58 protein-coding genes and 1 pseudogene (2 of these 59 only partly in view) are annotated in these 55891 nt (G+C 69.5%); 28 read left to right on the top strand and 31 right to left on the bottom strand.

The window, feature by feature from the left end:
* Nucleotides 1-753: the start of an AIR synthase-related protein gene (locus ORI60_RS30915; RefSeq protein ID WP_266041528.1), read on the bottom strand. 2031 nt of this gene lie to the left of the window's left edge; only the first 753 of its 2784 coding nucleotides appear in the window; the start codon lies at nt 751-753; the stop codon falls past the left edge of the window.
* Nucleotides 754-933: 180 nt separating this feature from the next.
* Between ORI60_RS30915 and ORI60_RS30920 the strand changes: the two genes are divergently transcribed.
* The 4 genes from ORI60_RS30920 to ORI60_RS30935 all read left to right on the top strand — a co-directional run bounded on the left by ORI60_RS30920 (nt 934) and on the right by ORI60_RS30935 (nt 3606).
* Nucleotides 934-1872, top strand: coding sequence for a DUF6461 domain-containing protein (locus tag ORI60_RS30920; RefSeq protein ID WP_266041529.1), 939 nt, complete (start codon nt 934-936; stop codon nt 1870-1872).
* A 121-nt stretch (nt 1873-1993) separates the two neighbouring features.
* Nucleotides 1994-2830 carry a hypothetical protein gene (locus ORI60_RS30925; protein WP_266041530.1) on the top strand — a complete coding sequence of 279 codons (837 nt, stop codon included), beginning with the start codon at nt 1994-1996 and terminating at the stop codon, nt 2828-2830.
* Nucleotides 2827-3135 (top strand): winged helix-turn-helix domain-containing protein, encoded by a 309-nt coding sequence (locus ORI60_RS30930; protein ID WP_266041531.1) that lies wholly within the window; start codon nt 2827-2829, stop codon nt 3133-3135. The genes ORI60_RS30925 and ORI60_RS30930 overlap by 4 nt, the downstream gene beginning before the upstream one ends.
* Before the next feature lie 267 nt (nt 3136-3402).
* A complete protein-coding gene (locus tag ORI60_RS30935) occupies nt 3403-3606 on the top strand; it encodes a cold-shock protein (RefSeq protein WP_030475722.1) in 204 nt (67 codons plus the stop codon).
* Nucleotides 3607-3678: 72 nt separating this feature from the next.
* On the opposite strand, the gene ORI60_RS30940 is transcribed toward ORI60_RS30935, so the two are convergent.
* Together ORI60_RS30940 and ORI60_RS30945 are read right to left on the bottom strand one after the other, a co-directional pair.
* A complete protein-coding gene (locus ORI60_RS30940) occupies nt 3679-4683 on the bottom strand; it encodes an ADP-ribosylglycohydrolase family protein (protein ID WP_266041532.1) in 1005 nt (334 codons plus the stop codon).
* Nucleotides 4684-4692: 9 nt separating this feature from the next.
* Nucleotides 4693-5265, bottom strand: coding sequence for a TetR/AcrR family transcriptional regulator (locus ORI60_RS30945; RefSeq protein ID WP_266041533.1), 573 nt, complete (start codon nt 5263-5265; stop codon nt 4693-4695).
* A gap of 59 nt (nt 5266-5324) precedes the next feature.
* Here ORI60_RS30945 and ORI60_RS30950 point away from each other — a divergent pair, with 59 nt between their 5' ends.
* Entirely contained in the window at nt 5325-5741 is a 417-nt protein-coding gene (locus ORI60_RS30950) for a DUF3995 domain-containing protein (RefSeq protein WP_266041534.1), read from the top strand.
* Between the two features lie 97 nt (nt 5742-5838).
* On the opposite strand, the gene ORI60_RS30955 is transcribed toward ORI60_RS30950, so the two are convergent.
* A complete protein-coding gene (locus ORI60_RS30955; protein WP_266041535.1) occupies nt 5839-6249 on the bottom strand; it encodes a peptidase inhibitor family I36 protein in 411 nt (136 codons plus the stop codon).
* Between the two features lie 263 nt (nt 6250-6512).
* Between ORI60_RS30955 and ORI60_RS30960 the strand changes: the two genes are divergently transcribed.
* Both ORI60_RS30960 and ORI60_RS30965 read left to right on the top strand, forming a co-directional pair.
* Complete coding sequence (locus tag ORI60_RS30960; protein WP_266041536.1) at nt 6513-7394, top strand: BTAD domain-containing putative transcriptional regulator; 882 nt, start codon at nt 6513-6515, stop codon at nt 7392-7394.
* A 129-nt stretch (nt 7395-7523) separates the two neighbouring features.
* On the top strand, nt 7524-8384 hold the full coding sequence (locus tag ORI60_RS30965) for a phosphotransferase (protein WP_266041537.1): 861 nt from the start codon (nt 7524-7526) through the stop codon (nt 8382-8384).
* Nucleotides 8385-8541: 157 nt separating this feature from the next.
* On the opposite strand, the gene ORI60_RS30970 is transcribed toward ORI60_RS30965, so the two are convergent.
* The 4 genes from ORI60_RS30970 to ORI60_RS30985 form a co-directional block, all read right to left on the bottom strand.
* Complete coding sequence (locus ORI60_RS30970) at nt 8542-9105, bottom strand: CAP domain-containing protein (RefSeq protein WP_266041538.1); 564 nt, start codon at nt 9103-9105, stop codon at nt 8542-8544.
* Nucleotides 9106-9395: 290 nt separating this feature from the next.
* The gene (locus ORI60_RS30975) at nt 9396-9662 is read right to left on the bottom strand and encodes an isoamylase (protein WP_416234520.1); all 267 of its coding nucleotides are present in this window, start codon (nt 9660-9662) and stop codon (nt 9396-9398) included.
* 166 nt (nt 9663-9828) lie between these two features.
* A complete protein-coding gene (locus ORI60_RS30980) occupies nt 9829-10182 on the bottom strand; it encodes a hypothetical protein (protein ID WP_266041540.1) in 354 nt (117 codons plus the stop codon).
* A gap of 131 nt (nt 10183-10313) precedes the next feature.
* The gene (locus tag ORI60_RS30985) at nt 10314-10550 is read right to left on the bottom strand and encodes a hypothetical protein (RefSeq protein WP_266041541.1); all 237 of its coding nucleotides are present in this window, start codon (nt 10548-10550) and stop codon (nt 10314-10316) included.
* 362 nt (nt 10551-10912) lie between these two features.
* Here ORI60_RS30985 and ORI60_RS30990 point away from each other — a divergent pair, with 362 nt between their 5' ends.
* From ORI60_RS30990 to ORI60_RS31015, 6 genes are all read left to right on the top strand, one after another.
* Entirely contained in the window at nt 10913-11272 is a 360-nt protein-coding gene (locus tag ORI60_RS30990; RefSeq protein ID WP_266041542.1) for a hypothetical protein, read from the top strand.
* Nucleotides 11273-11327: 55 nt separating this feature from the next.
* Nucleotides 11328-11792 (top strand): SRPBCC family protein, encoded by a 465-nt coding sequence (locus ORI60_RS30995; protein ID WP_266041543.1) that lies wholly within the window; start codon nt 11328-11330, stop codon nt 11790-11792.
* Between the two features lie 21 nt (nt 11793-11813).
* A complete protein-coding gene (locus ORI60_RS31000; RefSeq protein WP_266041544.1) occupies nt 11814-12683 on the top strand; it encodes a MerR family transcriptional regulator in 870 nt (289 codons plus the stop codon).
* Between the two features lie 180 nt (nt 12684-12863).
* Nucleotides 12864-13307: an STAS domain-containing protein gene (locus tag ORI60_RS31005; protein ID WP_266041545.1), complete on the top strand. Its 444-nt coding sequence runs from the start codon at nt 12864-12866 to the stop codon at nt 13305-13307.
* Between the two features lie 97 nt (nt 13308-13404).
* Complete coding sequence (locus tag ORI60_RS31010) at nt 13405-14136, top strand: ZIP family metal transporter (protein WP_266041546.1); 732 nt, start codon at nt 13405-13407, stop codon at nt 14134-14136.
* 124 nt (nt 14137-14260) lie between these two features.
* Nucleotides 14261-14689: an STAS domain-containing protein gene (locus tag ORI60_RS31015; RefSeq protein WP_266041547.1), complete on the top strand. Its 429-nt coding sequence runs from the start codon at nt 14261-14263 to the stop codon at nt 14687-14689.
* An 82-nt stretch (nt 14690-14771) separates the two neighbouring features.
* On the opposite strand, the gene ORI60_RS31020 is transcribed toward ORI60_RS31015, so the two are convergent.
* Together ORI60_RS31020 and ORI60_RS31025 are read right to left on the bottom strand one after the other, a co-directional pair.
* Entirely contained in the window at nt 14772-15290 is a 519-nt protein-coding gene (locus tag ORI60_RS31020) for a hypothetical protein (RefSeq protein WP_266041548.1), read from the bottom strand.
* Nucleotides 15291-15448: 158 nt separating this feature from the next.
* A complete protein-coding gene (locus ORI60_RS31025; RefSeq protein ID WP_323055960.1) occupies nt 15449-16375 on the bottom strand; it encodes a nitronate monooxygenase in 927 nt (308 codons plus the stop codon).
* Nucleotides 16376-16569: 194 nt separating this feature from the next.
* On the opposite strand from ORI60_RS31025, the gene ORI60_RS31030 reads away from it, so the two are divergent.
* The 5 genes and pseudogenes from ORI60_RS31030 to ORI60_RS44785 all read left to right on the top strand — a co-directional run bounded on the left by ORI60_RS31030 (nt 16570) and on the right by ORI60_RS44785 (nt 18533).
* The gene (locus tag ORI60_RS31030) at nt 16570-16770 is read left to right on the top strand and encodes a hypothetical protein (protein WP_266041549.1); all 201 of its coding nucleotides are present in this window, start codon (nt 16570-16572) and stop codon (nt 16768-16770) included.
* Between the two features lie 110 nt (nt 16771-16880).
* Nucleotides 16881-17726 (top strand): peptidoglycan-binding domain-containing protein, encoded by an 846-nt coding sequence (locus ORI60_RS31035; RefSeq protein ID WP_266041550.1) that lies wholly within the window; start codon nt 16881-16883, stop codon nt 17724-17726.
* A gap of 44 nt (nt 17727-17770) precedes the next feature.
* Nucleotides 17771-18046, top strand: coding sequence for a peptidase inhibitor family I36 protein (locus tag ORI60_RS31040; protein ID WP_266041551.1), 276 nt, complete (start codon nt 17771-17773; stop codon nt 18044-18046).
* 202 nt (nt 18047-18248) lie between these two features.
* A pseudogene (locus ORI60_RS44780) lies at nt 18249-18386 on the top strand (hypothetical protein); the annotation flags it as partial.
* 12 nt (nt 18387-18398) lie between these two features.
* Complete coding sequence (locus tag ORI60_RS44785) at nt 18399-18533, top strand: hypothetical protein (protein ID WP_416234521.1); 135 nt, start codon at nt 18399-18401, stop codon at nt 18531-18533.
* A 146-nt stretch (nt 18534-18679) separates the two neighbouring features.
* Here ORI60_RS44785 and ORI60_RS31050 read toward each other — a convergent pair whose 3' ends face one another.
* From ORI60_RS31050 to ORI60_RS31075, 6 genes are read right to left on the bottom strand one after another with little or no spacing between them, the layout of a single operon-like run.
* On the bottom strand, nt 18680-19897 hold the full coding sequence (locus ORI60_RS31050) for an MFS transporter (RefSeq protein ID WP_266041552.1): 1218 nt from the start codon (nt 19895-19897) through the stop codon (nt 18680-18682).
* A 33-nt stretch (nt 19898-19930) separates the two neighbouring features.
* The gene (gene upp / locus ORI60_RS31055; protein WP_266041553.1) at nt 19931-20614 is read right to left on the bottom strand and encodes a uracil phosphoribosyltransferase; all 684 of its coding nucleotides are present in this window, start codon (nt 20612-20614) and stop codon (nt 19931-19933) included.
* Complete coding sequence (locus tag ORI60_RS31060; protein ID WP_266041554.1) at nt 20611-21813, bottom strand: questin oxidase family protein; 1203 nt, start codon at nt 21811-21813, stop codon at nt 20611-20613. The genes upp and ORI60_RS31060 overlap by 4 nt, the downstream gene beginning before the upstream one ends.
* On the bottom strand, nt 21810-22496 hold the full coding sequence (locus tag ORI60_RS31065) for an HAD family hydrolase (RefSeq protein ID WP_266041555.1): 687 nt from the start codon (nt 22494-22496) through the stop codon (nt 21810-21812). Before ORI60_RS31065 ends, ORI60_RS31060 begins: the two co-directional genes overlap by 4 nt.
* Nucleotides 22493-23446 (bottom strand): pseudouridine-5'-phosphate glycosidase, encoded by a 954-nt coding sequence (locus ORI60_RS31070; RefSeq protein ID WP_266041556.1) that lies wholly within the window; start codon nt 23444-23446, stop codon nt 22493-22495. Before ORI60_RS31070 ends, ORI60_RS31065 begins: the two co-directional genes overlap by 4 nt.
* Before the next feature lie 29 nt (nt 23447-23475).
* On the bottom strand, nt 23476-27573 hold the full coding sequence (locus ORI60_RS31075; RefSeq protein ID WP_266041557.1) for an amino acid adenylation domain-containing protein: 4098 nt from the start codon (nt 27571-27573) through the stop codon (nt 23476-23478).
* Nucleotides 27574-27936: 363 nt separating this feature from the next.
* Between ORI60_RS31075 and ORI60_RS31080 the strand changes: the two genes are divergently transcribed.
* The 4 genes from ORI60_RS31080 (at nt 27937) to ORI60_RS31095 (ending at nt 31386) form a co-directional block, all read left to right on the top strand.
* On the top strand, nt 27937-28446 hold the full coding sequence (locus ORI60_RS31080; protein ID WP_266041558.1) for an NADPH-dependent FMN reductase: 510 nt from the start codon (nt 27937-27939) through the stop codon (nt 28444-28446).
* Nucleotides 28443-28913: a flavin reductase family protein gene (locus ORI60_RS31085; RefSeq protein ID WP_266041559.1), complete on the top strand. Its 471-nt coding sequence runs from the start codon at nt 28443-28445 to the stop codon at nt 28911-28913. The genes ORI60_RS31080 and ORI60_RS31085 overlap by 4 nt, the downstream gene beginning before the upstream one ends.
* Before the next feature lie 83 nt (nt 28914-28996).
* Nucleotides 28997-30184, top strand: coding sequence for an MFS transporter (locus ORI60_RS31090; RefSeq protein ID WP_266041560.1), 1188 nt, complete (start codon nt 28997-28999; stop codon nt 30182-30184).
* 38 nt (nt 30185-30222) lie between these two features.
* On the top strand, nt 30223-31386 hold the full coding sequence (locus ORI60_RS31095; protein WP_266041561.1) for an amidohydrolase family protein: 1164 nt from the start codon (nt 30223-30225) through the stop codon (nt 31384-31386).
* Between the two features lie 25 nt (nt 31387-31411).
* On the opposite strand, the gene ORI60_RS31100 is transcribed toward ORI60_RS31095, so the two are convergent.
* The 9 genes from ORI60_RS31100 to ORI60_RS31140 all read right to left on the bottom strand — a co-directional run bounded on the left by ORI60_RS31100 (nt 31412) and on the right by ORI60_RS31140 (nt 41646).
* Nucleotides 31412-32635: a Rieske 2Fe-2S domain-containing protein gene (locus ORI60_RS31100; RefSeq protein ID WP_266041562.1), complete on the bottom strand. Its 1224-nt coding sequence runs from the start codon at nt 32633-32635 to the stop codon at nt 31412-31414.
* An 81-nt stretch (nt 32636-32716) separates the two neighbouring features.
* Nucleotides 32717-33583 (bottom strand): ATP phosphoribosyltransferase, encoded by an 867-nt coding sequence (hisG, locus tag ORI60_RS31105; protein ID WP_266041563.1) that lies wholly within the window; start codon nt 33581-33583, stop codon nt 32717-32719.
* 4 nt (nt 33584-33587) lie between these two features.
* Nucleotides 33588-34370, bottom strand: a complete 783-nt coding sequence (locus tag ORI60_RS31110) for an HAD family hydrolase (RefSeq protein ID WP_266041564.1) — start codon at nt 34368-34370, stop codon at nt 33588-33590.
* Nucleotides 34370-35071, bottom strand: a complete 702-nt coding sequence (locus ORI60_RS31115; RefSeq protein WP_266041565.1) for an SDR family oxidoreductase — start codon at nt 35069-35071, stop codon at nt 34370-34372. Before ORI60_RS31115 ends, ORI60_RS31110 begins: the two co-directional genes overlap by 1 nt.
* Entirely contained in the window at nt 35061-35789 is a 729-nt protein-coding gene (locus ORI60_RS31120; protein ID WP_266041566.1) for a phosphoribosylaminoimidazolesuccinocarboxamide synthase, read from the bottom strand. The genes ORI60_RS31115 and ORI60_RS31120 overlap by 11 nt, the downstream gene beginning before the upstream one ends.
* A gap of 43 nt (nt 35790-35832) precedes the next feature.
* Nucleotides 35833-37839 carry a class I tRNA ligase family protein gene (locus ORI60_RS31125; RefSeq protein ID WP_266041567.1) on the bottom strand — a complete coding sequence of 669 codons (2007 nt, stop codon included), beginning with the start codon at nt 37837-37839 and terminating at the stop codon, nt 35833-35835.
* Between the two features lie 18 nt (nt 37840-37857).
* Complete coding sequence (locus tag ORI60_RS31130) at nt 37858-39171, bottom strand: lysine N(6)-hydroxylase/L-ornithine N(5)-oxygenase family protein (RefSeq protein WP_266041568.1); 1314 nt, start codon at nt 39169-39171, stop codon at nt 37858-37860.
* Nucleotides 39171-40373 (bottom strand): saccharopine dehydrogenase family protein, encoded by a 1203-nt coding sequence (locus ORI60_RS31135; protein WP_266041569.1) that lies wholly within the window; start codon nt 40371-40373, stop codon nt 39171-39173. The genes ORI60_RS31130 and ORI60_RS31135 overlap by 1 nt, the downstream gene beginning before the upstream one ends.
* A gap of 31 nt (nt 40374-40404) precedes the next feature.
* Complete coding sequence (locus tag ORI60_RS31140; protein WP_266041570.1) at nt 40405-41646, bottom strand: ATP-grasp domain-containing protein; 1242 nt, start codon at nt 41644-41646, stop codon at nt 40405-40407.
* Between the two features lie 160 nt (nt 41647-41806).
* Between ORI60_RS31140 and ORI60_RS31145 the strand changes: the two genes are divergently transcribed.
* Complete coding sequence (locus ORI60_RS31145) at nt 41807-42862, top strand: NAD(P)/FAD-dependent oxidoreductase (protein ID WP_266041571.1); 1056 nt, start codon at nt 41807-41809, stop codon at nt 42860-42862.
* A 45-nt stretch (nt 42863-42907) separates the two neighbouring features.
* On the opposite strand, the gene ORI60_RS31150 is transcribed toward ORI60_RS31145, so the two are convergent.
* The 3 genes from ORI60_RS31150 to ORI60_RS31160 form a co-directional block, all read right to left on the bottom strand.
* Nucleotides 42908-43747, bottom strand: coding sequence for a ParB/RepB/Spo0J family partition protein (locus tag ORI60_RS31150; RefSeq protein WP_266041572.1), 840 nt, complete (start codon nt 43745-43747; stop codon nt 42908-42910).
* Between the two features lie 90 nt (nt 43748-43837).
* Complete coding sequence (locus ORI60_RS31155) at nt 43838-45172, bottom strand: LLM class flavin-dependent oxidoreductase (RefSeq protein WP_266041573.1); 1335 nt, start codon at nt 45170-45172, stop codon at nt 43838-43840.
* Complete coding sequence (locus ORI60_RS31160) at nt 45162-46094, bottom strand: LLM class flavin-dependent oxidoreductase (RefSeq protein WP_266041574.1); 933 nt, start codon at nt 46092-46094, stop codon at nt 45162-45164. The genes ORI60_RS31155 and ORI60_RS31160 overlap by 11 nt, the downstream gene beginning before the upstream one ends.
* Nucleotides 46095-46619: 525 nt before the next feature.
* On the opposite strand from ORI60_RS31160, the gene ORI60_RS31165 reads away from it, so the two are divergent.
* From ORI60_RS31165 to ORI60_RS31175, 3 genes are all read left to right on the top strand, one after another.
* Nucleotides 46620-48239 (top strand): FAD-dependent oxidoreductase, encoded by a 1620-nt coding sequence (locus ORI60_RS31165; RefSeq protein ID WP_266041575.1) that lies wholly within the window; start codon nt 46620-46622, stop codon nt 48237-48239.
* Nucleotides 48240-48419: 180 nt separating this feature from the next.
* Nucleotides 48420-49424, top strand: a complete 1005-nt coding sequence (locus ORI60_RS31170; RefSeq protein WP_266041576.1) for a phosphoribosylaminoimidazolesuccinocarboxamide synthase — start codon at nt 48420-48422, stop codon at nt 49422-49424.
* 39 nt (nt 49425-49463) lie between these two features.
* Nucleotides 49464-50504: a beta-ribofuranosylaminobenzene 5'-phosphate synthase family protein gene (locus ORI60_RS31175; protein WP_266041577.1), complete on the top strand. Its 1041-nt coding sequence runs from the start codon at nt 49464-49466 to the stop codon at nt 50502-50504.
* A gap of 58 nt (nt 50505-50562) precedes the next feature.
* On the opposite strand, the gene ORI60_RS31180 is transcribed toward ORI60_RS31175, so the two are convergent.
* On the bottom strand, nt 50563-50934 hold the full coding sequence (locus tag ORI60_RS31180; protein WP_266041578.1) for a cupin domain-containing protein: 372 nt from the start codon (nt 50932-50934) through the stop codon (nt 50563-50565).
* 164 nt (nt 50935-51098) lie between these two features.
* Nucleotides 51099-51761, bottom strand: coding sequence for an HAD family hydrolase (locus tag ORI60_RS31185; protein ID WP_266041579.1), 663 nt, complete (start codon nt 51759-51761; stop codon nt 51099-51101).
* Nucleotides 51762-52093: 332 nt separating this feature from the next.
* Here ORI60_RS31185 and purB point away from each other — a divergent pair, with 332 nt between their 5' ends.
* Both purB and ORI60_RS31195 read left to right on the top strand, forming a co-directional pair.
* Nucleotides 52094-53524, top strand: coding sequence for an adenylosuccinate lyase (gene purB, locus ORI60_RS31190; protein ID WP_266041580.1), 1431 nt, complete (start codon nt 52094-52096; stop codon nt 53522-53524).
* A gap of 46 nt (nt 53525-53570) precedes the next feature.
* Nucleotides 53571-54761 carry an MFS transporter gene (locus ORI60_RS31195; RefSeq protein WP_266041581.1) on the top strand — a complete coding sequence of 397 codons (1191 nt, stop codon included), beginning with the start codon at nt 53571-53573 and terminating at the stop codon, nt 54759-54761.
* Between the two features lie 830 nt (nt 54762-55591).
* On the opposite strand, the gene ORI60_RS31200 is transcribed toward ORI60_RS31195, so the two are convergent.
* Nucleotides 55592-55891: the 3' portion of a hypothetical protein gene (locus ORI60_RS31200; protein WP_266041668.1), read on the bottom strand. It continues 135 nt past the right edge of the window; 300 of the gene's 435 nt are visible here — the last part of the coding sequence; its start codon lies beyond the right edge, outside the window — the gene reads right to left on this strand; it ends in the stop codon at nt 55592-55594.

The raw sequence follows: 55891 nt of genomic DNA on the forward strand, positions 1-55891 counted from the left end.
GTCCCAGACGCCGGCGTTGTCGTGGAACATGCTCAGCACGTTCGGGTTGTCGACGTCCTTCGCGGCCTGGACGAGCCGGCCGAGCAGGCTGCCGAGCGACTTCCACGTGGTGTGCGCGCAGTGGTCGCTCCAGCGGGCGTCGAGCGCCTCCAGCAGGACGTCCGTGACGAACTCGTCCCCGAGCGTGTTCTGCACGTGCTGCACGTGCTTCATCTGCGCGAGCGACAGGTTGCGCCCACCCGCCGTGCCGAGCTCCGCGAGCGCCGCGTCGTCGAGCCCGCGCAGGTCGTACTGCACGGCCGACTCGTAGTGGCCCTGCGGCACGAGGGTGTCGTAGTGCGGTTCCTCGTCGTGCAGTTCTTCGATCGTCGGGTTGAACCGCGTGGAGACCACCAGGTCCCGCAGCCGCGGCGACGCCGACCTGTAGCTCGTGGCGACCTTGCCTGCCCTGGCCTCGACGCCGAGCAGCCCGCACACGGTGATGATCGAGTCGCTCTCGTTGTCGACCACACCGCGCTTGTAGGCGACCTGCACGGCGCCCGCGTCCAGCGGCTGGTCCAGGAACACCTCGACGTCGAGCTGGTCGCCGAGCACGGCGGCCACCTCGGCGAGCGCGGCGGCACCGGGCGAGGTCTCGAACTCGACGTAGTAGTCGCGCCACACCTCGAGGTCGTCGAGCTCCCACGATCGGCCGAGCTCACGGATGTCGGGCTCCGCTACCCCCGCGGAGCGAACCGAGAACTTGTGGATCAACAATCCTCCTGGAGCTGAACGGTCGGGGGCAATTGTCCCCGGTAGCGACCGCGCTCGTGGAAGCACCCAGGCAACCGGGCGAGGCCGCACTGCGACACATGCAGCACCCTAGGCGGTGAGCCCTCTCCGGCCCGAATCGGCGGAGGGCGACGAGCGTCACTCACCGTCCTGGGGGACCACGTGGAGCAGCACGACCTGACCTGGGCAGACGCCCTCGCCGGCCCGGGGCCGTTCCTGGGCGAGATCTTCGCGCTCGCGTTCGTCCGCGGCGTCGAACCGCTGGAGGCGCTGCGCCGCGCCGGCGGACTGATGGACACGCTGGCACCCCGCACACCCCAGCAGATCTGGGACCTGCACTGCTTCGACCACGGCTACCCGGAGGTGGTCTCCGCGCTGGCGCTCGGCGAGTGGACGGTCCTGGTCCAGCCGACGGGGTACGAGATCGAGTCCCTGGCCGACGCCCTGTCCCGGGGCACGGAGGCCGTCGGGATCCTGCGGCACGACTACGCCTCACCGTGCTTCAGCCACGCCGTGAACGGCAAGTTCACCGCCCGTTTCAACCCCCGCTGGCCGGACCCGCGCCCTGGCGACTGCCTGGAGCCGCTGCTGCCGCTGATGCGGGAGGCCGGGTTCGACACCGACCCGGTCGACTACGACTCCGAGGACTACGAGACCGAGGACTGGAACGCGCGTTACGCCGAGCCCATCGCCCGCTCGCTGCGGCTGGCCGGGCTGATCACCGGTGTCCTGCCTTCGCTCGACCAGCTCACCGCGCCGCTGCCCGGCACCCACTTCGAAAGCCGGTTCAGCCACACCCGGCCTCCCGTGGTCGACAACGCCGTCCACAAGGCCGCCGAACTAGTCTCCGAACTCGCGCTGGAGGACACCCCCGGCCTGGCCGAGGCACTGGCCGCCGCCCGGCGCGGTGACCCCGTCGTCGTCACTCCGGACAGCGACCTGGGCAGGCACGTGCGCGAGTGGTCGCTCCTGGCGCGCAGGGCGAGCTGGACGCTCAACCACGAGAGGAGCCGCATGACCGATGAAGAACGCGCCCGCGGCACCCAGTTCGCCAACCTGCTCTACGCGATGACCGCCGCCTTCCGGGCGGATCTGGCCTGACGGGGCGACAACGTCCGGCGGTTCACACAGGACAGTGCCTGCCGAGGCGCGACGGTGCCGTTGACAAGTCCGGTTTGCGATGCAAACCTGATTGCATCGCAGTCGAGTTTGGGGGAACGAGATGACGACTGATCCGGGTGAGCTGCTCGACGAACTCGCCGGCCTGCGCAAGCGCGCCCGCGACGACCGCCACGGGTACTGGTTCCCGTTGCTGCTCATGGGTTTGCTGACCCTGGCCTCGCTGCCGCTGTCCCAGGCGGACCCCGTCCCCACCGACCACCTGCTCGAGGGCGGGCCCGGCTGGTGGCTGGACCCGCTGATGCACCTCAGGCTGAAGACCGAGGTGGTGCACCCGCTGGCGCTCTCGCTGTACTGGCTCGGCGCACTGGTCGCAGGACTGCTCGCCACGGTCTGGTGGTACCGCTGGCGTGCCCGGCGCGTCGGTGTAGAGACCCCGACCGGCGCCTACGTCCAGGTCGCGCTGCTCGGGCTCGTCGCGGTCCTGTTCGGGATTCCGTTGAGCACCAGCCTGTTCTTCGAGTACAGCCCGATCGATCCGACGTTGCTGGTGGCCGCGGTCGCCATGACCGTCCTCCTGGGACTGGCGCTGCTCGCCTTCCGCGCCAAGCGGATGCGGCCGTTGCTGGTCCCGGTCGGTCTGCTGCTGGCGTCGATCGCCTTGTCACTGCTGCAGTTGCCCGATGTCGGTGTCGACCTCGGGATGGGCGGTGGCGCCCAGTTCCTGGCGATCGCGACCGGCCTGCTGACGCTGGCGTGGATCGAGCGCAGCGTGTTGTGCTCGGTGATCGCGGTGGTGTTCACGGCCGGGGCGTTGATCGTCAACAATGCATCCGTGGACAACGACGCTCTGGGCGGCGCCATGGGCGTCCTGCTGCTCGCGGCCGTGCTGGTGGCCGGCGGACTGGGCGCACTCGTGGCGAGCAGGACCTCGTCGTGACGGAGCACCCGACAGCGGCCCTGGACGACGTCGTCCACCAGCGGCACAGGCTGGGGATCCTCACCATCGCGGGCGAGGTGAAGAGGGTGGAGTTCGCCTACCTGAAGTCCACCCTGAACCTCACCGCCGGCAACCTCTCGCGGCACATCGCGGTGCTGGAGGAGGCCGGACTGCTGGTGGTCGAGAAGGGCTACGAGGGCAAACGGCCCAAGACCTGGGTCAGCGTCACGGCCGCCGGCCGCAAGGCGCTGGCCGCCGAGATGGCCGCCCTGCGCGCGCTGCTGGACCGCCACGGCAAGGCGTGACCTGCCCGTTCCCCGCCGACGATCACCCGCTGCCCAGACGCCGTCGTCAGACCGGGGCGCGATCTTCGACACGATCTTCGATGTTTAGGCGTTGCGGTGCTGGACGTGGCGGCCTGCCCGTGTACGGTAGTGGCATCTGTCATGGTTCCGAAGTACCGTTCGCCCGTGATCGCAGGTCACGGGCGTTTTGCTGTTCAGCGTCTCCGGCCATGACGGATCACCCGGCCCCGCACAGTGCGGGCGCCAAATTCATGCTTGGAGTGCACCATGGCCACCGGAACCGTCAAGTGGTTCAACGCTGAAAAGGGCTTCGGCTTCATCGAGCAGGACGGTGGCGGCGCTGACGTCTTCGCCCACTACTCGAACATCGCCGCTCAGGGCTTCCGTGAGCTCCAGGAGGGCCAGAAGGTCTCCTTCGACATCACGCAGGGCCAGAAGGGCCCGCAGGCGGAGAACATCGTCCCCGCCTAGTCCCGCCCTGCCGCCCGCGGCACGAAGGACCTCCAAAGCCCGGCCGGATGGACCATCCGGCCGGGCTTTGTCCTATTCGGACGCCCGCTCGCGCGCGCCGGCGGCAAGCGCGGCCAGCTGGTCCGCGTACTCGATGCGCGCGACCCAGTCCGCCGGCCAGGCGTCCAGGCCGTGCACGGCGCCGACGAACGCCCCGGCCAGCGCGGCGATCGAGTCGGAGTCACCGCTGGTCCGAGCGGCCCGCACCAGGCACCGCACCGGGTCGCCGGCGTGCCGCACCGCGCAGTACAGGCCGCTGACCAGCGCCTCCTCGGCGATCCAGCCCTCGCCGGTGGCGAGACACGCGTCCAGGCCGTCGTCAGGCCGGGCGAGAGCGGCCACCAGCCGTTCCAGCACCACGACGCACTCGTCCCAGCCGCGCGCGATGAAGTCGGCAGGCGTGGTCGCCCCCGGCACCTGCCACAGCGATCCCAGCCACTCCTCCAGGTAGGCGGAGCGCCGTTCGGCACAGCGGGCCAGCAGCGCGGCGGGGACGTCGGCCAGTGCGACGCCGTCGACCAGCAGCCGTGTGGCGTAGGCGGTGAGCTCGGACGCGGCCAGCGCCGTGGGATGACCGTGGGTCATCGCGGCCTGCAGTTGCGACACCCCGGCGAGCACGTCGAGGTCGAGCCCGGGCAGCAGTCCCACCGGAGTCACGCGCATGTTCGCGCCACACCCCTTGGATCCGGCGATGGTCGCCTCCACCCACGGCGCGCCCTCCGCCAGTCCCCCGCATGCGCGCAGACACGTCATCCCAGGCGCACGGTCGTTCTCCGGACTGTGCGCCCAGGCCACGAACCGCTCCCGCAACCGCGGCTCGAGCACGTCGGCGGTGTACCGGTCGACTCCGTGCAGCGCCCACCCGACCGCAAGCGCCATCTGCGTGTCGTCGGTGACCAGCGCAGGATCACCCACCAGGTCATCCGGCCCGGCAGGACCGAACTCCCGATCGATCTCCTCCAGCGTCAGGAACTCCGTCGGCCGGCCGAGCGCGTCCCCGAAAGCCAGCCCGTACAACGATCCCGCGATTCGATCCACACCCCGACCCTAACCAGCGCCGGGTGCGTCGAGGCCCGTGAGGTTGTCCACCAGGTAGGCCAGGGCCTCGGGATCGCCGACGACCTCCGGCAGCACGTCGGGCGTCGCCCGCCGCAACTGCACCCAGCCGACGTAGGCGGAGTACGCGACGACGGCCTGCCGCCGTGCTCGCGCGGGAGGCAGTCCGAGTTCCGCGTAGGCCTCGGCCAGGAACGCGACCCTGCGTTCGGTGACCCGCCGCAGGACCGGCGCGCCCACCGGGTCGTCGGCGTGGGCCACCAGCGCGGGTTCCAGTCCGCTCGCCGGATCCTCGGTGATCGCGATCCGGAAGAGTGCTCGCAGCTTGTCCCGCGGGTCGGCGACGGCGGCCACCCGATCGATCACCGCGACGGTGCCCTGCTGCTCCCACCAGTCCAGGGCGTCGCGCAGCAGCGCCGTCCGATCGGTGAAGTGCCAGTAGAAGCTGCCGCGCGTCACGCCGAGCCGCTGGGCGAGCGGCACCACGGCCACCGCGCTCACGCCGCCCTCCGCCAGGGCGACGAGTGCCGCGGTGAGCCAGTCCTGCTTCGACAGCCGAGCCACATCCGTACAGTACTGTACGGTGAACCGTACAGAGGTGTACGGAACGGTGGAGGCGCACGATGACGGTGTTGGGTCTGGGCACGGCCGCGGTGTTGGCGCTGGTCGGCGTCCTGCACGTGGTGTGGATGTTCTCGCCGTGGCCTCTGCGGACCCGTGAGGAGTTCGCCAGCAAGGTGGTGGGCGTTCCGGCGGAGAAGCTGCCCTCGGGGCCGGCGACGGGCGCCGTCGCGGTGCTGCTCGGGGTCGCGGCCTACCTCGTCACGAGCCGGGCAGGCGTGGTGCCGGCACCGGGCCCCACTTGGCTCGCGGCCGTGGGAACGGCGGGCGTGGCCGCGATGCTGCTGCTGCGCGGTGCGGCCGGCCTCGTGGTGTCGTCACGTCAGCGCACCGAGTTCGCCCGGCTCGACCAGCGGATCTACTCGCCGCTGTGCCTCGTCCTGGCGGCGTGCTGCGCGACGGTCGCCGCGCTGGGATGAACCCCGTCCTCGCGTCCTGAGGCAGATCTCGCGAGGTCGTCGAAAAACGCTCGGCCGGGACAGCCCGGCCGAGCGTTCTCCTTGCGGGTCCTGACCTCTAGCTGACGGAGACACCGGGCTCGGGCAGCACGCCGAAGCCGGCCGGACAGGCCCCGCGCCGGATCGAGCTCGTCCGGTTCGTCGCGAACGCGTCGAAGACCGGGTAGTGCCCACCGGCAGCCATCTGCGAGAACGGCGAACGGAAGCTGAAGTCGTCGTAGAGGCACCACGGCACGGTGTCGTGGCTCCACGCCGAGCTGATCCTGTTGTTGAGCGAGAACTGGCGGAGATCACCCGCACCGGTGTTGAAGCACGCGTGCTGTCCCGCGTAGTTGTTCAGGTCGAAGACGCCGACGCGCCAGCCGCTGCACCGGTTCGGCACGTGGGCGCTGGCGGACGGGGCGACCGCGACCGACACGACCACGGCGGCTGCCGTGGCGAGCAACGCCGCTGCTTTCCTCGCGAACATGCTGTTCTCCCCCTGCTGTGGATTTCCGACGTACGGGGAATGCTAGGAGGAACACCCCAGCGGACTCTCCATCAATTCTCCACCGGAAAGCTGGCCCCTCTATTAGCGAGCCGGGCCAGCTGACCAGCGGCAACGCCCTGACCAGCCGCGTTGTGTCAACACGACCGGCAAGTCCGCACGCTTCCGACGCCCTGCCGCCGTCTGAGCGAAATGGGCTGAAATTCCGTGGACGACGCGGTTTCATGGGAACCGGGGTGTCCGTCATGGGGAAATCTGCGAGAACGTTCGGCGCGGCGCTGCGCGCCCAGCGGGTCCTGCTCGGTCTGACCCAGCGCGAGGTCGCCGACCGGGCACGGGTCAGCGTGCGCGCACTGCGCTACATCGAGAACGGGTCGGCACCGCGCTCGGACCTGCTGCACCGGCTGGCATCGGCCGTGGGGCTCGACTCGTCGGTCTTCACGCGCACACCGTCGGCGCGCATCAGGATCCTCGGCCCGCTGGAGGTCGAGGGCGTGCCGGTGCCGTTGATGCAACGCCGCCTGCTCGGCCTGCTCGCGCTGCACCCGAACCAGATCGTGGCGCGCGAGGAGATCATCGACGTGCTGTGGCCGGAGTCGCCACCACATTCGCACGTCCACCTGGTGCACAACTACGTCGCGCGCCTGCGGGCGTTCACCACGGTGGAACGCCTGCACGGCGGCTACCGCCTCGTCGCCAACAGCTGTGGACTGGACCTGTTGCGCTTCAACGATCTCCTGATGCACACGGACCTCGCCGGCCTGAGCGAGGCGGTCAACCTGTGGCGCGGCCCCGTCCTCGCGAACCTGCCCGACGAGGTACGCCTGCACCCGAGCGCGATCGCGTTGCACCAGCGCCGAATCGCCACCGTGCTCGCACACACGGACCTGGTGCTGCGCACGCCGGGCGAGCCGTTCTCACCGTCGTTGATCACGCTGGCGCACGACGAGCCGTTGCACGAGGGCCTGCAGGCACGGCTGATGCTGGCGCTCGCCCGGACCGGCCAGCAGGCGTCGGCGCTGCGCTTGTTCGAGCGCGTCCGCGACCGGCTCGCGGCCGAACTGGGCGTAGAGCCCCGAAGCGACCTGCGGGACGCCCATCTGAGGGTCCTGCGACAAGAAGTCTGATGCCGCAGGACTTCCACCACCAGCTGTACCCGAAGGGCGTAACGACCTCACAGCGCCTCGCTTGGAAGAACTCCAAGCAGTAAAACGAACAGCGAAGCATGCTCGATGCCCCCGAGGTGAAGGGTTCCAGTGCCAGAACAACCTGCCCGCTCACCCCGCGGCCCGACGCTGAGCCCACAACTCAGCGAGGCCGACGCCCAGTTCCGCGCGTGGATGCACGAAAACCTCGACCGCGCCGCGGCGCACTTCAAGCTCACCGTCATCGGCGACCCCGTGCTCGGCTGGCTGGACCGATCGATCAGCGCACCCGTGCAAGGGCCCGGCGAGCAGATGTGGTTACGGGTGGTCTCCGAGGACAGGCAGTGGATCGAAGGCGAGTTCTGGACCGGAAACCTCGAAGCGAACGCCTTCTCCACCCTGCCGAAACCGCGCGTCGTCGACATCTTCGAGTGGGAGGACGGACGGCACCAACGCGCCGAGCTGATGACACTGGTGCCAGGCTCACCCTGCTCCCGCACCGACGTCCTGCGCCACACGGCCGACCTCCCGGACGAGTGGTGGACCGAACTGCGCAGAACGAGCGAGCTGATCGCGACGATGCCGACCGACCGCGTCAACGCCGACCAGGCGTTGGTCACCGGCCGAATCCAGCAGCAGTTCGGGAACTCGGTGAACCCTGTTGTGCGCGAATGGGAAACGGTACACGGAGATCTGCACTGGGCGAACCTGATGGGCCCGCAGTTCGGGCTGCTGGACTGGAAGTCCTGGGGCAGCGGTCCAGTTGGGACAGACGCGGCCACGTTGCTCAGCTACAGCCTCCTCGTGCCGCAGGCCGCTGAGCGAGTGCAGGACACGTTCGCTGACGTGCTGGCGACCGACGCCGGAATGCTCGCCCAGTTCTACGTGGCAGCCCGGCTGCTGCACCGCGCCGACAGAGGCGATCACCCGGATCTAGCCGCGCCGCTCAGAAGGCACGCCGACAGCTTGTGAAGGAGGCTGCTCACTGCCGAGGTGGCTCATGTGTGATCGGCGTGCAACGGCCTGCCGGGCCGTACGGTGTAGACGGCGTGCTGTTTGCCGATGTCCTCGGGCGTGAGCCACCCCGTCCCGATCGACGTGCACGTCTCCGGTCGTTCGATCCCACACCCTAGTAGGGACGCTCACCGACGAGATTGCCCTGTGGGTTGTACAGGACCACGATGATCTTCTGGCCGTTTTCACACCTCGCCACAGCTCCGCCGATCATCGAAGTGTCCCGCCAGACGATCTGGGTGTAGTCGCTACACCGCTTTCCCGGGCTGCAGCTGTTCGTCTCGTAGTCGTAGTGCGCCTTCTGATCGACCCACAGCGCGATGGCCTCCGGCACGCTGACGTCCTCCGGCACCGAGACGATGGTTTCACCAACGCCAGGTGCGCCCGAAGGTTCAGGCTCGCAGCCGAAGCTTGCGAGCCTGGTCGCGTGATTCTCGGCTGCCCTTTCGAGCGCGGCACTCCACGTCACCGGCCGAACATCGACCTCTGCCCGCGCGCGGTTGATCGGCAGCAGGAAGTCCCTGGGGTTGACCCAGGACGTTGCGGTGGTGGCGATCTCGCCTGCACCTGCCGCCGCTCGGCACTCCCCCACTGCGGCCGAGGCACTCCCGGTTGACTGGACGGCCGCTGCCAGCAGGACTGCAGCGAGGCCGGCTGCCAGCTCTTTCCGAATTCCCATCGCTCCTCCGTGGTGTCGTCCTGGATGCCGCACCACATGTCTTGACGCAGTAGCGGCCCGGTACGCCACTCGTTCGGAAGTCAACCCGTTCGAGTGGTGAACGCAGCGATGAGCAGGTGTCGAAAGAGTTGTCCAGCAGGAACGTCGGAACGTCTGCACGCAGGAGGCCTGGTCCATGACGAGGGCCCACACCTCGGCGGGTCCGCCGCGGCCGCAGTCGGCAGAACAGGACAGTGGGGCGCCGAATCGTCGACTGCCGGACCTCATCCGCCGACTGACCTCGAGACCCGTCAGACGGTGATCACGCAGCCGTGGGCATCTCGTGCCGTCGCGTCCAAGTCGTCGAACCAGTGGCCGTTCGAACCGAGGTAGCGGAAGCGCAACGTCGTGCCGCGCGGAACGACGACCGCAGCGGTGCGGTTGCCGTTGGAGCGAGCGCGGAGTTCGGTCGATCCCGGTGTCCAGCCGTTGAAGTCACCGACCACGCTCACCGGTCCTGCCGGCTCGTGCCGGGGCAGCGACCAGGTCACCCGAACGTGCTTGTCTTTGGCGGGCACGATTCGAATCATTTCGCTCGTCGTTCCTTCCACGTGTTCCAGTCGCGACGCTGCAACAGCCTGCCGCTTGTGTCCACATCGGACTAGTCGGCACGCCTGGGAAGGGCTTGAGGTCGCCGGATCGAGTGATCCCGCGCGACGCAGGTGACATGCGCGCACGAAGTGGTCAACCGGCAGGAGTCAGCGCGTCGACGGCGTGACTCGCTGCGGCGCGGGTCAGCGTCCCGAGTCGTTCCGCGTGCGCGTGCTGAACGTCGATGTCGAGGTTCATGCAGGGTTCGCCCTCGTTGTCGGAGAAGGCCGGAACCGAGATGACGTTCACGTCGACACGGCAGACGTTGATGTCACTGAGCAGTTCGGTGTCCTTCATGTTGACGAGGGTCACCTGGTGGTCATGGTCGTACTTCGGGGCGAGGTCGGTCGAGTCGTCCATCGGGCCGTCCTGCGTCGCGAACGCCGGCGTGCCCATCATCAGAAAACCCGCGCCTGCAGCAGCCGCGGCAAAAGCCTTCTTCAGCATGACGATTTCCCCCTCGAACCGGTCGTTCGATCCGCGCGTGCTACGAAGGAGGAACGGAACCAGGCAGCCTCGCCAAGGTTCCGTTCCCCGGCCTGAGGACGGCGCGTCGTCACTACGGGCGCCGCCTCACGTCACTTGTCGTCGGGGTTGGCGCACAGGCCGCTGTCGTTGCCCGACAGCACCGGCACCGCGATGACGTTGACGTCGATGAAGCAGGCGTTCAGGTCGCTGACCACCTCGGACTCGTTCAGGTTGGCGATGCCGACCTGGTCCGTGATGTCCAGCTCGGGGGCGTCGGCCAGCGCGGTGGAACCGAAACCGAGGAAAGCGCCCGCGATAGCGACGGCCGCCCCTGCCTTCTTCAGCACAGAAATCTCCTTAGTTGAATCGTCCAGAAAGGAAAGTGTCGGCGTTGCACACCTTCCACAAGTCCGGCGCGACCGTATCCAGACGATCAAGGATCACCAAATCGCCATCACACCTTGGCGTGAACGAGGCCACCTGAAACACACCTTCGGGTGACGCCTTGTTTCCGGCATTAGAATTTTTCGACCGAGATCAGGCCGAAAAGGCGGAGGATTCAGGCGCGGCGGTCGAGCAGACCTTCCCAGCCTCCCTCGGCCGTGAGCGATGCGATGGGGTCGAGCAACACGGTCATGGGGTGAATCGGTTTGGCATCGATTCGGTGGGTACCCCGCTGACAGCCGAACTCACTCGTAGGGAGCCGCCGATGCCTGCACTGACCCGCGTGCTCGGGGCCGCGACCGCCGCCTACAGCGCCGCGATCATCGTCTGGCCGAAAGTGCTGGCCTCACCGTGCGGGCTGACCACCGCGACCGGCAAGGTCAGGCCTGAAATCCGGGTGTTGATCGGCGCGATCGGAGCCCGGGACACGGCGATCGGCGTTGCCATGGTGTGCGCGCCGAAGGGCCCGGCGCTCAAGGCGGCACTGGCGGCGCGAGTCACCGCGGACGCCGCCGACGCGGTCCTGTTCGGCACGCAACTACCTGAGCGGAAGGCGCGAGCCAAGGTCGCCGCGTTCGCCACGGGTTGGGCCGTGCTCTGCGCGTTGTCCGCGTTCGCTCCTTGACCGCCAGGCCGTCACGACCGCACACATTTTGTTCAGAGAAAGGGCTGCACCACTCATGAGCACCATCACCGAATCCGTGGATGTCGACGTCGACGTCAGCACCGCCTACAACCAGTGGACCCAGTTCGAGTCCTTCCCCCAGTTCATGGAAGGCGTCGACCAGATCCGGCAGATCGACGACACCCACACCCACTGGAAGATCACCGTCGCCGGAGCCACCCGCGAATTCGAAGCGACCATCACCGAACAGCACCCCGACGAGCGGGTGGCCTGGCGATCGGACTCCGGCCCCGAGCACGCCGGAGTGGTCACCTTCCACCGCCTTGACGACACCCGCACGCGCGTGACCGCGCAGATGGACATCGACCCCGAGGGGTTCGTGGAGAACGTCGCCGACAAGCTCGGCATCCTGAACCTCCGGGTCAAAGGCGACATGAAGCGGTTCAAGGACTTCATCGAGAACCGCGGTGGTCAGGAGACGGGCGCGTGGCGCGGCGAGGTCGACCGCCCAGGCGCGTGACACCACGTTGACGATGGAGTGATGAGCAGCCCAGTCCCCCCGGCCGCTCCCGCCGTCCAGGACACGACCTGGACGGCGGGAGCGGTCGCGCGCATGCTGGATCTACCGGCGTCGACCCTGCGCGGCTGGCATCGCCGCTACGAGGTACCCGCCGGCCACACCGCCCTCGGCACAGGGCCCGGAACGCGGCACCGCCGCTACACCACCGGCGACATCCACGCGTTGCGCCGCATGAAAGAACTCATCGACCACGGCATGTCCGCCCAATCCGCTGCGCAGCAGGCCTTCCACCTCGCACGAGCAACCGCCGGCCCCAGCGAACTCCTGGCAGCGCTGTCGCGATTGGACACCGACGCCGCCGTCGCGATGCTCGAGGCGCACCTGAGAAAGCACGGCGTCGTGCACACCTGGCAGACACTGTGCTGCCCCGCCCTCAACCACCTCGGCGGCCCCGAAGCCACCGACGTCGAGCGCTGCGTCGACCTGGTCAACGTCCTGTCCTGGGCCATCACCATGGCCCTGCACCGTGTTCCCGCGCCGGAATCCGCCGGACGGGTCGTGCTGCTCGCCTGCGTCGAGGGCGAACGCCACACCCTCGCCCTGGAAGCCCTGCGCGCCGCTCTGGCGCACAACGGCATCCCCGCCCGCATGCTCGGCGCATCCGTACCGCTGCCAGCGTTGCAGGAGGCACTGCGCCGCACCGATCCCGCTCCCACCGCCCTCGTGCTCTGGGCCCATCAACGCACCCAGTCCGACACAGTCACCGCCCTGACCACACCCAGCACCCGGCTGCTGCTCACCGGACCAGGCTGGCCCACCACCCACGCACGATCACTGGCCGACGCGCTCGCCTTGCTCACACGGTCACCGAACCATCCCCCGGTGGCCTGATCCACGACGCATAGCCGTTCACCCCGCCGACGCCGCCGAAAGCCAGGGTGCCACCGCGACGGATCGCGGTCGCGTTGGGCGAGCGCGAAATGTGCAAAGGTGCGAGCCTGGACTTCGTCAACGGCGGCGAGGAGTGAAGGAAGCCGATCACAACAGCGTGCTTCGAGAAGGGCAGTCGAGATGTGCGGGCGGTGCACAGTGAGGCGCGGGCAAAGCAACCGCACTTCGGATCTTGACGTTGAGGCCGTCGACCACGACGGTGTGACAGTCATGGCGATCACCGGTGACATCGACATCACCAATGCGGACCAGGCGCGCGCGGCCTTTGAGGCGCAGCTGAACAACCACCCGATCGGGATCGTGGTCTACCTCGCCGTGGGTTTTCTCGCCTCGGCCGGTCTGTCGATGCTGGGCGAGGCCCACCAGCGGGCACGGCAGGCCGGAATCGGGTTCGCCGTCGTCGCGAACGAGCGCGCGAGTCGACGTCCGCTGGAGGCCACGGGCCTCGACCAGGTGATGCAGCTGCACGAAACCGTTCCGCACGCTGTCGAGGCACTCCGCACGGCAGCCGCAACCGGATACCCGACCTCGCGCTCCGAGGACGGTTCCTCGTCGTGCCGGTGAAGACAGCGGCGCCCTGTTCCGACCGGCCAACGGCACTCCCGAGCTGTCCGGGTCGAAGCCGGTTTCTTCCGGTAGTGCCGGCGGGTATCTGATCGGCATGCTGACGGCAGTGCTGTACGGCCTGGCCGCATCGAGTGCGCTGGTGGTCGGCTCGATCGCCGGCTCGCTGTGGCGGCCGCCGCGGTGGCTCACCGGGATCCTGCTGGCCTTCGCAAGCGGGGCGTTGATCTCAGCGCTGGCCTTCGAGCTGTTCGAGGAGGCGTTCCACCTCGGTGGCGCGGTGCGGTCCGGACTCGGCCTGCTCGCGGGTGCGGCCACGTTCGTGCTGGTGGACTCCGCTCTGGACCGTTACGTCACCGGTCACGCCGGCCCCGAGCAGCGAGAGGTGACCAAGGCCGGCGCGCGTGGCGGCGTGGGCTTCGCACTGCTGGCTGCGGTGACCCTCGACGGTGTGCCGGAGAACCTGGCGCTCGGGGTGTCTCTGGCCAGCGGGGTGTCGTTGACGTTGCTCGTGGCGATCTTCTTCTCCAACCTGCCGGAGTCGCTGGTCGGTGCCGTCGCGATGCGCGAATCGGGGCAGAGCAAGCGAACCGTGATCCTGACGTGGGCGATCTGCGCTCTGCTGCTGGCAGGCGCGGTGGTGCTCGGCAGACTGGTCGCGGGCGGGCTGAGCGACGCCGTGCTGGCCGTAGCGCTGTCCTTCGCCGGCGGAGCGGTGATCGCATCGCTGGCCGACACGCTGATGCCCGAGGCGTTCGAGCACGGCCGACCGCTCAACGCCTTCGCCACGGCCGGGGGCTTCTTCCTCTCCTTCATCCTCGCTGCCTGACCGAACCGGCCAGGGGCGCCTCGCCGCAGGTCGCACGCACTGACGCAATCCGGTGGGAGGTGTCGGGCGGGTCCCGAACGGGTAGTCGGCAGCGAGCGCGTGTCTGTGGAGTCGAGGGAGCAGCATGCACGAAGACGTCGAGAAGCCGTTGATCACAGTCGAGGTCGACTCCACCCACGATGTCGTGATCGTCGCCGTGCACGGCGACGTCGATCACGAGACCTTCCAACAGATCCGGGACACGTTGTTCACGCGCATCGGCAACGGGGCCGGCGCGTTGGTGGTCGATCTGGACGACGTGGGCTTCTTCGGATCGATCGGCATCGCCGTACTTCTCGAGGCGCGACAACGTGCCGACCAACTGGGCGTCAGATTCGCCGTCGTGGCAGGACGTCGGGCGGTGATACGACCCATCCGGTCGACCGACACCCAAGACCTCCTTCGCGTGCAGCGCACCCGCGCGGAGGCCCTGGCCGCAGTGCGCCGTCACTGTCGCTACACCGGACACTTGGACGATCCGACGGATACCGGATTTGTGCGTTCATGGCCGTGATCCACGCCTTTCGATCGGGACGCGGGCCGACGACTGCCCACCCGCACCCCGACCACTCGACGACGATCGAAGACCGCGCCGCCTACCGCCCCCGACGCAACAGCTTCCACAGCACGAGCAAGACTGCCGCCGCGCCAACAGCAACCGCCGCAGGGTGCCGACGGGCCTGCCGAACACCCTGCTGCACGGGCTCGGGCAGCGCCTCGACCGCCTCGATGGTCTTCACACCGACCTGCGTGCCCGCGACGCCGACCTTCTCGCTGACCTGGCCCGCGATCACGCTCGCCTTCTGGTTCACCCGCTCGGCGACCGCGACGGCTTTCTGGCCGAGCTCGGTGGCCTTGTCACCCACCTGAGCGGCCACGGCGGCTGCCTGTTCACGGACCGCGTCGGTCTGCTTCGCCTCTACGCCTGCCTTTTCGGCTGCGACACCAGCGGTGCTCTCCTTGCCGATCTTCTCACCGGCCTTGTTCGCGGTGTGCGCGGTAGCTTGCTTGACCTCGTCAGCCGCAGCTGCCTTTGCCTTCGCGACCCTCGCGGCGGTCTGCTGTGCCTTGCCCGGGCCCTCGTGCGTCCCGTCCGCGCCGGCGGGGACGTTCATGTCGCTCAACGGTGTGCCCTCTCACTGACGGTGGTGTTGTCCTGTCACCCGATCAGCCTTTACCCAGATGTGCGGTGATGTACGCCAGGCGATGAGCTCGGCGCGAGCGACACCTGGCCGGTCAGGAGCAAGAGCGTGCACCAGCAGTCTTCGACGTGTCATTCGCAGACCGCAGCGAGCCGACCGGTGATCAGCTCCTCGGCCTCCCGCACGATGCGGTCGACGAGTTCGCGCACCGTCGGGATGTCGGCGATGAGCCCTTGAGCCAGGCCGGCGCTCCAGATCCCGGCTTCCAGGTCACCGTCCTCGAAAACCCTGCGTCCTCTGACTCCTGTCACGAGGTCGCGCACATCGGGGAACTCGCCGCCGTTGTCGAGAATCTCGACGACCTTGCGGCTCACCGCGTTGCTGGCGACCCTGGCGGTGTTGCGCAGCGGGCGGAAGATCAGCTCGGTGTCGAGCTCGCTGTTGGCGACGATCTGCTCCTTGACGCGCTGGTGCACCGAAGCTTCTTGCGTGCACAGGAAACGCGTGCCCATGTTGATGCCCTCCGCGCCGAGCGCGAGCGCGGCCACCAGTCCCCTGCCGTCCGCGAAACCACCGGACGCGATGACCGGGATCGACAGCCTGTTCACGGTGGCGGGGATGAGGACCAGGCCGGGGACGTCGTCCTCACCGGGGTGGCCCGCGCACTCGAACCCGTCGATGCTCACGCCGTCCACGCCGATCTCCTGCGCCGTCACGGCGTGCCGGACGCTCGTGCACTTGTGCAGCACCTTGATGCCGTGGGCGTGGAACTCCGGCAGGTGCTCGCGCGGGTTCGAACCAGCGGTTTCCACGATCTTGACGCCCGACTCGACGATCGCGCGCCGGTACTCGTCGTAGGGCGGCGGCGTGATCGACGGCAGGATCGTCAGGTTCACGCCGAACGGCTTGTCCGTCATCTCGCGGCAGCGCGCGATCTCCCGTTCCAGCGCCTCCGGAGTCGGCTGGGTCAGCGCGGTGAGGAACCCGAGGGCGCTCGCGTTCGCGACGGCCGCGACCAGCTCGGCCCTGCCCACCCCCGGCTCGGCGAGCGTGTCCATCCCACGCTGTGGCGACTGGTGATCACGACCGTGCCCTCGCGCACACGCGCCAGCAACGCCGCCGCATCTGGAGCACTTCGTCGCGAGCGGCCGACGTACCGGCGGCCGCATGAGGAAGGCCGCGAACACCACCCTCACCATCGTGGCCGAGTCCCGGACCAAAGAGCAGACATTGGCCATCCGCAAGTGGGCTCGTGCCAACGGCCACGACCTCTCTGGCGTGCTTCTCCGGATGGACGTTCGGCGTCGCGTCGCGCGGCGAGAACCGCGAGCTGACGTGGAGCCTGCTGGAGAGTGTGATCGGCAACGCCTACGTCCTCCTCGCACTGCTCGCAGGCATCCTGACGCTGGCACGCCTGTCCCTGAAGTCCACTGTGGATGTCCAGGCCCGCTGACGCGATCTGCTCTGAGGTGTCAGAGCTTTGTCAGCGCCATGTCCGAGCCTGGACCAAGGCACTGCGCTCGCGCTGCCCCCACTGGCAGGACAAAGGGAAAGAAACACCGCATGCAGACAAAGATGAAGACCCAGGGCGCCATCACGGCGCTGGCGACCTTCGCTGTCCTGGGCGGCCTGACGTTGAGCGCGACGCAGGCTTCAGCCGCCCCGCTGCCCGTCGTCAACATGGAAGCCACCGTCCTGGCCGCCCAGATCGATCCGCGGCGCGCCGACGACACGCTGACCCAGGGCGCCAAGGAATCCGTGCTGGCCGTAGAGCGGGCACTCCAGGCACGCAACCTGCTGGAGGCCCGCTGGGTCGACGGCTACTTCGGAACCACGACCATCAAGGCGTACGCGGCCTACCAGCGTTCGCTCGGCTACACCGGACTGGCCGCGAACGGTCTGCCCGGCGCGAGTTCGCTGGCCACGCTCGGGCAGAGCCGGTTCACCGTCTCCCACGTGATCAAGCCAGGCACGAAGGTCCAGCGTGACGGGTACGTCGTCAACACCCGCACCCAGGCGATGCTGACCGAGGCCGAACTCCTGCTGGGGCGTCGCCTCGTGCTGTCGCAGGGCTCCTACAACCCCGGCGGCGACCCGACCTCCGCGGGCACCCACGACGGCGGCGGCGTCGTGGACCTCAAGGTCGACGGCATGTCCGCCGCCACCCGCACCGCCGTCGCCCGCGCGCTGCGCCAGGTCGGCTTCGCCGCCTGGGTCCGCAGCCCGTCCCAGGGCGACTGGCCGTGGCACATCCACGCGGTGGCGATCAACGACACCGACCAGGCCACCCAGGCGCAGAACCAGGTCGGTGACTACTACCTCGGCTTCAACGGCCTCGCCAACCACCGCCCCGACGACGGTCCCCGGATTCCGATCGAGACGTGGGAGGAGTACCAGCGCACGCACTGACCAGCAGCCCCGAGCATCAACCCCTTTCCCGAAAAGGAAAACCCGTGAAAATCGCACGCACGATGCTCGCCGCCGCCGGGGCCGCACTGGCCCTGGTCGCGCCCCTCATGGCCGCCACCGCCTCGCCCGCGTTCGCCGCGAGCAGGGACGGGGACTGCGACAGCGGAGAGTTCTGCCTCTACTACAACAGCAACCAGGCCGGCTCGATCTCCGACTTCACCGGCTCGATCAGCGACTACGGCGCGACTCAGCCGTCCTGCTACGAATTCAAGGGCGCCGGCGCCGGCAAAGGCCTGTGCGTGAAGAACAACTCGGCATGAGTGCGTAACCGCACCAGCCACACGGTGCGGGTCTACTTCAACAGCGGCTACGGCGGCGCGAGCCAGGACTTCAAGCCCGGCGCCACCGGCAATCTCAACGCCACGCTGAAGAACAACAACGCCAGCCACAAGTTCCTCACCGGCCCAGAACAACTGCACCGCCTTCGCGGCCTACCGGGTCGCCAGCAGGCTCGGCGTCCCCAGCTTCAGCAACTCCTACGGCGGAACCACCTGGGGCAACGCCGGCACCTGGGACGACGCCGCCCGCCGCGTCGGCGTCACGGTCAACAAGACCCCGAAGGTCGGCGCCATCGCCGTCAACGACGTTCACCGGGTCGGTCACGTCGCCTACGTGAACGCGGTCCACGCCGACGGCTCGTTCGACGTCGAGGAGTACAACTGGAACAACCCGCTCGCCTACGGCACCCGCAAACACGTCCACGTGAGCAACGCCCAGGCCGACTTCCAGTGGATGCTCCACTTCTGACCGGTCAGTGATCCGTGCCGCCGCGAACAACTGCTCGCGGCGGCACGCGAGCGCGTCGGCGTGCATCCACATCGGCAGCTGCCCAGCACTGTCTACTTGGGACAGAACCCGCGAGGCCAACCCCAGGCATCGTGCCTGCTGTGCGGTCAGACCGTGCGAGGACGACCAGCGAACACGCCCACGACGATCTGCACGACGAGAACACCGATGAGCATGGACAGCGGTGCCGTCCAGCCTCCGGTCAGTTCGTGCAGCAGGCTGAACAGGAACGGCCCCGTCGCGGCGATCAGGTAGCCGAAGCCCTGTGCCATGCCCGAGAGCTTCGCGGTCTGCTCGCTGGTGCTCGCGCGCAGCGCGATCACCGTCAGCGCCAGCGAGAACACGCTCATGCCGAGGCCCAGCAGGACGACCCAGAGCAGCGGGGCCGCGGCGGGGGCGAGCAGCAACCCGAGCAGGCCCGCCATGCCCGTCAGGCCCAGTCCGAGGATCCACCCGCTCTGCCCGCCGCGCCGCGCGGCCATCGGCGGCACCAGCAGGCTCACCGGCAACGCGAGGAACGACAGCAGCGCCAGCAACAGGCCCGCGTCGTCGCGGCTGACGCCCGCGGACATCAGCACCTGCGGCAGCCAGCTGATCGCCACGAACGCGATCAGCGCCTGCAGCCCGAAGAACACCGTCACCGTCCAAGCCAGCGGGCTGCGCAGCAGGGACGTGCCCTTGGCGGTACTTGCGGCGCCCGGCGGCGCAGCCCCGCCCCGCCGCGCGGCGATCGACCACACGACCAGAGCGAGCACCGCGAGTCCGGCCCAGGTCGCCAATGCGGGCCGCCAGCCGTGCATCACCGTCGCGAGTGGTGGGGTGAGCGCGAAGCCCAGGACGGCGCCGAACTGCAGCGCCGCCGTGTAGACCCCGGTCATGACGCCGACCTTGGCCGGGTAGGAACTCTTGACCACCACCGGCATCAGCACCGCGACGAACGCGATGCCGGCCGCGGCGACCAGCGTGGCGCCGAGCACCACGGCCGCGCCGCCCACGGCGCGGAGCAGGATGCCCGCGGCGAGCACGGCCAGCGCCCCGGCGATCGTGGCGGCCGTGCCGACCCTGCGGGCCACCGCGGGCGCCAAGGGGCCGGCCACCGCGAAGCACAGCACCGGGATCGTGGTGAGCAGGCCCGCCCAGGTCGGTGACGCGCCGAGAGAGCCGCGCACCTGGTCGAGGACCGGGCCGACGCTGGTGATCGCCGGGCGCAGGTTCATCGCGGTGAGCACCACGGCGACGACGAGCAGCAGGCCACGCCCCGCAACCAGGTGTGCCGGCGGCCGGTCGGTCGTGGCTTGCCCGGGCTGGGCGTCAGAGACGGACATGATTCTCAGTGTTCCAGACGTCGCACTCCGTGTTCATCGATCGGTCCCGAAGTAGCGGTCACCGAAGTCGCCGATGCCGGGCAGCATGTAGGAGTTCTCGTTCAGCCGCTGCTCGATCGACGAGGTGACGAGCCGCAGCCGCGGGTGTGCGTCGCACAGGGCCGCGATGCCCTCGGGCGCGGTCAGCAGGTTGACGAACACGATGCGCTCTTCCGGCACGCCGTGGTCGAGCAGTACCTGCACGGCCATCCGCGCGGTTCCCGCCGTGGCGAGCATCGGGTCGAGCAGCAGCACGTTCCGCTCGGCGATGTCGGCGGGCAGCTTGGTGTAGTACAGGTGCGGCTGCACGGTCTCCTTGTCCCGCTGGATGAGGATCTTGCCGATCCGCACCGGCGGCAGCACGGCGCGCAGCCCCGCCTCCATGCTCTCCCCGGCGCGCACCACGGAGACCCCGCAGACGCGTTCGGCGAAGCGCAGGCCCTCGTAGACGTGGCCGACCGGGGTCCGCACCTGGTGCGGCTCGAACGGCAGCAGGTCGAGGGCGGCGTCGAGCAGCATCCGGATGATCCGGTCGGCGTGGAAGACGAACTGGTCGCGCGGGACGTCACGGTCCCGGATGATCGTGTGCAGCGCTCGCAGCAGCGGTGTCTGCGGCAGCAGATGGACGTTCTCCCGCAGGTGCGCTGGCAGGACGGGCGTCTCGGCGGTCGCGGTCATGCGTTGTCCTCCTCGGTCGGGGGTTCTTCGAACGACGGCGGGAGCGACGGGGTCGCGGTGAACTGGCCCGCGGCGGCGCGGTAGACGCTCAGGCCCCCGGTGCGCTCCCACACCCGGCGCATCACGTAGACCAGCTTCGGGTTGTGCTCCTCGTCCTCCTCGACGGCCCTGGCGACGATCCGGTCCCACTCTTCCGTCCACACCGGACTGCCGACGGTGTCCGCAGAGGACGAGAAGGCGGCGTGCAGCGCGGCGAGCTTCGTCCTGGACGGCACGGCGGTTTCGGCGGACAGCACGCAGACCAGGCCGATCCAGAACTGGCGGAGCATCTCCCTGCCGTGTTCGCCGGGCAGGCGCAGGGAGATCTGTTCCATCGCGTGCAGCGAGGTGATGAGGTGCAGCAGGACGAAGTCGCCGGGCGCGGCGAGGTACAACAACGTCACCGCGTAGTGCAGCTGCTCCCATCCGCTCGCCACGTCCTCGGTGTCGATCCAGCGCGGCGTGCGGTAGGCCAGCGGATGGCCTTCCGCGAGCATCCGCGCGATCCGGAACTGCAGGCCGGACCTGGCCAGTTCGGGGTGAATGGCCGGGTCGTCCTCTTCGAGGACGGATCGCACCCATGCGTTCATGGCGTCGCGGTCGGCGTCCCACACCTCCGCGACGCGCAGCAGCGAGTCGACGGCGGTGGCGTCGTCGGCCCGCTCGGCCAGCACCCGCTCGGGGTGGCACGAGATGAACGAGAAGGCGAGGTAGGCCAGCCCCTCCACGGTCATCCACCGGCTGCCCGCGTCCAGGCCCCAGCCGAGGTGGATGGTCGCGTGGGTGAACGAGCTCACCCAGCCCGGCAGCAGTGCCGGCAGGTAACGGCGCAGGACCTCGTCGAGCCCGTGGCGGGTCAGTTCGGCGTCGAAGAACGAGCAGTAGGCGGAGAAGTGCGCCCGCTGCCCGAGGAACTCCTGCCAGTTGGCGGCGGTGATCTCCCTGCGCTGGGGGCGTTGTGGCTCCAGCCCGTAGCCGTAGGGAGTCAGCTTCGCGTAGCCGTCGTAGTAGGCCTTGATCTTCTCCGGTGACGCGCCGAGCCCGGCCAGTGCGACCACGGCGTGCTTGGCGTGGTTGGTCAGGTGGCCGTTGAACTCGATGTGGTAGGTGCGGTCGTCGAGCAGCTCGTCGGCGACGGAAAGCTGGATCAGCTCGGTCATAGGACTGCTTCTTCCTGTGCTGTCGTGCGCACCATGACGACGACTTCGGGGAACGCGTCGGCGTACCGGTGCGGGCGGGCGGTGGCCAGTTCGGCGCGGTCGTGCACGCCGTAGGTCACGGCGATCGCGCGCATCCCGGTCGCGTGCGCCATCAGCACGTCGTGAGTGGTGTCCCCGACCATGACCGCCCGCGCGGCGGGCACGTCGAGGGCGTGCAGGATCTTCTCGCCGATCTCGGGATGCGGCTTGGGGTTGCGGACCTCGTCGGCGCCGACGACGAGTTCGAACAGGCCGGCGAGCCCCGCCGCGTCGAGCAGGGCGTCGGCGCTGCGGCGGAACTTGCTGGTGGCCACGGCGAGCGCGACACCCGCGTCCGCCAGCTCGGCGAGCCCGTCGGCAACGCCGGGGAAGACCAGCTCACGGGCGCGGGGCAGCACCAGCTTCCGGAACACCTGCTGGTAGTGCTCCACCCCGCTGGCCACCAGGGGGTCGTCGGCGGCCACCCCGAGCAGCGTGCCGAACGCCTTCTCCATCGGCATGCCGATCGTCGCCCGGATGGCTTCCGGTTGCCGCGCGGGCGAACCGAGCAGGGCGAGCACTTCCGTGAACGTCGCCACGATCGCCCTGGGCGAGTCGACCAGGGTTCCGTCGAGGTCGAACACCGCGAGCCTGGTGCCGGTCATCGCCGGCCTGCCAGCAGCCGGGCGTGCGCCGCCGCGAGCCTGCCCGCCACCTCGGCGGTGCTGGCGAGCACGGCCGCGTTCGCCGTGGCCGAACGGCCGCCGGTGGCGTGGTCAACCGCGCGCATCAGGTACTTCGTCACGGCGTTGCCGCGCACACCGTCGCGGTCCGCGGCGACGAGGGCGTCGGCGATCGCGGCGTCCACCTCGGCGCCGTCCACGGCGTCGGCCTCCCGCACGGGCGAGGTGATCAGCACGGAGCCCTGGTTGCCCAGCGCCCAGTGCATGTCGATGACGCGGGCGAGCACGTCCTCGTCGTCGATGCGCTGGGGGCTGCGGAAACCGCTGGAGCGGCAGTAGAACGCGGGGAAGTCGGCGGACTGGTAGGCGATCACGGGGACGCAGTGCGTCTCCAGGAACTCCAGCGTCAGCCCCAGATCGAGGATCTTCTTCGCCCCCGCGCAGACCACCGCCACCGACGAGCGGGTGAACTGGACGAGGTCGGAGGAGATGTCCATGGTCGTCTGCGCACCGCGGTGCACACCGCCGATGCCCGCGGAGGCGAAGAACGGGATCCCCGCCAGTTCGGCGCACACCGCGGAGGACGCGACCGTGGTGGCACCCGCGCCTCCGGTGGCGAGTGTGACCGCGAGGTCGCGGCTGCTGACCTTGGGGATGCCGGCCGTGGTGCCGAACCGTTCGATGTCCACATCGGACATTCCGACGACGATGGCGCTGTCGGCGATGCAGATCGTCGCGGGTACGGACCCGCCGGCGCGCACCGCCTTTTCCACCGCGAGGGCGGCCTCGACGTTCTGCGGGTAGGGCAGGCCGTGCGTGATGACGTTGGACTCCAGCGCCACGACCGGACGCCCCTCGGCGAGGGCGTCGGCGACCTCAGGGGCGAGCACCAGCGGCACGTCCGGTCGGCGGGGATTTCGGTTGTCAGGCATGTGGTTCGTCTCCTTCCCGGGTGGTGCCGTCAGTACTGGGGAACCTTGCACAGCAGGTCCTTGCGGTTGACGATCTCCGGCAGGTAGACGCGGTCGTTCCACACGTCCTGGTCGACGGGTTCCAGGGCGATCGAGATCACGTCCTCGTCGCAGTGGAACGCTTCGCGCACCGCGGCGGTCAGCGCGGCGACGAGCAGGCGCTGCCGGTCCTCCGTCAGTTCGACGGGGAAGTGCTTGATGTTGATGTGCGGCATGGCTGTCTCCTGTGGACGGTCATCGAACAGAGGGCGTAGCACGCCCACCAGCTCGGCGAGATCGGGATGGTCGAGCATGCTGTAGTGGTCGGCGTTCAGCCTGAGCACCACGGGTGGTCGCCTGGTGAAACCGTTGTGCGACTCCAGGAACGAGTAGTCGTCGCCACGGGCCTTGACGATCGTGACCGGTGCGCCCAGCCGCCGGCCGCGCAGTTCGGCGAAGGTGTACTCCGGTTCGAACGTGCTGCGCACGACCGCGGTGATCCGGCCGACCAGCTCGGCGTCGAGGTCGAACCGCCGTGCCACGAACGCGGCGAAACCGGCGTCGTCGTGCACGGTGCGCAGGCACTCCGGGAGGCACGGGTGGTCGATCCGGCCCGTGAAGACCGACAGCAGGATGGCCACGAACGCCGGATCGCGGTAGTCGCCCTCCACCGCGGTCGTCGGCACGCCGTCGAGGACGACCACCGGTGCGCCGGGAGCGAGCAGGACGAGGTTCTCCACGCGCTCCCCCGCCTGCTCCAGCTGGTGGGCGGCCTCGAACGCGAGCCGCGCGCCGAAGGAGTAACCCCACAGCGTGTACGGCCCATGTGGTTGGCGTGCACGGATTTCCGCGACGTCCTCGGCCGCCGCCGCGGCGACCGAGTCGTGCGCGGTCTCGCCGGGGTTCACCCCGCGGGCCTGCACGCCGTAGAACGGACGGTCCAGTCCGAGCTCGCGGGCCAGTGGCCGCAGGTTCATCGGGTAGCCGCCCAGCCCCGGCCAGCAGAACACGGGTTCCGCGGATCCCTGTGGCCGCAACGGGATCAGCCGCAACGCCGCCTGTGCTCCCCCGCGCTCGAACCGCTCGGCGAGTCCGGCGACCGTCGGTGCCTCGAACAGGGTCTGCAACGGCACCGCCGTGCCGAACTCCTTGTTCAGCCGGTTGATCAGGGTCACCGCGATGAGCGAGTTGCCGCCGAGGACGAAGAAGTCGTCGTGCACGGACACGTCGTCGCAGCGCAGCGCCGCCGACCACGCCGCGGCCACCCGCCGTTCGGCCGCCGTGCGGGGAGCGGTCAGCGGCCGGTCACCGGGACCGGCGTCGGTGCGCTCGGAGTCGAGCAACGCCCGCAGGTCGACTTTGCCGTTCGCGGTCACGGGGAGCGCGTCGAACACCACGACCTTGTTGGGCACCATGTAGTCCGGCAGCAGTTCCGCGAGGTCGTCCCGGACGATCTCGGCGGGCCCGCGCATGTGCACGGCGTCCTCGCGCATCCCTTCGCTCGCCCGCTGTTCGGGGCTGATCCGGCCGCCGACGAAGAAGTACGACGGCCCGGTGGGCAATTCGCACCGGCGCAGCACCGCGTCGATCTTGAGCGCCGAGGGCAACGGGTTGCCGGATGCCGAGCTGTATCCCGAGGACATGAACCCCAGGTGGGCGTCGTTCATCGAGATGCGTTGCATCACCCGGCCGAGATCGACGTACCGCCGCCACGGCTCGTCGGCGCGCGCGATCACGGTGACACCGAAGCGGGCGCGGTCGTAGACCTCCTGGTTGATCGCGATGACGTCGCGGCGCAGCACCAGGTCGTCGGCGATCCGCCGCAACTCGCCGCCGGTGTGCCGGTACTGCCCCGCGGACAGGTCCGCGACACCGCCGGGGTGGACCTGCACGTAGAGGTCGGCCAGGTCAGGCTCTCCGCCCTGCCACGCCACGATCTCGAACGTCGCGGTGTGGTGGTCGTCGGGCGCGCACCCGAGCGCGTCCTCGATGCCCGCGGTGAGGCCGAGCGCGCGCAGGCCGAGCCCGTGGCGGGGCAGGATTTCCTCGAACAGACCGGCCAGATGGCCCGTCTCGATCTCCAGGACCTCGTCGACGTTGTTGCGGTACACCGGTTCGACGACCGAGCGCCGCCCGACGCAGTGCACCAGGAGCCGGGCGGGACCGGCTTGCGCCAGGGGCCGGACGAGCACGAGTTCGTGATCGACCGGGTGGTAGTAGTAGTGACCGGCCGCGAGCCCGGCCACACCGCGGACCTCGAGGTAGAGCTGGACGGCGTAGAGCGCACCGGGCGCGGCGTAGCCGTACTTGGGCAGCAATCGCTCTCCGCTGTGGAACTGCCCGAACCAGCGAAGGACCTCGCCGAGCGTGCCGGCGTCCACGTCCTCGGGACGCAGGGACCCGCTGCCTGCCGGCCGCCGGTTGAGCACGTCGAGCAGGTCGGCCGCCGTGACTTCACCGCCGTCGTAGAACCGGTACGTCTTGCGGGCGAACACCTCGCGGCGCTGCGCGGCGGTCGGCTCCCGCCCGGGCAGGGCCACCCGCGGCAGGCCGGCCAGGTCGGCCTGCGGGCGCAGCCCCGGGTTGGACAGCTGAGCGCGCACCTGCAGCCGCGACGCTTTGGACTGGTGGTGCGCGCCGTGGTTGCCCTGGTCCATCAGGAACGCCTGGCGCGGGTCGAGTTCGATGCAGGCCACCAGATTCTCGAACCCGGTGCGGGCGTCGGGCTTGACGAGCACGGCGGCGGTTCTGATCCAGTCGTGCGCCTCGATCGCGAGCCTGATCTCGTCGAGCTCCACCCGGAACCCGCGCAGCTTCACCTGGTTGTCGGCGCGGCCGACGAAGTGGACGGTGCCGTCCGCGTCGGCCCGGACCAGGTCACCGGAACGAAACAGCCTGGCGGGCTCCGGCGTGAACGGATCGGGCACGAACCGCTGGGCCGTCAGGTCCGGCCTGCCGAGGTAGCCGCGGGCCAGCTGGCGGCCGCCGATGAACAGCTCGCCGATCTCGCCGGGGGACACCGGTGCGCAACGCTCGTCGAGCACGCGGAAGTACGTGCCGTGCGCGGGAATCCCGAGCGGAACCGCCGGCGGGCCGTCGAGGAGCTCCTCCCGGCTCACGACGTGGGCGGAGGCGTTGATGGTGCACTCGGTCGGCCCGTACAGGTTCACGAGCTCGGCCCACGGCACCTCCCGCAGGCACTCGTCGGCCAGTGAGCGGGTGAGCGTCTCGCCCCCGCTGCCGATCTGTCGCAACGACGTGCACTCGGTCGCCCTGCCGCCGTCGACGAGGGCCCGCAGCAACGTCGGCACGCACTGCAACGTCGTGACCCGGTGCCGCACGATCGTGTCGACGAGCCGGTCCGGGTCCCGGTGCAGGCCGGGGGTGCCCGCGACCACGGTGGCACCACAAGCGGGGGCCAGCACCTCCCACTGCGCCGCGTCGAAGCTCAGCGGCGTCTTCTGCAACACCACCGAACCGGGGCCCAGCCCGTGCACGTCGTGCAGCCAGCCGAGCTGGTTCGCCACCGCGCCGTGCTCGACCATCACCCCCTTCGGCACACCGGTGCTGCCGGAGGTGTAGATGACGTAGGCGAGGTGCTCGGGCCGCGGAGCCGCCCACTGCCGCGCGGGAACCGGTCCCGTCGTCCGCGTGATCTCCTCGACGCAGACGACCTCGATGCCCGGCGGCGCGATCGCGGCCAGCCGGGCGCGCAAGCTCCGCTGGGTGAGCACCACCCGAGGCCGGGCGTCGTGCAGCATGTAGCGGAGGCGTTCGTCCGGGTAGTCAGGCGACAACGGCACATAACCGCCACCCGCGCACACCACGGACCACACGGCCACGACGAGCTCTGCGGACGGTTCGACGAAGACGCCGACGCAGTCGTCTGGCGCCACCCCGGCCGCGTTCAACCGCGATGCCGCCGTCTTGACGCTCGCGGCCAGCTCGCGGTAGGTGAGTGAGCGGTCGTCCCCGGCCACCGCGACCCGGTCCGGGTGCGCGGCCACCGCGTCGCCGAACATCTCGGCCACACTTCGCCTGATGAAGCAGGTGGGCTCGCCAGCACCCGCAGGCACGGCGACGGCCACGTTCGTTCCCCCAGCTGCCATGTCGACATGCCCCCACATATCCATTGGCCTGCAACAAGATCGGGCTGCGCCCGCATCGAGCCGAGGTGAGACCTGAACCGACGCGCGCGCTACCGGCACCGCTGTCCGGCCGCGCGTCGATGCGCGGCACACGGTTCGTTGACCGGATCGCCCTCTTGGCACGAGCACCGGATCCATCCAGCCGTACCGCTACCCGCAGTCCGGTGACGGCGCTCGTCCAAACGGCTGGAACGTACCTGAAAGGACGGAGGAAGCAGCACAACCGAGGCCACACTCGGCGACCATGGCTCAGATCACGCCCGGTCACCGTCCACTCAGGACTCGAAGTCGACGCGCCCCCCGCCATCGCGCAAGGTTCAGCACATGACTGCGATCGGTGTGCTGGTAGGAAATCCCCGCCCGGCTTCCCGTACGCTGCGGGCGGCGCTCGCGTTGCGCGAGGCGGCTCGTCAAGTGCTCAAGGATCCCGTCGTCGGACCGACCGTCGACGCGGCGGAAATCACCCACGAGGTGTTCGACTCCACGCGGATGCGGGCGGTGCTCGACGAGCTCGCACAGTCGGACGTGCTCGTCGTGGCGACTCCGACCTACAAAGCGACCTACACCGGGTTGTTGAAGGCGGTGCTGGACCAGGCGCCACCGAACTGGTTGCGCGGCAAGGCGGTGCTGCCGTTGCAGATCGCGGCCTCCGACCGGCACGCGCTCGCGGTGGAGGTGCACCTCCGGCCGCTGCTCGTCGAGCTGGGAGGTCAGGTGCCCGGTCGCGGCATCTTCCTCAACGAGTCCGCGCTCGGTGTCGATGACGACGCTCTCACGGCCGCACTCGTGGACCTCCTCGACGCGGACGCGCTGAACGCGTCGGTGGCGTCATGATCGCCGAAGAGCTGCGGTGCGCGCTGCGGCACCACCCGCAGGCCGTCGCGATCATCACGGCAGCCGGGCCGGACGGGCCGATCGGCGTCACGGTCAGCTCCTTCTGCTCGGCGAGCATGCACCCGCCACTGGTGGTGGCGTGGATCGGCACGAAGGCGTCCGCGTGGCCGGTGCTGAGCGCGGCGCCGCTCTTCGCAGTGCACCTGCTCGGCACCGAGCAGCGCGGCCTGGCCGACCTGTTCGCCCGCAGCGGCGCTGATCGTTTCGGACCGGGCACCACGTGGAAGCCGGACGACGACGGCGTGCCGCACCTGCTCGACCCGCCGGTCCGGATGAGGTGCCGCGCCGTTGAGCGCATCGCGGTCGGCGACCACGTGGCGCTCGTCGGCGCACCGGTCGAGATCACGTCCGGGCAGGAAGTTCCGCCGCTCGTGCGGCATCAGGGACGCTGGACGTCAGTCGCCTGAGCGGTGTGCGGCGAGTCCGTCCGGGGAGACGTCACGGGCGAGACTGGGCCTGGCACGTGCTCACTGACGTCCGGGAGGCTCGCGTGACGTACTGGTCCGTCCTGCGCAGGCAGCACGTGTTCCGCGTGCTGTTCGGCAGCTGGGTCGGCAGGCTCGCGATGGCCATGGCGGCCGTCGCGATCCCGCTGGCGCTGCGCGACGCGGGTGCCGACTACGTGTTCATCGGACTGGTGTCCGGCGCCTTCGCCCTCTCGTCCGCGATCGGCTCCCCCGTGATCGGCCGCGTCGTCGACCGGGTGGGCCAGGTGCGGGTGCTCGTGCCGACCGGGCTGCTCGCGGCGACCGGATTCGTCACGATCGCACTCGCACCCGCCAACCACGTGGTGGTGCTGATCGGTGCGGTGCTGGCGGGCGCGCTCACACCTCCGCTGGAACCGTGCCTGCGCGTGCTCTGGCCGGGCCTCGTCGCCGAGGACGAGCTGGAGAAGGCCTACGCGGTCGACTCGGCCGCGCAGGAGCTGGTGTTCGTCTTCGGCCCGCTCGTGGTGTCGCTGTGCCTCGCGGTGTTCGCTCCGGTCAGCGCGCTGTGGGCGCAGGCGCTGCTCACGCTGGCGGGCGTGGCGACGTTCGCCACCGCCGCACCGGCCAGGAGGTGGGCGCCGGAGAAGACGGAGCACCGGCACTGGCTCGGCCCGCTGCGGCACCGCGGCCTGACGATCCTGCTGCTCGCCCCGGTCGGCACCGGTGTGGCGATCGGCACGCTCAACGTGCTGGTGGTGAGCTACGCCGAGCGGTTCGAGGTGTTCGGCGGCGCGCCGATGTTGCTGGCGCTGAACGCTTTCGCGGCGTTGGCCGGCGCTCTGATCTACGGCATGATCCGGTGGACGATCCAGCCGAGGACGCGGATCGTGTTCTTCGCGGCCGGGCTGCTGGTGGGATACGGGATGCTCGCGACCGTGCCGACGCCTCTGCCGATGGCCGGCCTGATGCTGCTCACGGGGTTCTTCCTGGCGCCGATGCTGGCCGCGTTGTTCGGGTTGATCAGCGACCTCGCGCCGCGCGGCACGGTCACCGAGGCGTTCGCCTGGCTGGTCACGCTCTTCGCGGCCGGAACCTCGCTCGGCGCGGCGGTGGTGGGCCCGGTGCTGGACCGCGGCGAACTGCACCTGGCGGCGGCGCACGCGGGTGCCGGTGCGTTGTTCTGTCTGGCGGTGCTCGGTGCCGGCTACCGGCTGTTCGTGCCCGCGGGTCAACCGGTCGCGGCTGACTGACGCGGCTTTGTCGCACTCGAGTCCGATGTGGAGGACGCATGGCAACGCTCGTGCTGACCGGCGCGGCAACCGTTTTCTCCGGAGATCTCGCGGCACCGCTGCTCGACGCCGACACCGTGGTCTGCCGGGACGGCATGATCCACGCGACGGGGAAGGCGAGCAGCCTGACGCACGAGATCGACGGCGCCGACGAGGTGATCGACCTGCGCGGCGGCACGATCGCGCCAGGACTGATCGACTCACACGGGCACGTGACGTTCGGGGACTACAGCCCGCGGCAGCGCGCGGTCGACTACCTCGCCGGGTACGTCCAAGGCGGCATCACGACGACGGTGTCGGCGGGCGAGGTGCACGTGCCGGGACGGCCACGCGACAGGGCCGGGGTGAAAGCGCTTGCCGTCGCCGCGCAGCGGTGCTTCAGCGAGTACCGGCCCGGCGGCATGCGGGTGCGCGCGGGCGCGGTGCTGATCGAGCCCACACTGTCCGAGGAGGACTTCCGGGAGCTCGCGGCGACCGGGGTGCGGCTCGCGAAGTACGGGTTCGGCGCGTTCACCGATCCGGTGGACGGCGTCGAGCACGTGCGCTGGGCGCGGGAGGCCGGGCTGACCGTGATGTGCCACGCGGGCGGGGCGAGTGCCGCGGGTGGGGCCTCGCTGGGAGGCGAGGCGTTGCTCGCGTTGCGGCCCGACGTGTGCGGACACGCGAACGGCGGGCCGACCGCGTTGCCGTTCACGGAGGTCGAGGCGTTGTTCGCCGAGACGGACATGGCGTTGCAGGTGGTGCAGGCGGGCAACCTCAAGGCGGCGCTGCGCATCGTGGAGCATGCGGCGTCCCGCGACGAGCTGCACCGCGTGGTGGTCGGCTCGGACACGCCGTCCGGGTTCGGTGTGATGCCGCTCGCGGTGCTGAAGACGGTGCTGGAGCTGACCGCGCTCGGCGGGCTCGAACCCGAGGTGGCGTGGTCGCTCGCGACGGGCACGGTTGCCGATGTGTGGCACCTGCCGGAAGGACGGGTGCGCCGGGGCGCGCCCGCGGATCTGCTGGGTCTCGCGGCGCCCGCTGGTTCCCAGGCGGACACGGTGGCGGAGGCCATGCGCGTCGGCGACATCCCGGCGATCACCGTCGTGGTGACCGCCGGGACGGTGCGCGCGATGCCGGGCAGGATGACGCCACGCCCGGCAGTCGCGGCCGAACTGCGCTGACACCGTCACGCGCACCGGCACCGCGCTACACCACCAGCTGACGCCAGTCGTCCCCGTCGCTCACCACGACGTTCGCCGACGAGATCTTGCGGTAGTCGACCTCGTCGCCGAGCCCGGCCGGCACCCGTCCCTCCGCCTTGTCCTTGATCGCGTCCAGCAGGAAGTGGCGTGCCCGGACGAGACCGGTGTCGCTCTTGCCGGGGTTCTCGATCGAACGGTCCACGATCGCGCCCATGCTCTCCTGCACGGCGATGTCCTGGGCGGCGAGGCCGCTGATGCCGGAGAACGACGTGCCCGCGCGCATCGCGGCGCGGTCCTGGCCCCACATGTTCTCCCGCGAGTAACCCTCGCGGAAGTTGTCCTTGTTCATGTTCTCGAGGTCCAGGCCGAACTGGTCGGCGAAGTAGTTCGGGTCGACCGGCTGGTCCTCGTTGTACCAGAGGTACCAGAAGATGGTCTGGTGGTCGTTGATCGGCACCCACGCGTGCCACAGGCGGTCACCGTTGGGAAGCTCGGGCACGATGGTGTACCACGGCATGACCATCGGCTTCACCCGCACCAGACTGTCCCCAGTGGACAGTCGGCGGATCGCCGCGTAGCGGATGCCCCAGGAGGTCTTCTCGATCTCGTCGCGTGGCGCGCGATCGTCGAGCAGATCCTTCAGCGGACCCTTCGCCGCCTCGGTCTCGTGCAACAGCGACACGTGCGCGGAGTCGATGTCCGCTTCCAGTCCCTGCACCCAGTTGCAGTCGAGGATCGCCACGATGCCGAACACGTGCGAGGAGGGCAGGTCGGTGAAGGCGAAGCGCGGGAACGGGCTCGGCTCACGACCGGTGCCGCCGGCCCACACCCAGATCACGCCGCCCGCGTCGACGACGGGGTGGTGGTTGAGCTTCACCTTGGACGCGAACCGCCCTCCGTCCTCCGGTTCGGAGGGCGTCTCGACGGTCCGGCCGTCGGTCGTGAACTTCCAGCCGTGGTAGATGCAGCGCAGCGCACAGTCCTCGTTGCGCGCCAACGCGAGCGAAGCTCCGCGATGCGGGCACGCCTCGTCGAAGCAGGCGACGGTGCCGTCGTCGCCGCGGAAGATCACGTACCGGTCGCCGAGCAGCTCGACAGCGATGGGTTCACCACCCGCGACGACGCGCTCGGACCGCATCACCGGCATCCAGTACTCGCGCAGCAGCTCGCCCATGGGCGTGCCCCTGCCGACTCGGGTCAGAGTCTCGTTCATGGACTTGGTGGCCATTGGAAAACCTCTCTCACCACAGTGGATTCTGCGCAAACATGACATCGAGGACCGTTGAACGGCAAGAACTCCGGAGACCTGTCACGCCGTCACCAGCTTTCGCATCGGCGTCTCCACGACCTGCACCGCACCGGCCTGTGTGAGCCGCGTGATCGCTTCCGCGACGCCCCGAAGCTCGTAGGTCGCTTGTGCCACCGCGGTTTCCGGGTCTCCGCCGAGCAACCACCAGCACCGCGGCAGTTCCTGCCGCACCCGGTCCCAGCAATCAGCGGGCGCCACCACGGTCAGCAGGGCGTGCTCCGTCGCTGCCCGCGCGCCCTTGAGCAGCAACGCGACCTTCTCCGCCGTAGCGCGCACGACGGGGTCCGCCTGCGTGGCGACCACCAGCTGCACCGCGCACCGCCGCACGACCACCAGCTCGCGCAGGTCGTTGTGCCGCAACGTGTCTCCGGTCTCCACGATCTCCAGCACCGCGTCCGCGAGATCTGGCACCTTCGCCTCGGTCGAACCGTGCGAGTGCACGATGCGCGCCTCCTGGCACAGTTCCTCCTCGAAGTAGCGCCGTGCGATGGCGGGGTACTCCGACGCGACGCGAACGCCCGCGGGCAGATCCGCCGCGGTCCGCGCGGGATGGTCGACCGGTACGGCGAGCACGACGCGCCAACCGGCGCTGGTGGTCTTCGAGTACTGGAACTCGTGCACCACCTCGACCTTGGCGCCGCTCTCCTCGATCCAGTCCGTGCCGGTCAGCCCGAGGTCGACGACGCCGTCCGCGACCAGACCCGGAATCTCGCGAGGTTTGCCGAACACCACCCGCTCGATGCCGGGGAAGTCGACGTGTGCCCGCAGCGCCCGCGACGCCTGCCGGTGGACGGTCAGGCCCGCCGCGTCGAACAGGCGCAGAGTCGGCTCGTGCAACGACCCCGTGGGCAGCACGAGAGTGACCATTTCCTCATCCCCCAGTGCTGATCAGGCTTTCCAGATAGACAGCGACACCGTCGGCGTCGTGGTGCGCCGTGACGTGGTCGCACGCCTCCAGCACCGCGGGGTGCGCGTTCGCCGTGGCGACCGAGACGTCCGCCCACCTCAACATCGGCAGATCCGACGGCATGTCACCAAAGGCGATCGACGGCAGCACGCGGCCGTGGCACTCGTGCAGCTCGCCGAGTCCGACGGCCTTGTGCACCCCGGCGGGCAGCACGTCGACGAAGTAGCTGCACGGCACCGCCACCGAGCACGCCGCCCCGACCAGCGCGCTGATCGCCCGCGCGAGCCGGTCGACCGGCATCTCGTCGGACTGCGCGATCAGCTTCACCGCTGGTTCGGCGACCTGCCGCAACGGCTCCGTCGCGTGCCGGTCCGCGACGCCCGGCGCGCCCACGTGGAAGCCGGGGTCGAGGTCGCAGCGGGCCAGGTGGTCGACACCGAGCCGGATTCCGGGAAACGTCTGGCGCAGCAACGAGATCAGGCTCGTCGCCCGGCGGGAGCCCAGCGTGGTCGCGCGCACCAGCTCGCCGCGCACCGGGTCGTACAGCACCGCGCCGCCCGAGCACACCAGGAAGTTCGCACCGACCTCCTGGCCGATCTCGGTCACATCCCGCAACGGCCTCGCGGTGACCAGCACGACGACACCACCGGAGGAGCGCACCTTCGTCAGCGCGCTCTTCGCCCGCTCGGTGACCAGCCGGTCGCTGGTGAGCAACGTGCCGTCGAGGTCGGTGGCGACGAAGAACATCAGACGTGCAGCAGACGGTCGATGCCGGTCACCGGGGAATCGGGCAGCAGCGCCGGGCGGAACTCCAGCTCCCCCACCACGAGATCGGCCGGCCAGTCCGCGACGATGCTCGCCACGCACGTCCCGACGGACTCGACGCTCACCTTGGTGGGCGCGTCGTCACCGTCCAGGTTCGAGATCGCGCCGGGAGCCAGCAGACACGCCCGCACGCCGTTGTTCCGCTCCTCCAGCAACAACGTCTCCACCAGCGCCTTCAGCGCGGCCTTGGTGGCGCTGTACGCGCTCCCGCCCTCGAAGTAACGCGATCCCGCGTGGCTGCCCATCACGAGGAACAGTCCGCGGGAGCGGCGCAACGCCGGCAGCACCTGCTTCACCAATCGGAACACCGACGACAGGTTGATCTCCAGCTGCCGGTCCCAGTCCTGTTCGGACATCTTCTCGATCGGGTCCAGCACGCGCTCGACCGCGTTGGCGATCACCACGTCCAGCCGTCCGGCCCGCTCCAGCACCGCCGCCACCCCGGCCGCCAGCGACTCACGACTCGCGAGGTCGCACTCCCGCTCACCCAGCCAGTCCTCGCCGGTCACGGTGCGGTTCAACGAGAACACCCGATAGCCGCGCTCGTGCAACCGCGCGGCGATGGCACGTCCGCTGCCCCGGTTCGAACCGGTGACCAGTGCGACAGGGGACTCAGAGCCCATCGAACGCCCTCTTCCACTGCTCGACGAGCTCGCCGGCGGACGCACCGCCGCGGAACAGGTCCTTGTCCAGCGGCGAGCCGTCCGGGTGCCGTAACCGCATGCAGTCCTGCGACACCTCCGAGATCAGGCTGATCTCACCGGCGGAGGAGAAACCGAAGATCACGCAGAAGTCCAGCAGCCGCAGCGGGTTCAGCCAGTCCCGCAACACGTCGTTGACCAGCAGCGCCTGCTCGCGCATCAGGTCGACCGGCAGGTCGAGCACCCGCAGGTAGTCCTCACCGATCGGCTGGTCCTCGGGGTCGACGCGGTAGTCGAACTTGACCACCGGGCGGGGCAACGGCTCACCGTCGGGGAAGAGGCCGGGGTATTTGCGTGTCGTCGAACCCGTCGCCACGTTCTTGACGATCACCTCGAACGGTGGCGCCGGCCGGTAGTCGGCGAGGTAGGTGACCGGCCCGAGACGGGCGCGGAACGCGCACTCGACACCCGCATCGGACAGTCGTGCCGCGGCTTTCTCGTAGAAGTCCAGCCGCAACGGACCGGTCTCGTCGACGAGCTCGTCCCGGGCGCGGGTGAAGCTGCGCAGGCTGGGAACCAGTTCCACGACGCACCGGTCGCCGGGCACCAGCCACAGTTTCTTGCTGCGGCCGGTGATGTCCGGCTCCCGCTCGTCCACCACACTCGCCGGCCCGGCGACGTCGGCATCGGTGTCGCGCATGCTTCCCTGCCTCCCAGGTGCTGTTCGCCGGTCCGGATCACTCTCAGCGTCCCGCGACGACCTCATCGGGGCTGAAGTAATCGGTGGCGAACTTGATCTCCGTACCCGGCCGCACCCAGCGCGGCGTCGGCTCCAGCGCGATGGTGTCCTCTCCGAGCGCGGCGGCGACCCGCCGGCCGAACTCGGGAGCCAGCGGCCAGACGGCCATGGCCAGCGTGCGCAACGCCATCAGCTCCAGCGCCGCGCACGTCCTGGCGATCCCGGAGCCGGGGGTGGCGTCCGCGCTCACCTCGGCGAAGTCCTCGGCCTGCCGGATGAACGCGCAGGCCGCCGCCACCACCGCGCGCGGCTTGAAGCGGCCGGGCAGGTAGTCCAGCGTCGCACACGACGCGAACTCCTTGATCTGACCGTAGAAGCGTTCCGCCTCGGCGTGCCAGCCTCCCGCTTCCGGGGTGAGGCCGCCGAGGTGTTCGGCCACCCGCCCGCCGACGTCGTCGAGCCGGCGCTGCCACCTGCCGATCAACTCGGCCGTCACGAACTCCGCGTAGCCCCGCGTGGTGAAGTCGCGCCGGCGCACGTCCGGCGAGGTGGCCGCGAGGTAGAGCCGCAACTGGTCGGCGTTGGCCGGGGTGACGGCCTGCCGCGCCCACACCGCGTGCTTGCGGCCGGTGGAGAACTTCTCCCCGTCGAGGAGGTAGAAGTCGTTGCACACCAGCGCTTCTGGCAGCGGCAGCGCATCGGTGAACGCGCCCAGCACCGCCGGAAACGCGAACGCTCGCAGGAACGCGTTGTCGAAGCCGAAGAACAGCACGGTGCGGGGGTTCTCCTGCCGCGCGTACGCCTCCCAGCCGTCCGCGAATCCGTCGAGCGCGGTGAGGAACCGCGCGGCCAGCTCGAACGCCGAGTACATCCGCTGCTCGGCGGGCCCCGACGCGTCCTCGACGTGGATCGGGATGCCGTGCTCGGCCGGGATGCTCACCGGCAGGTCGGGCAACGTCTTCGCGAGCACGCGCTCGGTGTAGGCGCGCAGCCTGCCGTGCATCGCCGCACCGCGCAGGTAGCCGGTGAGCTCGTCCCGCAGTGGTTCCAACGGCATGAAGTACCGGGTCAGTGGCCGTTGCGTCGCGGCGGCACCACACGTGGCGCACGACGGATCGACGAGATCGCGGTCGTCGTAGGGCAACGCGCACAACTCGCATTCGATGCCGGCCGTCTGGTTCGACGCGCAGTGCGGGCAGTGGCCGGCGACGAACGCTTCGAGCAGGAACCGCCCGCACGGTTCGCAGTAGTTCGTCGGTTCGGTGCGGCGGACGAGGACTCCCTTGTCGCGCAACGACTCGAAGACCGAGGTCGCCATCGCCGGGTAGGCGGGCTCCGACGGCCGCACGAACACGTCCCAGTCGATGCCCGCCGCCTGGAGACCTTCGATGATCGCGTCGGTGTTGCGTTCGGCGAGCTCGTGGAACGACAGGCCTTCCGCCTCCGCGGCCGCGGACACCTGGCTCTGATGGCCGACCGTGCCGAGCAGCAGGTGCGCACGTTCGCCCGCCGCCAGCAACGCACGCCGGCACGCGTCAGCGTTGAGGAACGGTCCGGACAGGTGCCCGAGGTGCAGTTCACCGTTCGGCGTGGGGAACGACGGCAGCAGCAGCACGGGGCGGCCCTGCCGTTCCACAGCCTGTTCCCGGCGTTCCGCGTGCACCGACGCGAGCGCGGACAGGTTCTCCCACCACATCGAGAAGAACGACAAGGGCCGGTCGCTGGAGAGGTTGCGCAGGGTGTGCGGCGCGAGAGGTGGCAGGTAGACGCTGTCGCCCGCGGTCAGCACGCGCTGATGGCCGTCCCAGCCGACCTCGCCGACACCGTCGAGCATCACCCAGACCTCCAGGTCGTGGTGGTTGTGCTCGGCAGTCGTCTCGCCCGGCCGCAACGTCACCCGGCGCACGTTGAACGGCACTCCCGCCGCCTCGGCCCACGCCGGGGCGGCGCTGCGCACGAAGTCCGCCCGCGCCAGGTCGGCGAGCTCGCGGGGGATCTCACTGACGATCATCAGACGGTTCCTGTTCGGTCAGAACGTCAGCGCGACGTCGGAATCTGCTGGGGAGGTCCAGTCGAGCACCGCTCCCACCTCGCCGACGTCGTAACGCTCGTACCCGAGCACGCTGTTCGCGATGGTGGCGCTGCGCCAGGCGAGCAGGCTCAGGTTCGGGTCGGCGACGCCGAAGCTGTGCCTGGCGGCGTTCTGCACGTACATCCGCCGGTCTTGCGGGCCTTCCCAGTCAAGGCTGAAGTCCGGCCGCACGGTGATCTCGCCGTCGTCGCCGCACATCGCCTCGCGCAGGTGCCGCGGCAGGCCGTGCAGCGGCCTCGGCAACCCGTGCCGGTAACCGGTGGCGCAGATGACGACGTCGACCTCGTGACCGACTTCAGCGCCGGCGCCCGGCATCCACCGCGTGAGCAGGCCGGTCGGCGTCTTGTCCACAGTGGTCAGCGAATGGCCGAGCAGCATCCGGCACGGACGTTCCTCGCCCTCCAGCATCTCCAGGTCGTAGAGCCGGTGGTAGATCGCCTCCAGCAGGCTCACCGAGACGCCGTCGCTGGCCATCTTCTGCTCGTCCACCAGTTCCATCCGGCGCTTGGCCGGCAGACCGTGGAAGTAGCGGCTGTAGTTCGGCACGAACAGCTCGTCGACGAACGGGCTGTCGTCCAGCGGCAGCAGGTTCGAACGCGAGGTGCCCCACACGATCGACGCCGGCCGGTCCGGTGAGGTCAGCAGGTGGTGCACGACCTCGGCACCGCTCTGCCCGCCGCCGACCACCGCGACCCGGCGGCCGGCGAACGTCCTCGGCACGTCGAGCAGCGTCGAGGCGTGGAACACCTCCTGCGGATCGTGCCCGGTGGCGAACGACGGCAGCCGCGGCACCAGACCGGTACCGCTGACCACGTTGCGCGCGTGCAGGACGCCCTGGTCGGTGTGCACGACGAACAGCTCGCCGTTCCACGTCACCTCGCGCACCTCGACGCCGAAGCGCAGGTTCGGGATCCGCTCGGCCGCCCACCGGCAGTACTGCTCGAACTCGCGGCGCGGCACCTTGCTGCGGCCGGTGACGAGCAGCCGGTAGAAGCGCTTGGTCGCCACGAGAAACGCCGTGAACGAGAACGGGTTCGTCGGGTCGACCGGCGTCACCAGGTCCTTGAGGTAGTGCACCTGCATCTGCGCGTCGGGCAGCATCAGGCCGGAATGCCAGCCGAAGTGCGGCTTGCGGTCGAGGAACGCCACGTTCAGCTCGCTGCTCTCGGCGGCCAGCAGTGCCGCGAGACTCAGGTTCGCCGGTCCGATACCGATCCCCACCACGTCCAGGACGTCGTGTCCGGTGCTCATCAGTCAGTGCCTTTCGATGCGACCGTCCCCGCCCGGTGACCGTGCAGGGCCTCTCCGTCGGCGGTCCACCGCACGCCGAGAGCGGCCAGATCGGTCTTCATGCGGGCGAAGTGCCGCTCCGACAACGCCAGGTGCGGGCGCAGCCAGCCCGCGCCCCCGACCGTGCGGTCGGCCAGCAGCGTGACCGCCGCGGCCAGGGTGAACCCGGTCGTGCGGGTCATCGCGGCCAGGCCGGTCTCCCGGTCGGCGCGATCCACCAGCAGCGACCTGATGCTGAGGGTGCTGCCGTCCGCGTCCGGCAGGCCGGTCGCGGACACGTCCAGCACCACGACGTCCTCGTCGTCGGGCTGCGCGCGCAACCGCGGCGACAGCACGTGTTCGACAAGGCGTTTCGGGGCCACGGCGACACCGTCGACCGCGACCGGTGACTCGTCCAGCAGCCCGAGGTTCGCCAGACCCGTGACGGCGTCGGCGAATCCGGGCCAGCGCAGGGTTTTCTGCGTGCAGTCGGCGTCGCGCAGCGCCGGGTGGTCGGCCAGCCACGGCACCATGCCGTCGTGGTAGGCCTCCAGCAGGCCGACGCCGGCCACGTGCCGTTCCTCGACCCCGGAGAAGCGCGGGTGGTCGACGATCTCGCCGTGCTCGACGGCGATCGAGGAGCGTTGCGCGATCGGCAGGTGATTCGCGAGCTCACCGCCGAAGAACGCGGTGTAGCCCCAGGGCGCGCGTGGAGTGGCCGGGACGCCTCCGCAGAACACCTCCAGCGTGCGCACACCTCCGGTGAGAGTGGTCAGCCTGCGCGCGACGTCCGCGGCGGCCAGCTCGGTCAGTCCCGGCTCGAGGCCGACCGGCAGCAGCACCGGAATGCCGGCGGCGTTCGCAATGGCGTCCACTGTGGACGATTCGTCGCCGGGTGGGCGGGTGATGCTCGCGACCGGAACGCCCGCCGCCGCGGCGAGTTCGATCACCGAGCGCGTTCCCGACCACGGCAGCGCCGCCGCGACCGCGTCACTGCCCGCGATCGCGTCCGAGTCCCCGGTCTTCACAGGGCACGCCGCGTATCCGGAGAGCCAGCGCGCGAGCTCCTCCGCGCGCTCGCGATCGTGGTCGACGACCGTGATCGACGTGGTGCGCTGGTCGCGGGCGAGCGCGTAGCCCGCACCGCGCCCCATCCGGCCACATCCCAGCAACGTCAGCCGCACGGTTCCCCCTCTCCCCCGGCTGTGGTCGTGACTAGCCGATCCGGACTTTGATCGCCTCTCCGGCGGTGTCGAGCAGCGCGTCGAGCCCGGCGCGGTCGTGCGCGCGGGCACAGACCGCGGCCACGCGCTGCGAGCCGAAGTTCGCGGGCGGCAACGCGACCTGGGCGCCGATCGGCACTTCGGTGAACACGTGGTCGTAGCCCGGTTCCTCGAACAGTTCCGTGACACCGTCGAGGCCGTCGAACGTGCCGGCGCTCTCGGCGAACACGAACCGCAGCCCCGCCTGCAGGTTCCGGTCGGGCACGAGCTGCAACGGCTCTCCCGTCGCGACCCGGATGACGTTGGCGAAGAAGTCGATGCCGGTCGCGGCCTTCACCAGGTGCGAGGCGATGTAGTCACCGGCGGGCCGCGCGGCCACCTCGATGAACCGCATGCGCTCGCCGTCCCACTTGGCTTCCAGGTGGAAGGCGCAGTTGTCGAACCCGAGCGCGCGCACGATCTTCTCGCTGCACGCCAGGATCTGGTCCTGGGCGGCGGCGGGCAGCACGCTCGGCAGCCGGTGCGAAACCTCGAGGTGGAACGGGACGGTGGTGACCTTGTCGGTCAGCAGCAGCTGGTGAACGGTGCCGTCCGCGACGAAGCCCTCGACCGACAGTTCGTCTCCGGTCAGGTACTCCTCGACGATGAACTCCGCACCGAACTGGCGGAACACCGCGTCGAACGAGGGATCCGCGATGCGCTGCAACTCGGCCATCGCCGGTTCGAGATCGCTTTCACCGTGCAGCTCGAAGATCCCCTTGGACCCGGAGGCACCGGTGGGCTTGACAACACAGGGGAAACCGATGTCCGCGACGGCGGCCAACAGGTCGTCGAGATCACCGACGCGCGCGAACTTCGGCAGCACGCCGTCGATTCCGGCGAGCGCCTGCTTCATCGCGAGCTTGTTGCGCGCCAGCACCGCGGCCTCCGGCGGCATGCCGGGCAGCCCGAGCTCGGCGGCGATCGCCGCGACGAGCTGGACGTCGATCTCGGTGAAGTTCACGACACCGGCGAGGTCGTTGGCAGCGGCGATCTCCCGCGCCGTCTTCAGCGCGAGCTCCGTGTCGTAGGTGTCGACCTGGTGGAACTCGTCCACCAGCGGCCGAGCGAACTCCGGCAGCGCGCGGCCCAGCAGCACCACGCGGTAGCCGAGACGACGGGCGGCCACCAGTGACTCGAAGCCCTCGCGCTTGATGCGCCTCAGGTTGACGAACAGGACGCTGCGGCTGCTCAAGCGATCCTCCACACCTCTTGCCCGGCTTCTGCTTGCTGACGACGACCGCGAGTCAACCACGCGTACCGGAAGCCATCAAAGATCCGTCCACAAAGGATATATTGCGCGGCGGGCACCGGACCCACCATCGTTGCGCCACACGTTCAGCGGAGGAGAGAGCATGAAGGTCCTGGTGATCGGTGCGGGCGCGATCGGCGCGTGCGCCGCACTGCGGCTCGCCGAGGCGGGCGCACAGGTGACTGTGATGTCGCGTGACGAACCACTGGACACCCTGTCCGCGCACAGTTTCGGCTGGGCCAACGCGATCGACGAGAAGAACAGCGCGTACTTCGAGCTGAGCATCGAGGCGCTGGCGGCGCAGGAGCGGCTGGCCGCCGACGTCGCGGGACGACGGCAATGGCTTTTCCGGCAGGGGAATCTGCACTGGGGCCGCGACAGCGCGAGCGCGGCCGCGCAGCGGGCCATCGCGGACGGCTACCGCGAACTCGGCTATCCGGTGGAGGAACTGACGCCCGAGGAGGTCATTCGCGACCTGGAACCGGGACTGGCGCTGGAGAACGTCACCGGACCCGTCTACTTCTACCCGCGCGACGTGCACGTGCTCGGCGACGTGCTGCTGCCCGCGGTGCTGGACAGGGCCAGGGCGGCCGGGGCGGACGTGCGGATCGGGGAACAGGTCGAGTCACTGGACGCGGTGCGCGCGGACGCGGTGCTGTGCTGCGCGGGCCGGGGCAACGCCGATCTGCTGCCCGGGCTGCCGCTGTTGCCACCCGGCGCCCCGGAGCGGCTGACCCGAGGCCTGCTGGTGCGCACCACGCCGGTGTCCGCGCCACCCAACCGGATCATCCACGCGCCAGGGCTGAGCATCCGGCCGCACACCGGCAACCGGCTGGTGCTGCACTGCCACGACCTCGACCACACGCTCACCGAGTCGAGCGATGTGGCGGCGCTGGCGGAGAAGGCGCTCGCCCGGCTGCCCGAGGTCCTGCCCGGTGCGGCGGACGCCGAGGTGGAGAAGGCGTTCGTGAGCGTGCGGCCGATGCCGCGAGACGGGATGTCCATCGTCGGCGCGGTGCCGGGCAGGAATGGCGTCTACGTGATCGCCACGCACAGCGGCCTGACCCTGGCGCCGCTGCTCGGCGAGATCGCGGCGCGCGAGGTGCTCGGTGACCCGCACCCGCTGGCCGAACCGTTCCGGCTCACCAGGTTCGCCTGAAACCGCGTCTTCCGGCGCCCGGCAGGGGCGCCGGAAGACGTACCACTAGGCCGACTTCTCGTCGAGTTCGTCCGCGAAGACCAACCACGCCTCGGCGCACTCGCGCGCCAGCTCCGCGACCACGGACGCGCAGTGCGCGGGCACCGCGCCGACGATGCCGCTCCACCCCGCCGCGGGGAGGTGGTGCATGTCCAGCATCCGGAGCAACGTCCGCCCGTTCTCGTTGAACCGCAACGAGGGATCGCGCCGCAGCGCGTAGATGACCGCGCCGAAGTCGATCTGCCTCTCAGGCTGCGGTTGTTTTGCCCGCGCCGGCCTGGCCTCCACCCGCTCCGGCTCGGTGGTACGAGCCGGCACGGTGCGCGGTGCCACCCGCCTCACTCGCCCGTCGAGTCCCAGCCGTTCGCGCATCTGAGGAATTTCCTCACTTGACAGTTGCGCCCGCACCGCGCCGGCGGTTTTGGGCGAGATGCCGGCCGCCGCGGCGATGCGCCGGTCCGACCACTCGGGATAGGCCTGCACGATGCGTGCGGCGGCCGTCCTGCGGTCGGCGAGCGTGAGCGGCAGGCCGTGTCCGCCGTTCAACTCGACGGCGAGCACGAACGCCGCGGCCTCGTCGCCGTCGAAGAACACCACCTCGATGGTGTCCTCCCCGCGGGCGAGCGCGGCCTGCACGCGGTGCATGCCGTCGATGACGCGCATCGTGTGGCGGTGCACCAGGATCGGCGGCAGGTTCTCCACCCCCGTGAGCACCCGCACGTGCTCCGCGTTGACACCTGCCTGCCGAGGAGAGTCCGCCTCCCCCAGCAACGAGATCGGCACGGTGACACAACCCGATTTCTCCCGGACGGCCCAGGAAGTCCCTTCCTCACGCAGCAACTGCACAGACAACTCTTCCCCCAGTGAACGCATGGTCGAACCACGGCCGGAACCGGCCGTGTGGTGGATGGACGACGCGGCGTCTACTTCACGGTGTCAACGCACCGCAGGTACCGCCAAGCCGAGATGGTCGCGCAGGGTGCGACCCCGGTAGTCCTTGCGGAACAACCCCCGCCGCTGCAGCACGGGCACCACGAGTTCGGTGAACGCGGTGACCGAGCCGGGCACGTAGGCCGGGTAGATGTTGAAGCCGTCCGCCATCCGCTCCTCCAACCAGAGCTGGATCTCGTCCGCGATCTCCTCCGGGTTGCCGACGACCACGTGCGACAGCTGCTGCGGTGTGGCGTGCACGAGGTCTGCGTAGGTGATGCGCTCCGGGCCGTCGGCGGTGCGCCGGGTGAGCCGGGTGATCTCGGCGAGCCGCCTGCGCCCGTCCTCGGAAACGCGTGCCAGCGTTTCCGCGGGCACCACGGCGTTCAGGTCGTTGCCCCGCAGGTTCACGCCGAACGCCTCGGAGGCCGAGACCAGGTTGCGCTTGAAGCCCTCACCGATCCCACCCGCGCGCACGACCTCACCGACCTCGACCTCGGGGTCGAGCACGATCAGCGAGTTCAGCTGGTCGTGCAGCGCCACGGCTTCCTCGGTCGTGGGCGCGACGATCGGGGTGAGGCCGGGCATCACCGTGACGTGGTCCTCGCGGCCGTACTTCGCCGCGCGGGCCTTGATGTCGGCGTAGTACTCCTTGCGCTTGGCCAGCGTCGGCTGCGGGCCCGCGAACACCATGTCGGCCTGCCGCGCGCCCAGTTCGCGCGCCTGGTCCGAGGTGCCCGCGTTGAGCAGGACGACGTGGCCCTGCGGCGGCCGGGGCAGGCCGAGCGGCCCGTCGATCGAGAAGTACTCGCTGCGGTGGTTGATCGGCTGGTCGCCGGAGTCCCACAGCGCGCGGGCGATCTCCAGCGTCTCCTCGGCCCAGTCGTACCGCTTCTGGGTGTCCCAGTGCTGGTCGCGGCTGTAGTTCAACGCCGCCGCGGCGTCCGCGCCGGTGACCAGGTTCCACGCCGCGCGGCCCCCGCTGATGTGGTCCAGCGAGGCGAGGTTCCTGGCCACGCCGAACGGGTCCGAGTACGTCGGGTTCGCCGTGACGACGACCCCGATGTGCGTGGTGGCGGCGGCGATCGCGGCGGCCGTGGCGAACGGCTCCAGCCGGGAGATCTGCGCCGGGTTGCTGTGCTGCAACGCGGGGTCGCAGGCGAGCCGGTCGCCGAGGAACGCGAAGTCGAACTTGGCGCGCTCGGCCGTGCGGCACACCTCTTGGATGAGTTCGATGTCGTAGGCCGCGTCGGCGCTGGCGTCCGGGTGCCGCCAGCCGGCCTGGTGCGTGCCGGTGGCCCAGAACATCAGGCCGAGGTGCAGTTCGCGGTCAGCGGGCATTGCCGATGAGCTCCTTGTCCTGGGTCGGCGCGAAGCGGTTGGCCACTGCGGGCAGCCCGAGCCGCTCGCGCAGCGTCGCCCCGGTGGGAGCGCTCTTGTCCAGCAACGGCAGTACGTGTGTCGTGAACGCGACCAGCTGTGCCCGAGTCGTGAACCGCACCAGGACGTGGCGGGCTCGCAGCTGAGCGGCCACCTGCTCGGGGGTACCGACGAGGACGTCGCCGCCGGCGGGGCTTCCCGCCGCTGCGTGGAGTTCGCGCGCGGCGGCTTCGTCCGCCGCGACGAAGGGCTCGACCGCGAGGACGTGACCCTGTTGCGGGACATCGGAAACCAGCACGTCGGCGTGGTGCGCGACCGAGGTGTCGGCGGCCCGCGCGAAGACGACGGGGTGCCCCTGCGGCGGGCGGATGACGTTCAACGGCCCGCGCACGGCGAGCGCCGTGCCGACGTGGTCGACGACGTGGATCTTCGCCGGGTCGACGAACCTGCCGGTGTCCTTCTCGTGCACGAACGCGTCGTCCTCCCAGCTGTCCCACAGGTCGCGGACCAGCGGCACGAACTCGAGCGCCCTGGTCTCCGGGGCGGCTGCCGGGTCGTGGCCCTCACGCCGGTGGTTGGCGTCGGAGGCGGCATCGGTGGCGCTGTCGGCGAACCAGCCGACGCGACCGGCGCTGATGTGGTCCAGCGAGGCGATCTGACGCGCCAGGCTGTACGGCTCGTGGTAGCCGGTCGCCGCGGTGACGACGATCCCGATCTCGCTGGTGTGCGCGGCCAGGAAGGCGCCGGCGATCAGCGCGGTCGGAGGGCTCGCGCCGTCCGGCATCGCTGCCGTGCGGTCAGGCAGCACCAGGTAGTCGGCACCGGCCTTTTCCACCGCGCACGCGGTCGCCACGAGCTCGGAGGACGGACCCGTCAGGTCCATTCCGGACAAGTGATAGCCGACGATCGTTGCTGATGACGAATAAGCGCCGGAGCGCATGCGCCAACCCCCCACACAGTTGCTGGTTTCGAGACACAGCTCGCTGGAACCCCTCGCACCGCTCCCCAGCGGCCGACCGCCAGTAAACCGGCACGGTGGCGCGTTCGCAACCAAATCAATCATTCCGGGAAGAAATTGCCGGTCGCCGACGTTCGCGTACGCGGATTCAACGTCCCAGCCAGGCGCAGGCCACCATCACGGCCAGCCGAGGCGGGCGATCGAGCCAATCGCCGCAGTACACACGCGTACAACCACTTCGACGCCATATCAGGTCCACATGCCGGAACAACACCCCGATATTACTGTCGACTCGGCAACAACAGGCCCCCTCCGACACCCGGCCGGTCGTCACCCAGCGTGAATTCCGATGCTCCGTCCGAGTGAGACGTAAAACTGTTCTCTCACTTGCCCATCCACAACAACCACAAATATCGTCCCCGTCGTCCGGTTTCGGGGGAAGGTAATTGGGTGGACCTGGAAAAGTTCGATGTCGTCGTCGTGGGCTCGGGAGGCGCCGGCCTGCTCGCCGCCGCCAGGGCGGCGGCCGCAGGCCTGTCCGTGGTCGTGCTCGAACGCTCGGACGTGCTCGGTGGCACCACCGCGGTGTCCGGCGGCATGTTGTGGGTGCCGAACAGCTCCGTGATGAAGCAGGCCGGTCTGCCCGACTCCGCCGAGGACGCGCTGCGGTACCTCGAGCGGGTCGTGGAAGGCACGGTCCCGCGCGAGCGCCTGGAGCACTACGTCCGCACCGCGCCGGAGATGATCGACTGGCTGCTGGCGCACACCGGCGCCCGGTTCTTCCCGATCGACCGCCCGGACTACCACTCCACCTGGCCCGGCGCCGTCGACGTCGGCCGTTGCCTCGACAACGAGCCGTTCCCCACGGCGTCGCGTCCCGGCCTGCTCGAGCGTGTGCGCAGGGGCCCGCAGTTCCCTCCGCTGACCTACGACGAACGTCACCGTGCCCGTTTCACCGGCCCGGACGCTTCCCTGCTGGCCCAGCGACTTGCTGACGGCGTGCTGACCGTGGGCGCGGCACTGGTGGCCGCGCTGGTCGCGGCGTGCGACGACCTCGGTGTCAGGTTCGTCCTGCGGGCGCGTGCCACGTCCTTGCTGCGCGACGACAACGACGCCGCCGTGACGGGCGTGCGGTGTGAGGACGGCCGCCGGTTCGGCGCCAGAGCCGTCGTTCTGGCCAACGGCGGCTTCGAATGGGATCCGGCCTCCGGGGCTTTCCTCGGCGACATCCCGGTCGTTCCGGTCAGTCCGCCGGTGAACACCGGCGACGGTCTGCGCATGGCGATGTCCGCCGGCGCCGCGGTGGAACGCATGAACCAGGCCTGGTGGGTGCCCGCGCTGCAGGGCGTGCCCGAGGAGTACGACGGCGCGCCGCTGACCCGCCACCTGGTCGGCGAGCGCTGCCTGCCGGGCTCGATCATGGTCGACCGCCACGGCCGCCGGTTCGTGAACGAGGCGGTGAACTACCACGACATCACCAGGATCCTGTTCAACTTCGACGCCGACCTGCACCAGCCGGCCCACCTGCCGGTGTGGCTCGTGTTCGACGAGAAGTTCCGCACCAGCTACAACGTCGGCCCCGCCGCACCGCGCGATCCGGTTCCCTCCTGGCTCACCAGTGCCGCCACACCCGCCGCGCTGGCCGAGGCGATCGGCGTCGACCCGGCGGAGCTCACCAAGACCGTCGACCGCTTCTCCGCCCACGCCCGTGCCGGCGTCGACCCGGACTTCCACCGCGGCGAGAGCTCGCACGACCGCTACTACGGCGACCCGCGCAACCCCGGCAATCCGTGCCTCGGTGAACTCGTCACCCCGCCGTTCCACGCCGTGCGGGTCGTGCCGGGCGCGCTCGGCTCCAAGGGCGGCCCGGTCACCAGCACGTCCGGTGAGGTGCTCACGGCGACCGGGACGGCGGTTCCGGGTCTGTACGCGTGCGGCAACATCTCCGCGGGCGTGTTCGGGCCCGGCTACCCGGGATCGGGCGGCACGCTGGGTCCCGCGCTGACCGCCGGCTACGCGGTGGGCGGGGCGCTGGTCGAGCGCTGCGGTGGGGCGTTCGCCACCGACTGAGGAACTTCCTCACTTGACGGCGCACGGCGTGCCCGGCACGAATGGCTTGTCTTGGCAGCGAACCAGCTCGCGTATAGGTTCCCGCGCCGGGGCTTACCCTGGGGGAGAAAGAGATCGTCCATCGCGCGCGACGCCAGGATCGGCGTCGCGTTGATGCTGCACGCCCACGGAAGGAAACACGTGAAACGCTGGTCCAGCAAGGATCTTGAAGTACTGGTCCCGCCGAGCGACGGCCGGCCGGGTGAGGGTGTCTTCGTCTTCTCCGACCGCTACTCCGTGTTCGACTTCGGCATCATGCCCGACGAGATCCCGGGCAAGGGCGCCGCTTCCTGCGCGATGGCGGTGCGGTCGTTCGAGCTGTTCGAGGCCGCCGGCATCCGCACGCACTTCCTGGAGCAGGTGGCGGAGGACGCCATCCGGATCCAGTTGCTCGACGTGGACACCGACCGCAGCAAGGGACGAACCGGGCCGGGCAGGACCATCCCGCTCCAGGTGATCTACCGCCTCGCGCTGCCTCAGGAGTCCTCTGTGCACCGCCGCGCCGCCGCGGGCACCCTCGACCAGAGCACCGTGCCCCCTTACCGCGACGCGCCGTGGCTGTCCGAGCCGATGGTCGAGTTCACCACCAAGTACGAGGAGACCGACCGGTTCATCAGCCGGTCGGAGGCAGCCGAGGTCGGCGCGGTCGAGCCCGAGATCCTCGAGGTGGTGGCCGACCTGACCACGACCGCCGCGCGCACGCTGGAACAGCACTGCGGCAGCATCGGTCTGGCGCTGGTGGACGGCAAGGCGGAGTTCGGGTTCGACGCCGACCGCCAGCCGATCATGATCGACCACGCGGGCACCCCGGACGAGAACCGCTTCTACCTGGACGGGATCCCGGTCTGCAAGGAACTGCTGCGCTTCCTGCACCCCGGCCTGCGCGAGGTCGTGCAGGGCTACGTCGCCGAGGGACGACCGCGAGCGCAGTGGCCGCTGCCGAAGCCGCTGGCCCCCGAGGTCGTCGCCGCCGTCGCCGAGATCTACGCCGCGCTGACGGCCGCGTGGACCGCCACCCCGCCCTCGGCAGCTGGGACGCAGCGGCTCGCACGCGCGGTGGAGAACTTCATCGCCGTCTGCGGGATCTCCTCGGAACTCGGGCAGCGCACCGGCCTGGCCGCCGTGCCGTCGATCAGTGCCCGCTGACCACTCGCCAACGACCGGCGCCACGACGGGAGCACGGCCTTGACAGCATCGACGAGTACCAACGACGCGAGCACGGTGCAGGGAACCGCGGTGCGGGTGTCCTCCCCCGCCCGGCTCAGCTTCACCCTGATCAGCCTCGACGGCGAATCCCGCCGCCGCAACGGGATCGCCTCCATCGGGGCGGAGCGACCGAACGCGACGGTCACCGCCACCGCGACCCCCGGCCGCGCCACCACCGTCGTCGGGGCCGAGGAGGAGACGCACCACGCGCTGGTCGACGGACTGGCCAAGCTCCAGCGGATCTGGGACGGCCCGGACGTCGCCCTGGACGTCCAGTCCTCGCTGCCCGCGCACAGCGGGTTCGGCTCCAAGACCACCACCCTGATCGCGGCTGGCTACGCCTACGGGCTGCTGAGCGGCCAGACCCCGGACATCCGCTGGCTCTCCGCCACTCTCGGCCGCGGCCGCACCTCCGGTGCCAGCACCGGGCTGGCCGAACACGGAGGGTTCCTGGTCGACTGCGGCCACCTCAATCCGCCCGACTTCGCCGCGGAGCCGACGAAGTACCTGCGCCCCAGCCATTTCGCGACCGAGGTCCAGCCGCCCACTCCGGTGATCAAGATGGACTTCCCGGACTGGCCGATCCTCATCCTGCAGGTGAACGGCCGGAACATCGGCGGTCCCGAGGAACTCGAGTGGTTCACGACCACCATGCCGATCCCCCCGGCCGAGTCGTGGCGCACCTCGCACCTGGTGTTCATGGGGCTCGCGCCCGCCGTGGCCGAGCGCGACTACGACACGTTCTGCTCCGTGGTCAACGAGCTGACCTTCACCGGCTACTTCAAGCGCGCGCAGATCGCCTTGCAGGGTCAGGAGATGGTCGATCTGCTGGACGAGGGCCGCAGTCAGTCCAGTGTGGACGCCATCGCGATGAGCAGCCACGGACCGACCTGTTTCGCGTTCTGCCGGGACACCGAGGCCGCGGCCGCCTGGGCCGAGGGACTGCGGCAGCGGGGCGTGATCCGGGCCCACTGGTTCACCACGGTCCGCAACAGCGGCTTGGCCGCGACCTGGCTGTAGCAGAAAACCTGTGTGCCCCCGGACGATCGGATCGTCCGGGGGCACACAGGTTTCGTCGTCAGACCGCCGGAACGATGCTCTCCGGCAGCAGGTCCATCCTCGGCGGCGCGAAGATCTCCAGGTAGGTTGCGCCCGCGGGACCGACCGCCAGCGGGGCGTGCGGTGCGTCGATGGGAATGTAGAGCACGTCACCGGTGGTCAACTGGACCTCCTCGTCGGCGACGGTCATCCGGACATCTCCCGCGAGCACGACCACCCACTGCTCGTGCATGTGCCAGTGGGTCTCGCCGGTGAACTCCGCGGTCGGCTCGATCTCGATGCGCACGAAGGACATGTTCTGCCCGCTGGCGATCCGCCGGCTGTCCTTCGCACGTGGGCTCCGGGTGCGCGGCATCTTCTCCCAGTCGATGAACACGAATTGAACTCCCATCGATTCGGACGCTGATCGGCTCCGCGACGCGATTGTCCTTTGGGACACGCGAAAAACACGGCGGACAGCCGACGATCGACTCGGACTGTCAGGACGAGTCGAGCAGAGAATCCCAGCACCACTCGCGGTTGTCCATCGACGGGGTCGTCTCCCGGGCGCGGCGGTCAGTTCGTGCGCTGCCCGGCGAGGGCCGACACCGCTTTGACGACCTCCGCGAAGTCCGCGCAGACCTGTACCGCGCCGTGCTCGGTCAGTTCGGCCGCGCTCGCCACTCCGTAGGCCACTCCGATCGGGGTCATCCCGGCCGCGACGGCCATCTCCATGTCCCCCACCGCGTCTCCCACGTACGCGCACGCACCCGCGTCCACGCCGAGGTCGGCGGCTGCGCGCAGACCCATTTCGGGGTGCGGTTTTCCGTGCGCGACCTGGTCGTGCGTGATCACCACCGGGAAGTGCGCCGCGATACCGGAACTGCCCAGCAGAGCGGTGGCCACTCGCAGGTCCTTCGAGGTGGCGATGGCGCAGGACAGCCCGGACCCGCGCAGTGCGGCAAGGCCGTCGGCGACTCCGGCGTAGAGCAGCTCGGTGCCCCGGCCGAGCACTCGCTCGTCGAACAGCCGCTGGTACCTGGTGACCACGGTCCGCACGGCCTGGTCGTCGGCAGCGAGCTCGAGCAGGCCGGCCACGCTGGGGACGAGCGGCTTGCCGATGGTCGCGGCCACCGCCGCGTGGTCGACGGTGAACCCTTCTCCGGCGAGCACCTCGACCAGCGTCGCGCCGATGGCGGCAGGCGTGTCGACCAATGTGCCGTCGAGATCGAAAACCACTGCCTCAAGCATGCCGCCCGCAGCCTCACTTCAGGTCGATGTGAATCGTTCGGCCACAACTAAACCACACAGCGCGCGGACACATGAGATTTCGACGTTACCGCACCCAGGACACGACGACGACAACCCTGCCCGCACCCGCTTCATGCGGTCCACTGTGGACGGATGGTTGTCTCCGGCGCGAGCCTGCTGGTTGACTCGCCGGTGCACCGAGGGGGCAACGGGACGCGGGGACGGACGAGTTCTCCGGCACACGGCCGTCCGCGGATTTCCACCGAGAACTCTCCGGGTGGCGCCGAGCCCCACCACCGGTCCCACCTACCGAGGAAGACATGACCACCAAAGAGATCGTGCCCGACGTCCTTGCTGCCAGGTACGCCTCATCCGACCTGGTGGCCATCTGGGCACCGCGCAACCGGGTGGCGACCGAGCGCCGGCTGTGGATCGCGGTGATGACCGCCCAACGCGAGCTGGGCGTGGACATCCCCGAGCAGGTGATCGCCGACTACGCCGCCGTGGTGGACCAGGTCGATCTCGAGTCGATCAAACAGCGGGAACGGGTGACGCTGCACGACGTGAAGGCGCGGATCGAGGAGTTCAACGCCCTCGCGGGGCACGAGCACGCCCACAAGGGCATGACCTCGCGCGACCTCACCGAGAACATCGAGCAGCTGATGGTGCGCGACAGCCTGCGGCTGATCAGGCACCGGTGCGTCAGCGTGCTGGCCCGGCTCGCCGAGCTCGCCACCGAGCACGCCACCACCGCGATGGCGGGCCGCACGCACAACGTGGCCGCGCAGGTGCTCCCGCTGGGCAAGCGTTTCGCCACCGCGGCCGACGAGCTGCTGGTCGCCGTCGAGCGCGCCGACGACCTGCTGAACCGATACCCGTTGCGCGGCATCAAGGGACCGGTCGGCACCCTGCAGGACATGCTGGACCTGTTCGACGGCGACACCGGGAAGGTCCTCGCCCTGGAGACGCGGATCGCCGAGCACCTCGGCTTCGAACGCCGTTTCACGAGCGTCGGCCAAGTCTACCCCCGATCGCTGGACTACGAGGTCGTGTCCGCGCTCGTGCAGGTGGCAGGAGCCCCGACCAGCCTGGCGAAGACGATCCGGCTGATGGCCGGGCACGAGCTGGCCGGTGAGGGGTTCGCGGAGGGGCAGACCGGCTCGTCGGCCATGCCGCACAAGATGAATCCGCGCAACTGCGAGCGGATCAGCGGTCTGATGGTGGTACTGCGCGGTTACGCCTCGATGGCCGCCGAGCTCGCCGGTGACCAGTGGAACGAGGGCGACGTGTCCTGTTCGGTGGTGCGCAGGGTCGCGCTGCCGAACGCGTTCTTCGCCCTGGACGGACTTCTCCAGACGACCTTGGCGGTGCTCGACGGCTTCACCGCGGCCCCACGGGTCGTCGAAGCCGAACTGGAGCGCTACCTGCCGTTCCTGGCCACCACGAAGATGCTGGTCGCGGCGGTGCGGGCCGGGCAGGGCAGGGAGACGGCGCACGAGCTGATCAAGGAACACGCGGTAGCGGCAGCCACCGCCCTGAGCGAGGGCGGCACCACCAACACGCTCCTGACCAACCTCGGTTCGGACGAGCGGTTCCCGTTGGACCAGGCGGCCTTGACCGAGCTGCTGGCCGATCGGTCGGCGTTCACCGGGGTAGCGGCCGAGCAGATCACCGAGATCTGCGCACGGGTCGCCAAGCTGCTCACCAGCGCCCCCGAGGCGGCCACCTACACTCCGGAACCGTTGTTGTGATCGTCGTCGACGACCCGGACCGGGTCATCAGCAAGGGAATTCGCTCGTGAGCTACTTGCAGATGCTGCGAATGCCGCACTTCCTGCGTGTCCTGTCCGGCAGCTGGATGGGCCGGCTGCCGATGGCGATGGCCGCTGTGTCGATCCCGCTGTCACTGCGCGAAGCCGGCGCCGACTACGCCTTCGTGGGCACCGCGGCCGCCTGCTTCGCGATCGCGTCCGCACTCGGGGCCCCGGCATTGGGCCGCCTGGTCGACCGCGTCGGCCAGACCCTGGTGCTGGCGCCGACTGCCCTGCTGGCCGCCGCCGGTTTCATCATGATCGCGGTGGCGCCGGCCCAGCACAGCACGGTGCTGACCGGCGCCGTGCTGGCCGGCCTGTTCACGCCACCACTAGAGCCGTGCCTGCGCGTGCTGTGGCCGGACATCGCGGACAAGAAGCAGCTGGACAGCGTTTACGCAGTCGACTCCGCCGCACAGGAAATGGTCTTCGTGGCCGGCCCGCTCCTGGTGTCCCTGTGCCTGGCGATCGCGACGCCAGTCACCTCACTGTGGCTGCAAGCAGGCCTCTGCCTGGCAGGCGTGCTGGTGTTCGCCACGGCCGCCCCGTCCCGCCGCTGGCGCCCCACCGCACACGACCGCCACTGGCTGGGCCCGCTGCGCAAGCCAGGACTGATCATCGCCCTGGTAGCCCCGGCAGGCGCCGGCATGGCCATCGGCACGCTCAACGTGCTCGTGGTCTCCTACGCCGAACGGCACGAGATCTTCGGCGGCGCCCCGATGTTGCTGACGGTGCACTCGCTGGCCTCGCTGATCAGCGTCCTCGTCTACGGCGCGGTGACCTGGAAGATGGAGACGCGCAAGCGCCTGCTGTTCAGCTCCGGCGGCCTCCTCCTCGGCTACGCCCTGCTAACCCTGGTACCGCCGCCAGTGCCGATGTTCGGCATCATGGTGGTGGCCGGCGTCTTCCTGGCACCAACACTGGTCTCGGTGTTCAAGCTGATCGGCGACCTGGCCCCGACAGGAACCGCGACAGAGGCGTTCGCCTGGCTGGTGACGCTGTTCGCGGCCGGCAACTCGCTGGGCGCGGCAATCGTGGGCATGGTGCTGCACAACGGGAACATGCACCTGGCAGCGGCGTGCGGGGCCTTCGGCGCGCTGGGCTGCCTTGTGCTGCTGGCGTCGGGCTACCGGCTGCTGGCGACGCCGGCAAGAGAACTCTCCACAGCCAGCCACTGACGGCCACACCGGCCGCCGAGTTTCCGCGATCCGATCGGGTGCGCCCGGTGCTCGACGGCCACGCTCTTCGGCAACTGCGGGTGGGGGCTGTTCCCGAGGGCCAGCTAGAAACCGTTGTCACTCACTTTGTCACTCAGGTCCCCGGAATGGTCCAGAGAAGATCACGAGCGTGATAGACCGGAGACATAAGAAAGCCCCTCTGACCAGGTATTTCACCTGGCCAGAGGGGCTTTCTGCGACCGCCGGGACGACAGGATTTGAACCTGCGACCCCTTGACCCCCAGATACGGGTTCGCGGTCCGCTGACCTGCGAAAACAGGAACACTGGGAGCAGCTGGGCGCACTTGACCGCGATTCAAGTATATTCACGGTTGCTGCCGAGGCCCGCAAGATCCACTCCTCGGGATCCTGATCGCCGCCTGCCAGGTGCGTAGTCGGACTGAGGTGTATCACGAACCTGGTGTCAGACGCCGGTGCAACCTTCAACCCTCTCGAGTGTGTTGGCAAGCACGGATAACACCTCGCCATACAGGACTCCTGATTGCGCTCCTCACCGTTAGGCGTGATCGCAGCGGCCAGAGCACGCAGCTCGACGAAACCTTCCGCTGCCAGCGCGGCGCCCTAGCACGCCCGCGCTCCAACTCGGACGGCGTCCGGCAGCGATAGGGTCCATCTACCAATGCTCTTCGCTCATAAGAACCGGTTCGACGTAAAAGACGAGCACCCGCTTCTTCTTTACAGTCAACTCGAGGCGGAGGGGCTCGACTGGTTGCATCGATCGGAGTGGGAGCCCGCAACGCCAGAGGCATGCGTGGATATCACCAAAAGGTTTACACCTTGAGGCAGATTCGAGGCCCTATAGAGAAGAATTCGCGAGTCGCATTGACAATCTTCCAGAGGATACGCATTGTTAACCTTGAAAGCTTATAGAGTAGGCAACAAAGAGACAACGCTTCAGCATAAAGTAAATTAAGCGCACCCATATCCTTGACGCAGTCGCCGCGACCCGCCACACCTGCGATATTTACATAATCACACGGCGCATCGAAATAGGTGAAACCATCACTCCCACCTTTACCTTTTTCTTTAACGGGAGCTCGCATGAGATTTTTCGCTGGTCCAATAGAGGT

This window comes from Lentzea sp. NEAU-D7, assembly GCF_026242055.1.
In the GTDB taxonomy this organism is placed as follows: domain Bacteria; phylum Actinomycetota; class Actinomycetes; order Mycobacteriales; family Pseudonocardiaceae; genus Lentzea.

What these genes read in the sequence shown, in the direction of transcription:
- hisG (WP_266041563.1), bottom strand. Translation starts at nt 33,583, where the DNA reads ATGGTCACTCTCGTGCTGCCCACGGGGTCGTTGCACGAGCCGACTCTG.
- ORI60_RS31065 (WP_266041555.1), bottom strand. Translation starts at nt 22,496, where the DNA reads ATGACCGGCACCAGGCTCGCGGTGTTCGACCTCGACGGAACCCTGGTC.
- ORI60_RS31115 (WP_266041565.1), bottom strand. Translation starts at nt 35,071, where the DNA reads ATGGGCTCTGAGTCCCCTGTCGCACTGGTCACCGGTTCGAACCGGGGC.
- ORI60_RS31160 (WP_266041574.1), bottom strand. Translation starts at nt 46,094, where the DNA reads ATGGACCTGACGGGTCCGTCCTCCGAGCTCGTGGCGACCGCGTGCGCG.
- ORI60_RS31015 (WP_266041547.1), top strand. Translation starts at nt 14,261, where the DNA reads ATGCACGAAGACGTCGAGAAGCCGTTGATCACAGTCGAGGTCGACTCC.
- ORI60_RS30990 (WP_266041542.1), top strand. Translation starts at nt 10,913, where the DNA reads ATGCCTGCACTGACCCGCGTGCTCGGGGCCGCGACCGCCGCCTACAGC.
- ORI60_RS31080 (WP_266041558.1), top strand. Translation starts at nt 27,937, where the DNA reads ATGACTGCGATCGGTGTGCTGGTAGGAAATCCCCGCCCGGCTTCCCGT.
- ORI60_RS31145 (WP_266041571.1), top strand. Translation starts at nt 41,807, where the DNA reads ATGAAGGTCCTGGTGATCGGTGCGGGCGCGATCGGCGCGTGCGCCGCA.
- ORI60_RS31155 (WP_266041573.1), bottom strand. Translation starts at nt 45,172, where the DNA reads ATGCCCGCTGACCGCGAACTGCACCTCGGCCTGATGTTCTGGGCCACC.
- ORI60_RS31130 (WP_266041568.1), bottom strand. Translation starts at nt 39,171, where the DNA reads ATGAGCACCGGACACGACGTCCTGGACGTGGTGGGGATCGGTATCGGA.
- ORI60_RS30955 (WP_266041535.1), bottom strand. Translation starts at nt 6,249, where the DNA reads ATGTTCGCGAGGAAAGCAGCGGCGTTGCTCGCCACGGCAGCCGCCGTG.
- ORI60_RS30950 (WP_266041534.1), top strand. Translation starts at nt 5,325, where the DNA reads ATGACGGTGTTGGGTCTGGGCACGGCCGCGGTGTTGGCGCTGGTCGGC.
- ORI60_RS30925 (WP_266041530.1), top strand. Translation starts at nt 1,994, where the DNA reads ATGACGACTGATCCGGGTGAGCTGCTCGACGAACTCGCCGGCCTGCGC.
- ORI60_RS31025 (WP_323055960.1), bottom strand. Translation starts at nt 16,375, where the DNA reads ATGGACACGCTCGCCGAGCCGGGGGTGGGCAGGGCCGAGCTGGTCGCG.
- ORI60_RS31110 (WP_266041564.1), bottom strand. Translation starts at nt 34,370, where the DNA reads ATGTTCTTCGTCGCCACCGACCTCGACGGCACGTTGCTCACCAGCGAC.
- ORI60_RS31020 (WP_266041548.1), bottom strand. Translation starts at nt 15,290, where the DNA reads ATGAACGTCCCCGCCGGCGCGGACGGGACGCACGAGGGCCCGGGCAAG.
- ORI60_RS30980 (WP_266041540.1), bottom strand. Translation starts at nt 10,182, where the DNA reads ATGCTGAAGAAGGCTTTTGCCGCGGCTGCTGCAGGCGCGGGTTTTCTG.
- ORI60_RS31075 (WP_266041557.1), bottom strand. Translation starts at nt 27,573, where the DNA reads ATGGCAGCTGGGGGAACGAACGTGGCCGTCGCCGTGCCTGCGGGTGCT.
- ORI60_RS31035 (WP_266041550.1), top strand. Translation starts at nt 16,881, where the DNA reads ATGCAGACAAAGATGAAGACCCAGGGCGCCATCACGGCGCTGGCGACC.
- ORI60_RS31050 (WP_266041552.1), bottom strand. Translation starts at nt 19,897, where the DNA reads ATGTCCGTCTCTGACGCCCAGCCCGGGCAAGCCACGACCGACCGGCCG.
- purB (WP_266041580.1), top strand. Translation starts at nt 52,094, where the DNA reads ATGACCACCAAAGAGATCGTGCCCGACGTCCTTGCTGCCAGGTACGCC.
- ORI60_RS31010 (WP_266041546.1), top strand. Translation starts at nt 13,405, where the DNA reads ATGCTGACGGCAGTGCTGTACGGCCTGGCCGCATCGAGTGCGCTGGTG.
- ORI60_RS30960 (WP_266041536.1), top strand. Translation starts at nt 6,513, where the DNA reads ATGGGGAAATCTGCGAGAACGTTCGGCGCGGCGCTGCGCGCCCAGCGG.
- ORI60_RS31005 (WP_266041545.1), top strand. Translation starts at nt 12,864, where the DNA reads ATGTGCGGGCGGTGCACAGTGAGGCGCGGGCAAAGCAACCGCACTTCG.
- ORI60_RS31000 (WP_266041544.1), top strand. Translation starts at nt 11,814, where the DNA reads ATGAGCAGCCCAGTCCCCCCGGCCGCTCCCGCCGTCCAGGACACGACC.
- ORI60_RS31125 (WP_266041567.1), bottom strand. Translation starts at nt 37,839, where the DNA reads ATGATCGTCAGTGAGATCCCCCGCGAGCTCGCCGACCTGGCGCGGGCG.
- ORI60_RS30995 (WP_266041543.1), top strand. Translation starts at nt 11,328, where the DNA reads ATGAGCACCATCACCGAATCCGTGGATGTCGACGTCGACGTCAGCACC.
- ORI60_RS31120 (WP_266041566.1), bottom strand. Translation starts at nt 35,789, where the DNA reads ATGCGCGACACCGATGCCGACGTCGCCGGGCCGGCGAGTGTGGTGGAC.
- ORI60_RS31085 (WP_266041559.1), top strand. Translation starts at nt 28,443, where the DNA reads ATGATCGCCGAAGAGCTGCGGTGCGCGCTGCGGCACCACCCGCAGGCC.
- ORI60_RS31095 (WP_266041561.1), top strand. Translation starts at nt 30,223, where the DNA reads ATGGCAACGCTCGTGCTGACCGGCGCGGCAACCGTTTTCTCCGGAGAT.
- ORI60_RS30935 (WP_030475722.1), top strand. Translation starts at nt 3,403, where the DNA reads ATGGCCACCGGAACCGTCAAGTGGTTCAACGCTGAAAAGGGCTTCGGC.
- ORI60_RS31100 (WP_266041562.1), bottom strand. Translation starts at nt 32,635, where the DNA reads ATGGCCACCAAGTCCATGAACGAGACTCTGACCCGAGTCGGCAGGGGC.
- upp (WP_266041553.1), bottom strand. Translation starts at nt 20,614, where the DNA reads ATGACCGCGACCGCCGAGACGCCCGTCCTGCCAGCGCACCTGCGGGAG.
- ORI60_RS31060 (WP_266041554.1), bottom strand. Translation starts at nt 21,813, where the DNA reads ATGACCGAGCTGATCCAGCTTTCCGTCGCCGACGAGCTGCTCGACGAC.
- ORI60_RS31180 (WP_266041578.1), bottom strand. Translation starts at nt 50,934, where the DNA reads ATGGGAGTTCAATTCGTGTTCATCGACTGGGAGAAGATGCCGCGCACC.
- ORI60_RS31070 (WP_266041556.1), bottom strand. Translation starts at nt 23,446, where the DNA reads ATGCCTGACAACCGAAATCCCCGCCGACCGGACGTGCCGCTGGTGCTC.
- ORI60_RS30970 (WP_266041538.1), bottom strand. Translation starts at nt 9,105, where the DNA reads ATGGGAATTCGGAAAGAGCTGGCAGCCGGCCTCGCTGCAGTCCTGCTG.